The 57,671-nt window shown below is 39.8% G+C and carries 50 protein-coding genes, 2 pseudogenes and 1 riboswitch (1 of these 53 running past the window's edge); of the genes and pseudogenes, 37 read left to right on the forward strand and 15 right to left on the reverse strand.

From position 1 onward, the window contains the following. Positions 1-522 precede the first annotated feature (522 nt). Positions 523-1,344: an alpha/beta hydrolase gene (locus R8925_RS04970; protein WP_430534809.1), complete on the forward strand. Its 822-nt coding sequence runs from the start codon at positions 523-525 to the stop codon at positions 1,342-1,344. Between the two features lie 113 nt (positions 1,345-1,457). Here R8925_RS04970 and R8925_RS04975 read toward each other — a convergent pair whose 3' ends face one another. Next, positions 1,458-3,392: an ABC transporter permease gene (locus R8925_RS04975; protein ID WP_430534810.1), complete on the reverse strand. Its 1,935-nt coding sequence runs from the start codon at positions 3,390-3,392 to the stop codon at positions 1,458-1,460. Next, positions 3,379-4,146, reverse strand: coding sequence for an ABC transporter ATP-binding protein (locus tag R8925_RS04980; protein ID WP_430534811.1), 768 nt, complete (start codon positions 4,144-4,146; stop codon positions 3,379-3,381). Before R8925_RS04980 ends, R8925_RS04975 begins: the two co-directional genes overlap by 14 nt. A 207-nt stretch (positions 4,147-4,353) precedes the next feature. Here R8925_RS04980 and R8925_RS04985 point away from each other — a divergent pair, with 207 nt between their 5' ends. The 3 genes from R8925_RS04985 to R8925_RS04995 all read left to right on the forward strand — a co-directional run bounded on the left by R8925_RS04985 (position 4,354) and on the right by R8925_RS04995 (position 7,244). Continuing rightward, positions 4,354-5,043, forward strand: coding sequence for an aspartate/glutamate racemase family protein (locus tag R8925_RS04985; RefSeq protein ID WP_430534896.1), 690 nt, complete (start codon positions 4,354-4,356; stop codon positions 5,041-5,043). 63 nt (positions 5,044-5,106) lie between these two features. Continuing rightward, complete coding sequence (gene rlmN, locus R8925_RS04990; RefSeq protein ID WP_430534812.1) at positions 5,107-6,228, forward strand: dual-specificity RNA methyltransferase RlmN; 1,122 nt, start codon at positions 5,107-5,109, stop codon at positions 6,226-6,228. A gap of 65 nt (positions 6,229-6,293) precedes the next feature. Continuing rightward, on the forward strand, positions 6,294-7,244 hold the full coding sequence (locus R8925_RS04995) for a quinone oxidoreductase family protein (protein ID WP_430534897.1): 951 nt from the start codon (positions 6,294-6,296) through the stop codon (positions 7,242-7,244). A gap of 52 nt (positions 7,245-7,296) precedes the next feature. Here the strand turns inward: R8925_RS04995 and R8925_RS05000 are convergent, their stop codons facing one another. From R8925_RS05000 to R8925_RS05035, 8 genes are all read right to left on the reverse strand, one after another. Then, positions 7,297-8,757 (reverse strand): AcpB/EbpR/MafR family transcriptional regulator, encoded by a 1,461-nt coding sequence (locus R8925_RS05000; protein WP_430534813.1) that lies wholly within the window; start codon positions 8,755-8,757, stop codon positions 7,297-7,299. A gap of 166 nt (positions 8,758-8,923) precedes the next feature. Continuing rightward, positions 8,924-9,829: an AEC family transporter gene (locus R8925_RS05005; protein ID WP_430534814.1), complete on the reverse strand. Its 906-nt coding sequence runs from the start codon at positions 9,827-9,829 to the stop codon at positions 8,924-8,926. A 120-nt stretch (positions 9,830-9,949) separates the two neighbouring features. After that, a complete protein-coding gene (locus R8925_RS05010; RefSeq protein ID WP_430534815.1) occupies positions 9,950-11,431 on the reverse strand; it encodes a DHA2 family efflux MFS transporter permease subunit in 1,482 nt (493 codons plus the stop codon). Positions 11,432-11,664: 233 nt separating this feature from the next. Further along, positions 11,665-12,630, reverse strand: a complete 966-nt coding sequence (locus R8925_RS05015; protein WP_430534816.1) for a cation diffusion facilitator family transporter — start codon at positions 12,628-12,630, stop codon at positions 11,665-11,667. Between the two features lie 28 nt (positions 12,631-12,658). After that, positions 12,659-14,080 (reverse strand): CapA family protein, encoded by a 1,422-nt coding sequence (locus tag R8925_RS05020; protein ID WP_430534817.1) that lies wholly within the window; start codon positions 14,078-14,080, stop codon positions 12,659-12,661. 124 nt (positions 14,081-14,204) lie between these two features. After that, on the reverse strand, positions 14,205-14,975 hold the full coding sequence (locus R8925_RS05025; protein ID WP_430534818.1) for an ABC transporter permease: 771 nt from the start codon (positions 14,973-14,975) through the stop codon (positions 14,205-14,207). Next, on the reverse strand, positions 14,968-15,903 hold the full coding sequence (locus R8925_RS05030) for an ABC transporter ATP-binding protein (RefSeq protein WP_430534819.1): 936 nt from the start codon (positions 15,901-15,903) through the stop codon (positions 14,968-14,970). The genes R8925_RS05025 and R8925_RS05030 overlap by 8 nt, the downstream gene beginning before the upstream one ends. Further along, the gene (locus R8925_RS05035; RefSeq protein ID WP_430534820.1) at positions 15,900-16,214 is read right to left on the reverse strand and encodes an ArsR/SmtB family transcription factor; all 315 of its coding nucleotides are present in this window, start codon (positions 16,212-16,214) and stop codon (positions 15,900-15,902) included. Before R8925_RS05035 ends, R8925_RS05030 begins: the two co-directional genes overlap by 4 nt. A gap of 523 nt (positions 16,215-16,737) precedes the next feature. Between R8925_RS05035 and R8925_RS05040 the strand changes: the two genes are divergently transcribed. Then, a complete protein-coding gene (locus tag R8925_RS05040) occupies positions 16,738-18,168 on the forward strand; it encodes a DEAD/DEAH box helicase (RefSeq protein ID WP_430534821.1) in 1,431 nt (476 codons plus the stop codon). Between the two features lie 24 nt (positions 18,169-18,192). On the opposite strand, the gene R8925_RS05045 is transcribed toward R8925_RS05040, so the two are convergent. After that, positions 18,193-18,588 carry a (deoxy)nucleoside triphosphate pyrophosphohydrolase gene (locus tag R8925_RS05045; RefSeq protein ID WP_430534822.1) on the reverse strand — a complete coding sequence of 132 codons (396 nt, stop codon included), beginning with the start codon at positions 18,586-18,588 and terminating at the stop codon, positions 18,193-18,195. 253 nt (positions 18,589-18,841) lie between these two features. Here R8925_RS05045 and R8925_RS05050 point away from each other — a divergent pair, with 253 nt between their 5' ends. Next, positions 18,842-21,859: a DUF3427 domain-containing protein gene (locus R8925_RS05050; RefSeq protein WP_430534823.1), complete on the forward strand. Its 3,018-nt coding sequence runs from the start codon at positions 18,842-18,844 to the stop codon at positions 21,857-21,859. A gap of 63 nt (positions 21,860-21,922) precedes the next feature. Here R8925_RS05050 and R8925_RS05055 read toward each other — a convergent pair whose 3' ends face one another. Continuing rightward, a complete protein-coding gene (locus R8925_RS05055; RefSeq protein ID WP_430534824.1) occupies positions 21,923-22,321 on the reverse strand; it encodes a (deoxy)nucleoside triphosphate pyrophosphohydrolase in 399 nt (132 codons plus the stop codon). Between the two features lie 230 nt (positions 22,322-22,551). Here R8925_RS05055 and R8925_RS05060 point away from each other — a divergent pair, with 230 nt between their 5' ends. The 18 genes from R8925_RS05060 to R8925_RS05145 all read left to right on the forward strand — a co-directional run bounded on the left by R8925_RS05060 (position 22,552) and on the right by R8925_RS05145 (position 37,677). Next, positions 22,552-23,892, forward strand: coding sequence for a metallophosphoesterase (locus R8925_RS05060; protein ID WP_430534825.1), 1,341 nt, complete (start codon positions 22,552-22,554; stop codon positions 23,890-23,892). 66 nt (positions 23,893-23,958) lie between these two features. After that, positions 23,959-24,537, forward strand: coding sequence for a nitroreductase family protein (locus tag R8925_RS05065; protein WP_430534826.1), 579 nt, complete (start codon positions 23,959-23,961; stop codon positions 24,535-24,537). 102 nt (positions 24,538-24,639) lie between these two features. Next, positions 24,640-24,978: an avidin-fold protein gene (locus R8925_RS05070; protein ID WP_036073930.1), complete on the forward strand. Its 339-nt coding sequence runs from the start codon at positions 24,640-24,642 to the stop codon at positions 24,976-24,978. A gap of 543 nt (positions 24,979-25,521) precedes the next feature. Further along, positions 25,522-26,157, forward strand: coding sequence for a hypothetical protein (locus R8925_RS05075; RefSeq protein ID WP_430534828.1), 636 nt, complete (start codon positions 25,522-25,524; stop codon positions 26,155-26,157). A gap of 419 nt (positions 26,158-26,576) precedes the next feature. Then, positions 26,577-27,131 (forward strand): ATP-binding cassette domain-containing protein, encoded by a 555-nt coding sequence (locus tag R8925_RS05080; protein WP_430534829.1) that lies wholly within the window; start codon positions 26,577-26,579, stop codon positions 27,129-27,131. Beyond that, positions 27,112-28,041, forward strand: coding sequence for an ABC transporter permease (locus R8925_RS05085; RefSeq protein ID WP_430534830.1), 930 nt, complete (start codon positions 27,112-27,114; stop codon positions 28,039-28,041). Before R8925_RS05080 ends, R8925_RS05085 begins: the two co-directional genes overlap by 20 nt. A gap of 30 nt (positions 28,042-28,071) precedes the next feature. Continuing rightward, positions 28,072-28,629, forward strand: a complete 558-nt coding sequence (locus tag R8925_RS05090) for a VanZ family protein (protein WP_430534831.1) — start codon at positions 28,072-28,074, stop codon at positions 28,627-28,629. A gap of 123 nt (positions 28,630-28,752) precedes the next feature. Beyond that, positions 28,753-28,863, forward strand: a riboswitch (SAM riboswitch). Positions 28,864-28,965: 102 nt separating this feature from the next. Beyond that, the gene (gene ssuE / locus R8925_RS05095) at positions 28,966-29,511 is read left to right on the forward strand and encodes an NADPH-dependent FMN reductase (RefSeq protein ID WP_430534832.1); all 546 of its coding nucleotides are present in this window, start codon (positions 28,966-28,968) and stop codon (positions 29,509-29,511) included. Between the two features lie 15 nt (positions 29,512-29,526). Then, positions 29,527-29,811: a glutaredoxin family protein gene (locus R8925_RS05100; protein ID WP_430534833.1), complete on the forward strand. Its 285-nt coding sequence runs from the start codon at positions 29,527-29,529 to the stop codon at positions 29,809-29,811. Next, the gene (locus R8925_RS05105) at positions 29,787-30,785 is read left to right on the forward strand and encodes an LLM class flavin-dependent oxidoreductase (protein WP_430534834.1); all 999 of its coding nucleotides are present in this window, start codon (positions 29,787-29,789) and stop codon (positions 30,783-30,785) included. The genes R8925_RS05100 and R8925_RS05105 overlap by 25 nt, the downstream gene beginning before the upstream one ends. 20 nt (positions 30,786-30,805) lie before the next feature. Continuing rightward, positions 30,806-32,131, forward strand: a complete 1,326-nt coding sequence (locus R8925_RS05110; protein ID WP_430534835.1) for an LLM class flavin-dependent oxidoreductase — start codon at positions 30,806-30,808, stop codon at positions 32,129-32,131. Positions 32,132-32,143: 12 nt separating this feature from the next. Further along, entirely contained in the window at positions 32,144-32,683 is a 540-nt protein-coding gene (locus tag R8925_RS05115) for a GNAT family N-acetyltransferase (RefSeq protein ID WP_430534836.1), read from the forward strand. Between the two features lie 11 nt (positions 32,684-32,694). Further along, the gene (locus R8925_RS05120; protein ID WP_430534837.1) at positions 32,695-33,522 is read left to right on the forward strand and encodes an amino acid ABC transporter substrate-binding protein; all 828 of its coding nucleotides are present in this window, start codon (positions 32,695-32,697) and stop codon (positions 33,520-33,522) included. A gap of 59 nt (positions 33,523-33,581) precedes the next feature. After that, positions 33,582-34,286: an amino acid ABC transporter permease gene (locus R8925_RS05125; RefSeq protein WP_430534838.1), complete on the forward strand. Its 705-nt coding sequence runs from the start codon at positions 33,582-33,584 to the stop codon at positions 34,284-34,286. A gap of 19 nt (positions 34,287-34,305) precedes the next feature. Further along, positions 34,306-35,016, forward strand: a complete 711-nt coding sequence (locus R8925_RS05130; RefSeq protein ID WP_430534839.1) for an amino acid ABC transporter permease — start codon at positions 34,306-34,308, stop codon at positions 35,014-35,016. After that, positions 35,013-35,807, forward strand: a complete 795-nt coding sequence (locus R8925_RS05135; RefSeq protein WP_430534840.1) for an amino acid ABC transporter ATP-binding protein — start codon at positions 35,013-35,015, stop codon at positions 35,805-35,807. The genes R8925_RS05130 and R8925_RS05135 overlap by 4 nt, the downstream gene beginning before the upstream one ends. A 67-nt stretch (positions 35,808-35,874) precedes the next feature. Next, the gene (locus R8925_RS05140; protein WP_430534841.1) at positions 35,875-36,336 is read left to right on the forward strand and encodes a MarR family transcriptional regulator; all 462 of its coding nucleotides are present in this window, start codon (positions 35,875-35,877) and stop codon (positions 36,334-36,336) included. Between the two features lie 126 nt (positions 36,337-36,462). Further along, the gene (locus R8925_RS05145) at positions 36,463-37,677 is read left to right on the forward strand and encodes an MFS transporter (RefSeq protein WP_430534842.1); all 1,215 of its coding nucleotides are present in this window, start codon (positions 36,463-36,465) and stop codon (positions 37,675-37,677) included. A gap of 58 nt (positions 37,678-37,735) precedes the next feature. Here the strand turns inward: R8925_RS05145 and bla are convergent, their stop codons facing one another. Continuing rightward, positions 37,736-38,653: a class A beta-lactamase gene (bla, locus tag R8925_RS05150; RefSeq protein WP_430534843.1), complete on the reverse strand. Its 918-nt coding sequence runs from the start codon at positions 38,651-38,653 to the stop codon at positions 37,736-37,738. Positions 38,654-39,187: 534 nt separating this feature from the next. Beyond that, positions 39,188-39,437: pseudogene (locus R8925_RS05155) on the reverse strand (Tn3 family transposase); the annotation flags it as partial. Between the two features lie 599 nt (positions 39,438-40,036). On the opposite strand from R8925_RS05155, the gene R8925_RS05160 reads away from it, so the two are divergent. From R8925_RS05160 to R8925_RS05175, 4 genes and pseudogenes are all read left to right on the forward strand, one after another. Next, positions 40,037-40,372 (forward strand): ArsR/SmtB family transcription factor, encoded by a 336-nt coding sequence (locus tag R8925_RS05160; RefSeq protein WP_430534844.1) that lies wholly within the window; start codon positions 40,037-40,039, stop codon positions 40,370-40,372. Positions 40,373-40,451: 79 nt separating this feature from the next. Further along, positions 40,452-41,747: an arsenic transporter gene (locus R8925_RS05165; RefSeq protein ID WP_430534845.1), complete on the forward strand. Its 1,296-nt coding sequence runs from the start codon at positions 40,452-40,454 to the stop codon at positions 41,745-41,747. A gap of 14 nt (positions 41,748-41,761) precedes the next feature. Continuing rightward, the gene (locus R8925_RS05170; RefSeq protein ID WP_430534898.1) at positions 41,762-43,432 is read left to right on the forward strand and encodes an FAD-dependent oxidoreductase; all 1,671 of its coding nucleotides are present in this window, start codon (positions 41,762-41,764) and stop codon (positions 43,430-43,432) included. A gap of 138 nt (positions 43,433-43,570) precedes the next feature. Further along, positions 43,571-43,821: pseudogene (locus tag R8925_RS05175) on the forward strand (transposase); the annotation flags it as partial. Positions 43,822-43,955: 134 nt separating this feature from the next. Here the strand turns inward: R8925_RS05175 and R8925_RS05180 are convergent. Continuing rightward, entirely contained in the window at positions 43,956-45,419 is a 1,464-nt protein-coding gene (locus R8925_RS05180; protein ID WP_430534846.1) for an AcpB/EbpR/MafR family transcriptional regulator, read from the reverse strand. A 290-nt stretch (positions 45,420-45,709) separates the two neighbouring features. Between R8925_RS05180 and R8925_RS05185 the strand changes: the two genes are divergently transcribed. From R8925_RS05185 to R8925_RS05225, 9 genes are all read left to right on the forward strand, one after another. Beyond that, the gene (locus tag R8925_RS05185) at positions 45,710-46,384 is read left to right on the forward strand and encodes a Crp/Fnr family transcriptional regulator (RefSeq protein ID WP_430534847.1); all 675 of its coding nucleotides are present in this window, start codon (positions 45,710-45,712) and stop codon (positions 46,382-46,384) included. A 303-nt stretch (positions 46,385-46,687) separates the two neighbouring features. Continuing rightward, positions 46,688-51,220: a toxin Cry1Ac domain D-VI-related protein gene (locus R8925_RS05190; RefSeq protein WP_430534848.1), complete on the forward strand. Its 4,533-nt coding sequence runs from the start codon at positions 46,688-46,690 to the stop codon at positions 51,218-51,220. A gap of 62 nt (positions 51,221-51,282) precedes the next feature. After that, positions 51,283-51,783, forward strand: coding sequence for a DUF4352 domain-containing protein (locus R8925_RS05195; protein ID WP_430534849.1), 501 nt, complete (start codon positions 51,283-51,285; stop codon positions 51,781-51,783). 2 nt (positions 51,784-51,785) lie between these two features. Next, positions 51,786-52,454, forward strand: a complete 669-nt coding sequence (locus tag R8925_RS05200; protein ID WP_430534850.1) for a YveK family protein — start codon at positions 51,786-51,788, stop codon at positions 52,452-52,454. 14 nt (positions 52,455-52,468) lie between these two features. After that, positions 52,469-53,161, forward strand: coding sequence for a CpsD/CapB family tyrosine-protein kinase (locus R8925_RS05205; RefSeq protein ID WP_430534851.1), 693 nt, complete (start codon positions 52,469-52,471; stop codon positions 53,159-53,161). A gap of 22 nt (positions 53,162-53,183) precedes the next feature. After that, positions 53,184-54,623, forward strand: coding sequence for a polysaccharide biosynthesis protein (locus R8925_RS05210; RefSeq protein WP_430534852.1), 1,440 nt, complete (start codon positions 53,184-53,186; stop codon positions 54,621-54,623). 24 nt (positions 54,624-54,647) lie between these two features. Continuing rightward, complete coding sequence (locus R8925_RS05215) at positions 54,648-55,823, forward strand: glycosyltransferase family 4 protein (protein ID WP_430534853.1); 1,176 nt, start codon at positions 54,648-54,650, stop codon at positions 55,821-55,823. 4 nt (positions 55,824-55,827) lie between these two features. Further along, a complete protein-coding gene (locus R8925_RS05220) occupies positions 55,828-57,099 on the forward strand; it encodes a nucleotide sugar dehydrogenase (protein ID WP_430534854.1) in 1,272 nt (423 codons plus the stop codon). 1 nt (position 57,100) lies between these two features. Further along, on the forward strand, positions 57,101-57,671 hold the beginning of the coding sequence (locus tag R8925_RS05225; RefSeq protein ID WP_430534855.1) for a glycosyltransferase family 4 protein. It continues 593 nt past the right edge of the window; the window shows 571 of its 1,164 coding nt (coding positions 1-571); the start codon lies at positions 57,101-57,103; the stop codon falls past the right edge of the window.

Genomic DNA, 57,671 nt, shown 5'->3' on the forward strand with positions numbered 1-57,671 from the left:
GTATCCTGAGTTAGAGCGCCAATATGCATGAGAGCGAAGCGAGCATGTAATCCATGCGTAGCAATACGAAGAGAAGTATCCTGAGTTAGAGCGCCAATATGCATGAGAGCGAAGCGAGCATGTAATCCATGCGTAGCAATACGAAGAGAAGTCCCCTGAGTTAGAGCGCCAATATGCATGAGAGCGAAGCGAGCATGTAATCCGCCCGAGGCATATATGATAGCAGACTAAAAACTATTGCCAAACTATAATAATATCCTCAAGGTCTTCAATATGGCTAGGAGCAAGGCGAGCATATAATCCATGCGAAGCAATACTAAGAGAAGAATCCTAAGGTAGAGCGCCAATATGCATGTAACCAATTCCTCAATCAATAAAGCCTCCAACTTTATTGGATATAAACAATCAAGATTTAAACCCCGTTTTCAAAACTTCTTTAAAACCTAATATTTTAGTAATAAATTGTTCATCTTTTGTGGGTAAAGTAAAAGCATGATAACAAGTAGAAGGGTTGGATGGGATATGTGGCGGAAATTGGCGTTGTTTGGTGGATGTTTCTTTTTGGCGATTGCGGTTTTTGGATCAATTAGGGCGTATTCGGCGAAGGTTAAGGATGTTGATTTATCGAAAACGACGCCGATTTTGCTTGTTCATGGGACGCATGGAACGGCAAATTCGTTTAATGGAATGATTACGCGAATTATGTCTACATATGGAAAATCTACGGATAAGGTCATTGTGCTGGTACAAAAAGATGGCACGCTGAAATATCAAGGTGCGCTGAGTAGCAAGTCGCAAAACCCCTTTATTCAGATAGTGTTTGAGAATAATGATGCGCCAATTGATCAAGAAGCAGAGTGGATTGATATGGTGATGAAGGATATTCAGAAACGGTATAACGTAACACAGTACAATGCGATTGGACACTCAAATGGTGGCTTGGCGCTGACGACATATGCAGAAAAATTATTGGATGATGCGGCACCGAGAATGGAAAGGTTGGTCGTTATTGGGACGCCATTCAATGATTTGGATACAGATTATAATGCGGCTACAACAGACTTTATGGATGTGAAGAAACGGACGACAGAGTTGCAGGCGTATATCGAAGAAAGTGGAAATTTAGATGCGAACTTGAAGGTGCTTTCGATTGCTGGAGACTTAGATGGAGATTCTGTATCAGATGGTGTTGTGCCAGTTCAGAGCGCTTTAGCATCACGCCTGATTTTCGATGCTGCAGTGGCCGATTATAGTGAGCAAGTTGTGACAGGAGGAAACGCGCAACATAGTGATTTGCATGAGAATACGACAGTGGATGCAATTGTTGCAGGGTTTATTTATTGATATATGGGATGAAAAAAAGCCTCTTATTTGTAAAAAATTACAGTGAGAGGCTTTTATATGAGAAAAAATAGTACAGAAAAGAAGACTATACGATCTTTAGAAAAGGAGCTAAGTCATCCATAATTTCTTTTTTTGCCTATTACAATATTGGTATACGTATTTACTGTTATGAAGTAATAAGCGATGAACATCAAAGTGAAGGTTCCCGTACTTATAATGGCTGCGAATGCTATATTCATTTGCAACAAGTGAGCAAGGGAAATCAGTGCGATAGAGCTGTGTGCAATCCCTAAAATAAGTGGGATTAAAAAAGTAACGAGTACTTGCTTGGCAATGGTTTTGCGAATTTCTTTTCGATCTAAACCAATTTTTTTTAAAATATCATAAGTTGCTACATCATTATAGGCCTCAGTTAGTTGCTTGAAGTAGATGATACTCCCAGTTGCAGCTAGAAAAACCATACCAATAAACATACCGATAAATAGCAGAACACCATTGCCTCTCATCAGTGCGTCGTAATTCTCTGGATAACTTCGAAACATTGCATTCTCTGGAAGTACTTTCGACATTTGTTTGCTAAGCGCAAGGGCATCTCTTGGTTGTTCCATCATGATTGATTGGATTGTTATGTTATTTTTGCTAGGTAGTGTTTTTGCCACATCATCAGAGACAACAATGAGGTGATAAATTGTGTTAAAGGGTAAGTCTGTGATAATTTTTGTGATTGTTACTTTTTGTTTGGTGCTATTTTTTAAGGTGAAGCCTTGATTTAGTACTTCGTTTTCAGAAGCCGAATCAGATGAGATAAGTGCGGCTTCATTGTTTTCTAGTTGTGCCAATTTTGAACTATTTTGTTTTTCTAGAGCGAGTAGTTTATTGTAAGCTGTAAGACCAATAACTGCAAAACCATTTTTAGACTCGTATGCAAATGGCATCTCTTTATCGCTTGTGGCTTTTACATAGCTAATGGTTGTTTCCTGGTGCCCAGTTATTGGAGATTGTGTGTTATTTCGGGCAAGTGTTAGTGCTGCTTTATTACTTTTTTCATCCACAATATGATATTCAAAAGTAGCTGGGTTATTTAAACTAGCACTTTTACCCGTATTATTATAGATACCTGCAACCATGCCAATTGCAACTAATGTCATGCCAGTCAAAACGGCGATAGTAGAAAGCGTTCTGGCATTTGAAGCGATTCGGAATGCAAGTTGTGAATTACTTATAATATTTGTGCCATTATAGAAAATCCGTTTGTTTTTACGAATTTTATTGAGTAAGAATGGTAGGAAATTGTTAAGTAAGAGCACAGTTCCAGTAATAACTAACGTCATAATGACTGCCATGCCGAGTCCAAATTTGAGCTCCCCCCAAATAGAATTCGTCGTTATTAGAGGTTGTAAAGCAATAAAGTAGCCACCCAGAATTAAAATGAGCGCGAGTATTGCTAAGAATGGATTGTTTTTTGGTGTTTTTTCACGTTTACTTTCTGAGTGGAATAGCTCAAGTAATGTCGTTCGGTAAATGATGCGGTAACTGGTAATCGATGTAATCAGTGTAATGATAATAAAAATCACAACCGTATTGACAACAGCATCGATAGAAAAAACAAAATTACTAATTGCATCAAGCTTCATGACCTGGATTAATATCGCGACGAATAGTTTGGACAAAAGTGTACCAAGGCCTATCCCAATAACGAGAGCAACAACACCCATTAGAAAATTCTCATAAAATAGCATCCGGCCGATTTCTTTTTTACGAAGACCTAGAAGGGAGTATATGCCAATCTCTTTTTTTCGCTTACGGGTAAAGAAGTGATTGGAATACAAAATAAAGATAGCGACGAACATAATCAAGATGATAGATGATGCGTTAAAAATACTGGAAAGATTGTCATCATTATCGATACGAGCAACGACTGTTGGATCTTTCGACAGCGATACAAATGTATAATAAATCATGATCGAGAAAATCATGGAGGCAAAGTAGAGAAAATAGTGAATGAAATTATGTTTTATATTTTTTTTTGCTAGATCAAATAATGTCATTTATATCTCCTCCCAATTGTGCCAATACATCAAGAATTTTTTGGAAAAATTCTTTGCGGGTTTGTGCGCCACGATAAATCTCGGTATAAAGTGCGCCATCTTTAATAAACAAAATTCGTTTACAGAAGCTGGCGGCATAGGCGTCATGTGTTACCATCATGATTGTTGAATATTTTTGTTCATTCAGTCTTTTTAAATTTTCTAATAAATCTGTTGCTGATTTTGAGTCAAGAGCACCAGTAGGCTCATCCGCAAAAATTAAACTAGGATCGGCTATTATTGCGCGACTTGCAGCTGTGCGTTGTTTTTGTCCACCAGAGATTTCGTTAGGGTATTTATCTAAAATATCGCGAATATGGAATGTGTCGGCTACTTCTTCTAGTCGTGTTTCCATGTCCTTTACAGAATGTTTTGCGAGTGCAAGGGGTAATATGATATTTTCGCGAACGCTCAGTGTATCAAGCAGGTTATAATCTTGGAAAATAAATCCTAGCTTGTCGCGACGAAACGAAGACATCTGTTCCTCATTCATTGTTGCCAGTTCTTGACCAGAGATTTTGATTGTACCAGAAGTAGATTGGTCAATGGTGGAGAAGACGTTAAGTAGCGTTGATTTACCGGCACCGCTTGGCCCCATGATACCAACAAAATCCCCCTTCTCAATTTCCAGATTGATATTGTCTAAAGCTGTGTAAAGATTGCCTTTTATACCATAAACTTTACAAACATTTTGTGCCTGTAGAATTACCTTCATGTAAATTCCTCCTATTATAGATGACTTATACTATCAGTGTAGCGATAAAAGTAAGTGTAAACCATTGCCCAAGATGACATTATGAATGAAGAAGCTTACACTTTTGTAACACAACGCAATCCAAAAAGAGTTTTAAGACAGCTTCTTCCCGTGGTATACTTACTTGAAATAGATAAGGCTAAGTTTTTTAGGAGGGAGCATGTGGATATGAAAAAAATCGGGTTAATCGGTGGGATGAGTTGGGAATCAACAGCAGAGTATTATCGGATTATTAATGAGCATATTCGTGAAATATTGGGGGAGCTTCATTCGGCTGAGATTATTTTGCATAGTGTGGATTTTTATGCGATTGAGAAGTTGCAACAAGAGAATAGATGGCATGAGGCGGGATTGTTGCTCGCAGATATAGCAGTGAAATTGGAGCGAGCTGGTGCGGACTTTATTTTGATTTGTACGAATACGATGCATAAAGTGGTACATCAGGTGGAAGAAATGATTGGAATCCCGATTATACATATTGCGGAGCCGACGATTAGGGCAATTCAGGAGCGGGGATTGGTGCAGATTTTATTACTTGGTACGCGGTATACGATGGTGGAGGATTTTTATAAAGGGCGTTATGTAGGAAGCGGGATTGGGGTTCAGATTCCAGTTGGTGGTGGTTTGGAGACTGTGAATCGCATTATTTTTGAGGAGTTGTGTCTGGGTATTATCCGTGAAGAATCGCGGGCAGAGATGCTAGCTATTATTGAAAAAGCGAACATAGAAGGGGCGCAAGGTGTTATTTTGGGGTGCACGGAACTGGAATTGCTTATTCATGAGTCTGACGTTGCGCTACCAATCTTTAAAACTGCGGAACTTCACGCCAAATATGCAGCAAAGGAAGCCTTGCGATGAGGCGCTAAAACCGTTATAATTTGGATAAGGCGTAATGAAATTTTGAAAAGAGGTTTTTGAAGAATGGGAAAAAGCTCGATTTACGGGTTAACGATGGCGCAGCTTGGGGACTGGTTTGAGGAAAAGGGCGAGAAGAAATTCCGTGCGACGCAAGTGTGGGATTGGCTTTATGTCAAACGTGTCACAGAGTTTGCGCAAATGTCAAACTTGAATAAATCATGTGTGGACATGCTGGAGGAACACTTCACAATGCACACATTAAATGAACAAATTAAACAGGAATCCAAAGATGGGACAACGAAATATTTATTCCAATTATCGGATGGTAACTTGATTGAAACGGTTATGATGACACATTCATACGGGCTTAGCGTTTGTGTAACGACGCAAGTGGGATGTAATATCGGTTGTACTTTTTGTGCAAGTGGGTTGCTGAAGAAACAGCGTGATTTGAATGCTGGCGAGATTGTTGAACAAATTATGAATGTGCAACTTTATCTGGATTCGAAGGGCAATGGCGATCGTGTCAGCCATATCGTAGTCATGGGGATTGGGGAGCCATTTGATAACTATGATAACGTGATGGATTTCCTTCGTGTTGTGAACGATCAGAAGGGTTTAGCTATTGGAGCGCGCCATATTACGGTATCAACAAGTGGTCTAGCACCGCGTATTATTGATTTTGCTAATGAAGATATTCGTGTTAATTTAGCCGTCTCTTTACATGCTCCAAACAACGACTTACGTACGCGTGTGATGCGAATTAACAAAACCTATCCATTAGAAAAATTGATGGAAGCAGTCGAATATTATTTGGAGAAAACGAATCGCCGTATCACGTATGAGTATATCATGCTAAAAGATGTCAATGATCACAAGCAAGAAGCACTTGAGTTGGCGGCTCTAATTGGTGAGAAGCGTCATTTGGCTTGGGTGAACTTGATTCCTTACAATCCGGTTGACGAGCATGATCAATATCAACGCAGTGATGCTGCAGTTATTGATGCGTTTTATGAGACACTGAGACGCAAAGGGATTAATTGTGTCGTTCGTCGTGAACATGGGACAGATATTGACGCTGCGTGTGGGCAATTGCGTAGTAAACAAATTAAGAAAAAAGGCGTTCGTGAACGGATGCGTGAAAAAGCAGAAGCTGAAGCAAAACAACAAGCTACTGCAGAATAATATTTAGAATAAGAAGAAGTTCGCGAATGATGCGAGCTTTTTCTATATATAAGGAGCTGCGAATGATGAAAGCATTGGTTTTTAATGAATTTGGAGGTTCAGATGTATTGCAATATGTAGATATACCAGATGCAGTGGCTGGTAAGGGAGAAATTTTACTAGAAATGACTGCGATTGGTTTGAATTTTGCAGATATTTATCGTCGTAAGGGGAATTACCATCTTGTTGGTGAGGCGCCGTACGTGCTTGGATATGAGGGGGCAGGCGTTGTTGTAACGCTTGGTGAGGGTGTGACGGATTTTACGATTGGTGATCGTGTAGCGTTTGTTGATGTGCCACTTGCAAATGCGGAATTGGTTGCAGTTCCCGTCACACAAGCAATCCCCATTCCAGATTCGATTGGAGATGATATCGCGGCCTCTGTATTGTTACAAGGTTTGACGGCTAGCTATTTGGCAAAGGATAGCTATGCGATTAAATATGGGGATATGGCGCTTGTTCATGCTGTTGCTGGTGGCGTTGGTCAAATGTTGACGCAAATTATCACATCGCTTGGCGGCAAAGTAATCGGTCTGACTTCGAGTGAAGAAAAAGCAGTAATTGCACAGAAATTAGGCGCGGAAGAGGTTTTATTGTACAGTGATAATTGGGCCGAAAAATTAAGTGGAAAAATCGATGTAGCATATGATTCTGTGGGCTCAATGCTAATGGATAGCTTCCAAACTGTTCGTGAGAAAGGCACAGTCGTTTTTTACGGTATGTCCGGTGGTGATCCCTTGCCTGTGGATCCGCGGATGTTGATGGATGCTTCTAAAACATTGACTGGCGGAGATTTGTGGAGTTTTTTAACGAGCAAAGAAGAGCGAATCAAGCGCTCGCATGCCCTTTTTGAAATGATTAGTACCGGGAAAATAACGGTGAACAAGCCGCGGAAATTCGCATTATCAGATGGAAAAACTGCACATGACTTGTTGGAGAGCAGAAAAAGTACCGGAAAAATTTTATTAATACCATAAAAAATAGCAGGAAGCTCGGATTTTAAGCTGAAATCCGATTTTCCTGCTATTTTTACGCTTTTTGTCGTTCTAAAATAGTGTCCAACTGGGCATAATCTGTAGGAGAAGGCGGGATATTCCAAAGCAACCCATTGGCTTGCGTGTCGGCTTGCTCATAAAGAGGGAAATCGCTAATAATTAAATCAATTCCAGCATGTAGCTCGTGTGTTGTTACTTCCTGGCAAACGATAATTTGATCCGCGGAATATCTCCGCTTGATTTCACCACGAAGAAACTCTTCCCATAAATAACCGTTTTGAGAAATAATTTTGACGTGAAGGGCATCATGCTGTTGGGCTTGCTGCATTAAGATGCTATAAATACCAACTAGATGATTGGTAATCACAGACTTATTTGGGCGAATATATGAGAAATGTGGATTTTCTTCATATTTCGTTAAGATGTTGTGGATTTGTTTGGAGAGATGAGCTTTTTCTGGGGAAACTTGAGGAAGAGGAATATCTGGCAACACATTTATTTTATTGATAAACGTGAAGTGTACTAAGAAGTCCAGTGTTTCTGTGAGGGCGATATTTTTCTCGTTGTCAGGATATTCATCTAGTATGCTAGTAAGTTCAGAGGCCAGTACGTGGTTTGGCAAGTAAATTTCCGAGTTGCACTGCGCTCTAGCTTCTATGAAAAAGCTATCTGTATGCTTAAAATGGGTCCAAAAAGCAGTGACTAGTGTGAAATAGCGTTCATGCTTTGAGAGGGGCGCATCGATGATTTTTTCGAGAAGGGTATAATCAATTGTGGCATTTTCAGGTTGCAATGCATTGAGTTCATCCCATTTTTGTAACCAGTGATTTTGAATGGTAAAAGCTTGTTCTTGCTTAACGCGTGTTAGTGTAACAGCAATCGCAATCGCATATTTAATTCGTGAAGATAGTGAAAAATGGATGTGGTAAAAAGCTTCTACTTGGAGGATAAATTGATTGATGTTTTCATAGGGGATGTCTGGAAAGGGCCATTCAGTGTAAGGATAAGATTTACTATAAATTTGGTAGTAGAAATAACGAAGATTGATTTCAGGCCCTTTGATAGCAAGAGGTTGTGTTTCTAAAACAAGATTACTATCAGCCAGATACGTATCAATTTGACGAATACGACGATACATGGTCGGTAGGCTACTATAGTTATCAGTCGCCCATTCGGCTAGATTCTTTTTTTTGCCAGTAAAAATGTCTTTTGCCAGTAAATATAGATGGGAACTGCTTACGACAAGTGCATAGAGGTAGTCGAAATTGACATGTTCACCGACAGAAAGCAAAATATTTCGAGAGCTGTCTTCATATACATGAGCGATGTTAGGATCGAACAGTTCTTGCAACGATAAAATATCGCGCTCTAGTGTTTTGATTGAGCAGTGCAATAAGTCAGCTAACTCTTTCTTTTGATATGTTTGCGGGGATTTAAATAATGTCTGTAGTAAATTGAGTTTACGGTACTCCGAAGCGACAATTAAATTTTTCAAAAATGGACACACTCCTAGCTCATAGATTCACATTCGGCTACAGGGACAGACACGAAGGAACACCGTGCCTTGAATCGGCGCGGTGGCTCATAGTTGCATGAAGATATGTTTGCTATTTTGTTCAATTTGTTAACTATATCATATCATAATCCATTTGTCATCACTTTTAAGGAAAAAGAAGCCATAAAACAACCGGAATTGTGACAATACTAAGAACAGTGCTGATAAAAGTTGTGCTGGATACGAGATCTGGCTTCGTATTGAATTGCACTGCGAGTAAAGTTGTGTTAGCAGCTGTTGGCATTGCCGCAAGTAGAATCATGATTTGTTTCGTCATCGGGTCTACTGGTAAAACAAGCGTGAACAATACAGCGATAAGAGGGGAAATGAGGAGTCGCAAAATAAGCGAAATCGAGACTTTAGGAATATCGATTCGGCGAAATGATATGACGGCTAATTGCATGCCCAACACAATCATAATCGTTGGAATTGCTGCATCCCCGACCAATTTCACACAGGTCATCACGCCCGCTGGCACTGGTAGATGGATAAGTTGGAGGACAATACCTAGTAGCGCCCCGTAAGCGACTGGCATTCGGACGACACGTTGCCAAACCATTTTCATACTGGCCGTTTGTGAACTTCCTCGTGCCGCGAAGAAGACTCCAATCGTACTCATTACAAGCTGTTGTAACACCATTAAAATAACAGCAATATCAAGCCCAGCAGCGCCAAAAATCAGCAAAACAACTGGCGTTCCATAATTCCCATTGTTCATAAAAGCTGAAGCGAGAATCATCGCGCACGCATCTTGAATATCGTAGTTCATCACCTTTGCAATTACATAAATAATCGCGATAATAGACAAACAAAGCCCCACGACAAAAATCAATAAATAGGCATAATCCATCGTTAATTTATTCGTGTAGAACGTATTAAACGCCAAAAACGGCGACATTAAATAAAGCGTTAACTTCGATAAATTCGGAATATCAAACTTAAGCGTTTTCTGTCCAATAAAACCAATTGCAAAAATCCCGAAAATCGGCAATAAAATCAAAACAAACTCCATGCAAAAATCCCCTTTTCTGTAAATATCAACTTATTTTACTATCTTAGCATATTTCGTTAGTAACACCGAAAAAAGAAACGCGATGCTAAGAAAAAATTTAGCGTACACGTTTCTTTTTCATTATTTAGTTACAGTTTTCTTGCCTTGAGGACGAATGTCTTTCACGAATAGGCTCAGAATCAAGCCCACAACCGCGAAGGCTACGGCAACGAGAAACGCCGCTTTCATACCGTCAAGGTTTGCTGTCATAGCTTGACTTTGGAACGCTTGTGGATCAGACATTGCTAATGCTTTTCCTGGCATATTATCTTTCGTTACGTTACTCAATACAGTAATCAGAATTGCTGTACCAATCGAACCGGCAACTTGACGAATTGTATTGTTCACCGCAGTACCGTGACTCATCATGTTTAGTGGCAATGAGTTCATACCAGCTGTTGACATCGGCATCATGACCATTGAAATACCGAAGAAACGCACGGCATAAAAGACGATAATGTACATAGTAGACGTATCTTTTGTCAAGAACATAAACGGAATTGTTCCAGCTACAAGTAATGTCATACCAGTAATCGCGAGTAATTTCGGTCCAATCTTATCAAAAATAATACCGGTAATTGGGCTCATAACTCCCATCACGATAGCACCTGGAAGTAATAGTAATCCAGAATGTAGCGCTGTTTCACCAAGAATATTTTGAATATAAAGTGGCAATACGATTTCTGCACCAATCATAGACATCATAACAATCGCACTAATAATAGTGGATAGCGTGAAAACTGGTGATTGGAAAACGCGAAGTTCGAGCATCGGTTTTTCCATTTTAAGTTGGCGCCAGATGAATAGGACTAAGCCGATAGCACCAACGATGAACATTGTAATCACAAGTCCGTCTGTCCAACCATCCGTACCCGCACTACTAAAGCCGTAAAGAAGGGCACCAAATCCAATTGTTGAAAGGGCAATCGAGAGAATATCGATTTTTGGATTCGTAAGTTCAACTACTTTTCTCATTGCGAAAAAGGCAAAAATAATATCAAGAACTGCGATTGGAATCAAGATAATGAAAAGCATATGCCAATCATAGCTATCAACAATCCAACCTGATAAAGTCGGCCCGATAGCAGGCGCAAAAGCGATAACTAATCCGACCATTCCCATCGCTGCCCCACGACGATCAGGTGGGAAAATAAGTAGGAAAATGGTTTGCATTAGGGGCATTAGAATTCCGGCCCCAGCTGCTTGAATAATCCGTCCAGTTAGAAGCAATGCAAAGCTATCTGAGAAAGCTGAGATTACCGTACCAGCTGTAAAGACGATCATCGCTGTTAAAAATAGCGTTTTCGAGTTAATTTTACCGATTAACATTGCCGTAATTGGAATCATAATCCCGTTAGTAAGTAGGAATGCTGTTGTTAGCCATTGCCCTGTAGCTGCTGTGATGTTTAAATCGACCATAATGTGCGGAAGAGCTGTTGAAAGAATCGTTTGGTTTAAGATAGCAACGAATGCCCCCACAAGCATTACTGTCATTAATAACATACGATTATAAGGTTTCCCGTGAATATCCACGGGTTGTTCCGCGTGTGCTGTTTGTGTCATGTTCAATCTCCTTTTGATTTAAAAATAATTAGTTCACTTAATTAACTATTTGATTATTATAGGGCAATTTACGAAAAGAGTCAATGGAAAAGTTAAAAAAAAAATGGAAGTATCCATATTGTTGCTTTGATAAGGCGAAAATGATTACGCTATCTTTGTTTATACTACTCATTTGCAACTAAAAAAGATGGCAAAAAGAAATGAATCTTTATTACCATCTTCGTATTGTAAAATTACCTACCGTCACCATACTCCCAGCTTCGGATGGCATCATCTTCATCAAATGAAACGAGAACATCGACAACTCCTTTGACGCTTAGAATATTTTCTTCGAGGCGATCTTTGACATCATCCACTTGTGCAAGCGTCATTTCGGGATCGAGTTCCACCTCGACTTCCACATGGAAAAAGTCGCCTTCTTTTAAAACAGTGATGACTTGGATGTCTTTAACGTCTGGATCGCTCATTACGAGTTGACCAATTTGTACTTGCAATACTTCATCGGACTCACCAATCGCCCCAGCCGCGTTATCCAAGAACACTTTTCCAACAACGATAAACATCATAATCCCGATTAAGGCAGACGCGATTCCCTCTGCTTGATGGTACGGTGTGAAATAGGAAATAATGATGGCAATCATCGCCAAAAGTCCGCCGCCAGTTGCAACGGAATCTTCTAAGAAAACGAGACGAGTCGCGGCTTTAGCTTTACTGAAATTCGCGAGACTATCTTTGAAAAGTTTCAAACCGCGAGATTTCAAGCCAACATCGTGCGCAATTTCGTGCATTGCTTTTACGAGAACAAAACCTTCTAAAATCGTACAGACCCCGAGAACAATCAAGTTAATGAGGAAACCGGTCGATTCTGTTGGATGGAAAATGTGCGAAATTCCTTCTTTAATTGTTTCAAATGCCATGATACCTACAATTAGAACGGCTCCGAGAAGAACAAGATTTACGACACGACCAAAACCATTGGGAAAGCGCTTTGTCGGGCGTTTCTTGCTTAGTGCAGAACCAACAAACACGAAAAATTGATTGGCAGCATCACCAAGACTGTGTAACGTTTCAGCGAACATCGCGACATTTCCTGTGAATATATAGGTGATTCCTTTAATGATAGATACAAGGACGTTGACGATTGCGGCGGTAAGTGCCGACTTGTTTCCCTTTTTTAGTAACTGAAATATTTCTTTCAAAAGTTTTCCTTCTTTCTAAATTTAGCTTTTATATAAATGGATCAAAGTAGTCATACTCTGTTACTCCACCCTGAACGGGTCTACTAATTCTGATTAACTCATTCACAATTTTCTTCGCATCATCACCAAAAACGGGCAGAGGTTGGTAATTATTTTCGTGTAGAGCGCCATCTGAGTTCTCATAAGTTGGAACGATGGAAAGATTTTTTAAGACTACCTTACCATTATCTTCTGTAAAGCGCAATCGGAACATTGAGGTCATCCGAGAAAGCAGCGTTGGATCAGCGCCAAAAGCGAAGTCACCCATGCTATACACGATGTACTTACCATTATATTTCTCAACACTCTCTAAGCGGTGAGGGTGGGAACCCATGATAATGTCAGCGCCAGCATCAATAATAGCATGGCCGTATTGGGTTTGGTAATCGACTGGTGTTTCACGGTATTCGACTCCCCAGTGCATATTCACAATGATTAGATTATTGGGCTTTTTGTATTTCTTTACATCTGCTTCTATTTTTGCAAGGTAGCTCGCGGATTGCTGACTTGCACGGCAATCATAGCCAAGTAAGACAGTTTCGATACCGCCGATTTTAGTGATGAGCGGCATGTCCTTATTGAAAACAGGGATATTGTTGTCTTCAAAAGCTTTCAAGGTGTCGTCATAACCAATTTGAAAATAATCCATTGTATGGTTGTTAGCGAGATTTGCTGCATCAACACCACTCGCTGGTAAAAAGGCGACATGTTTAGGATCACTCTTGATGCGCCACATTTTCACTTCGGCTCTCGTGGCATTCGTAAAGGCACTTTCCGCGTTAATTACCGTATAGTCATCTGATTTGAACCACGGTAGACAGTTTTGGAAAACATAGGTATTGGTGCCATTGTTTTTCTTGAAAACGTTATCGAATTTGAGGTGTTCAGGCGTTTCAGGATAGGTACCAAACGAGTTGTCACCGACCATAGTTAGCGTGATAACCCCTTTTTGCTTGAGCCCCTGTTCATAGTTCGCTGCAGCTGCATAAAACCATTGGTACTGAGTTGTTTTAGTGATGTTACTGCACTTCTTTTCGCTTTCGACAAAAGTTGGATAGACTTTGCCAAGCGCTTTTTTATCACTGTTTCCAGATTTGTATTGTTGTAGCGCTTCTAGGCAAGCTTTTAAATTTTTAATATAGGAACTGTTGGAATTATTCGTTAATTTATATTCCTTTACGTTTTTCATGAGAGCTGCTAATTGTTCCTGTGAATCAGAATCGCCCCCAGAATTTGCAAGGGATTCTAGCGTAATTCTCGTTTGTTCGGAAAGCTGTTGAACGGATTTCTGGGTGATATTTTTGAGTGGTTTTTCTGTAGGTGGTTGATTCAAAGCGTGTACGGTCCAAAAAATACCTACTGCAAAAAAAAGAATGATGATGCCTGGAATAAGGAATGTTTTTTTCTTCATATTGTGCTCCTTTCAAGAGCGATTTTCTTTTAGTATATTATGTGAGAAGAGAGATGGCAATGTATAAAAATGGAATGGCCCAATCCCGAATACAAATCAGGATTAGGCCACTTGTTTAAGTCTATTAACTTCTTAGTCCGCGTCCTCTGTCGATTAAATACCAACAAATTGCGTACAGCACAACGATAAAAAGGATGAGGATGGCGATTGACCACATCACTGAAATATCTGTCGTTCCCAGGAAGCCAAAGCGGAATCCTGAAACCATATAAACAATCGGATTGACTTTTGATACAGCTTGCCAAAATGGTGGTAGCATGGAAATCGCATAAAACACGCCTCCGAGATACGTCAATGGCTGCAAAACAAAGGTTGGAATAATGGATACATCGTCAAAAGATTGAGCAAAAATACCGTTTAGTAAACCCGCTAATGAAAATAGAATCGCTGTCATGAGTAACGTTAAAATAACGAGTAGCCATGAATGGACAGCGAGCGGTACGAAAAATAACGAAACGAGTGTAACGAGCGCTCCAACTAGAATGCTTCGACCAATTCCACCAAGGAGAAAGCCCCAAATGATGACATGAGTTGGCACCGGTGCAATCAGTATTTCCTCAATATTTTTCTGGAATTTTTGCGAGAAAAAGGAAGATGATACATTGGAATAAGAGCTCGTGATGACAGACATCATAATAAGTCCGGGTACGATAAACTCCATATAAGAAAATCCACCAACTTGGCCGACACGACTGCCGATTAAGTTACCGAAAATAACGAAATATAATGACGTCGTAATGACTGGTGGTACTAAAGTTTGAATCCAAATCCGCATATAGCGATTGGTTTCCTTGACTGCTAGACTTTTTAAAGCTGTAAAATAAAGATTAAACATGATTCCCCTCCGCTTGGTGTGTCTCTTCTGTGATTTTCAGGAAAAGTTCTTCCAGACGATTGGACTTGTTGCGCATGGATAAAACTTGAATTCCTTGTTTGGTCAGTTGTTCAAAAACGTCATTAATTCCTTGATTGCGCTCGACTTCGACTTCGAGTGTTGCGTCGTCCTCTAAATTATATTTGTATCCTGTAATTTCAGGTTTTCTATTAGAAGGCGCTAAGTCAAAAATAAACGTTTCAAACTGCAATTTGCCTAAAAGTGCTTTCATGCTTGTATTCTCGATTAGCTCACCGGACTGAATAATTCCGATATTGCGGCAGAGCATTTCGGCTTCCTCTAGGTAATGCGTTGTCAGAATAATCGTCGTGCCGCCAACGTTCAATTCTCTGAGATAATCCCACATTTCGCGTCTTAGTTCGATATCAACGCCAGCCGTTGGTTCGTCCAAAATGAGTAAACGCGGTTCATGCATCAACGCGCGAGCAATCATTAAGCGCCGTTTCATACCACCAGAAAGCATCCGGGCACGAACATCCCGTTTTTCCCAGAGACCAGATTGTTTTAAGTATGTTTCGCTTCGTTTTAGCGCTTCTTTGCGAGAAACACCGTAATAGCCAGCTTGGTTCACAACGATTTGTTGGACGGTTTCAAACGGATTGAAATTAAATTCTTGCGGAACTAGCCCAATTTGCTGCTTTGCACGAACTAAATCGGTATCGATATCATAGTCAAAAACTTTTACTTTTCCGGACGTTTTGTTGACCAGTGATGTGATGATTCCGATTGTTGTTGATTTCCCAGCGCCGTTTGGGCCTAACAATGCGTAAAAATCCCCTTCTTGTACGGTTAAATCAATTCCCCGTAACGCTTGAACGCCTGTCGCATATACTTTTTTTAAGCCTGTTATTTCGAGTGCATATGTCATTTAATAACTATCTCCTTTTTTGTGTATGATTCGGTTTTTTCATCAGAAAGTAATTGTACCATGGAATCCATGAAATCTCTTATAAACGTTTCTTTTAACGCGTAGTAATGCCACTGACTTTGTTTTGTTACAGAAACGATTCCGGCCTTCTCCAGTGATTTCATATGGTGGGAAAGCGTTGGCTGAGTGAAGTCAAAATATTTTAAGACATCACAGGCACACAAACTACCGGACGATAAGAGGTGGATGATTTTCATTCGGCTTGGATCTGCCATAGCTTTGAGTATTAATGAAGTTTTTTCATAGTTCATTTTTAACCTCCTCATATATAGACGAATACCTATGTAGAATATAGATTAGTATAAATGTAATGTCAAGTTGTTGCGGCTCTTAGGAAATGTATTTTATTTCCTTAGAGCCGCAATATGAGTGCGAGCGAAGAGAGCATTCGTTCCATGCAGTGAATCATGATAGGCGTCTCCGGATCCAGCTTCGGCGGCCAAATCCTCGAAATTTACACAGCCTCCGAAAAAATCAAGGGCGGATTTTCTCTGCGCCTGTTTAAAATTTTTGTTGTGTCTCTTAGGAAATATATTTTATTTTCTTAGAGCCGCAATATGAGTGCGAGCGAAGAGAGCATTCGTTCCATGCGGTGAATCATGATAGGTGTCTCCGATCCAGCTTCGGCGACCAGCTCCTCGAAAATTTCGCGACCTCCAAAAAAGTCAGAAGCGGACTTTTCTTACGGTCCCTAACAATTTTTTTCGAATCTAACGGGCCGCCTCAGCTTTTCATGTTATACTTAATAAAAGAATACAGATACGAGGTAGAATTATGAAATTTGATAAGATTGGTTCGGATATTGAGAGGGCGCTTGCTGGTTTGGGTTATAAGGAAGCGACGGAGGTGCAGCGTGAGGTTGTGCCGCTAGTTTTGGAGGAGAAGGATGTTGTCGTGAAGGCGCAGACTGGGAGTGGAAAGACGGCTTCGTTTGCGATTCCAATTTGTGAGCTTGTGGAGTGGAGCGAGAATAAACCGCAAGCGCTTGTTTTGGAGCCAACGCGGGAATTGGCGGCACAGGTTCAGGCAGATTTTACGAACATTGGGCGGTTTAAGCGCATTAAAGCGACGGCGATTTTTGGAAAGTCTCCTTTTGCAAAACAAAAATTGGAATTGAAGCAGAAAAGTCACGTTGTCGTTGGAACGCCGGGTCGGACGCTGGATCATATTGAAAAAGGTACGCTAAGCTTGGAGAAAGTGCGCTATTTGGTCATTGATGAGGCGGATGAAATGCTGAATATGGGCTTTATCGAGCAAGTTGAGGCAATTATCCAAGCACTACCAAATGATCGCGTGACAATGCTGTTTTCAGCTACATTACCAGCAGATATTGCAATGTTGAGTGACAAATATATGAAGGTGCCAGAGCATGTCGAAATTGCTGCTACGGGGCTAACGACCGCAGACATTACACATGAAAAAGTGACAGTGAAAGACGATAGCAAAATGGTCGCGTTACGTGATACGCTGATTGTGCAGAATCCGGAGAGTGCGATTATTTTTTGCCGGACGCAAGAGCGCGTGGATGAAACGTATGACCAGTTGCGCCGCATGGGATATCCTGCTGAGAAAATCCATGGTGGCTTAACACAAGAAGATCGGTTTGGCGTGATGAACGATTTTAAACGTGGCCTGTTTCGCTTTTTAGTTGCAACGGATGTGGCGGCGCGTGGGATTGATATTGAGAATATTTCACTTGTCGTAAACTACGATGTGCCACTCGAAAAAGAGAGTTACGTTCACCGGACAGGCCGGACGGGGCGCGCTGGGCGTAGCGGAAAAGCAATCACTTTTGTAACGCCGTTTGAGGACCGTTTTATTGGTGAGATTGAGGAGTACATTGGCTTTGAAATACCACAAGTCGATTTGCCGAATGATGCGATTGTAGCCGCTCGTAAACCAGCATTTGATGAGAAAATGGAAGAAGCACCAATCGTGAAGAAAGATAAGAGCGCGGCGCTGAGTAAAGACATTATGAAAATTTATTTTAACGGTGGCAAAAAGAAGAAACTGCGCGCTGTGGATTTCGTGGGGACGATTGCAAAGTTGGAAGGAATTAGTGCAGATGATATCGGGATTATTACGATTGAGGATAACGTATCGTTTGTTGAAATTCTGAACGGTAAAGGCGCACAAGTTGTGAAAGCAATGCAAACCGTCACTGTGAAAGGGAAAAAATTAAAAGTCAGTAAAGCACGGAGATAAGAGAAAGATGCCTAGTCAGCGCGATTAGGCATCTTTTTTCTGCAGTTTTTCGACGGCTGGGAGATTTGCGGGTGACCAATTCAAATGCTGCATTTCGCTAGAATCGAGCCATTGCATCGCTTGGTGTACGTGCAGAGTTGGTTCACCAGTGATGAGTTCGCACAGAAAACAAGTAAGATGGACGTTGGCAAATTCATAAGCATAAACAGTGTGCTGAAAAGCTTGCATTACGGCGATGTCACAACCGATTTCTTCTTGAGCTTCACGAATAAGAGCCTGTTCGGGCGTTTCACCAGGCTCGATTTTGCCACCAGGAAACTCCCAGTCAGCGCCGTTTATCGCGGAGTCAGCACGCTGGACACAGAGGATTTTTCCGTTCTTTTGAATAATAGCTCCGACGACATGGATGTTTTTTTGCATGGGTTTCCTCCTTTTTTCCTTATCATAGCATAATAATCCCTGAATTGTGTTTTCTTTGAATATGGCAATATTTATTGGGTCTTCGATTACCTAGTCAAAAAAAGCATAGAGAATAGAAAGCGCACTAAAATTATAGTTAGAGAGCTGTTTAACTAATTTTTATTGTAAACTTACATGGATTAGAGGTAAAAAATAGTCAAATAAGCTATAATAAGAATAGTGGAAATTTACTAACAAGGTGGATTGAGATCAAATGGATGAAGATTTTTATAATAGTAATGATGCAAATGAGGTTAGGGAACCCGTTGCAGAATATGTTATTGAAGAACAAGCACAGCAAGTAAACTTGGAGATTCTAAGAGGGGAAGCAGGGCTCTCTAAAATAGATAAACAACAGAACAAATATGTTAACGATATATCACAAAAAGCGTCAGCAGATGAAACAACTAGATTGGTTTACAACGAAGCAGAGCAACTGTTAGATGTATTGAAGGAAGAATTGTTAACATGTGATAGTTTCGATATTGTTGTTAGTTTCATAAGAACTTCTGGATTGAGTTTGTTAGTGAGCACCCTAGATCAGCTCCAAAAAGCAGGTGTTAAAGGTAGAATTATTACCACTACATATTTAAACATTACAGAGCCAAGTGCAATGGAAACGCTGTTACAGTATCCAAATATTGAAACAAGAATTTATCAACCGCAGAGTAGTATAGATAGTTTTCATGCTAAATCTTATATTTTTTATCGCAAAAATGATGCCGATTCAATTATTTTGGGTTCTTCCAACATTTCAAAAGCAGCATTGAAATATGGAGAGGAATGGAATTTACGTACTTATGAAAAAGAATCAGATAGTGTTATCAGAACAGGTCAGTCGAGATTCGAACATCTTTGGAAGCATGATAATATTGCATGTTTGGATGAAGCTTATGTTAGTGGTTATAAAGAATATTGCCGAATTAAAGACGGGAAATCAACATATAAAGCTAGCTTTAACAATTCTCAAACGCTGGATTCAGGGGAGTTAAAGCCTAATTCAATGCAGGATGAAGCTCTGGTAAATATACAGAAATCTATGGATAATGGGCATACTAGAGGGCTTGCCATTGCGGCTACAGGAACAGGTAAAACCTATCTGGCTGCTTTTGCTGCAAAGGATATTGGAGCTAGTTCAGTTCTTTTTGTAGCACACCGCATAGAACTTTTAACAAATGCTTATCGGACATTCCAACGAGTGTTTGATGATGACTCTAAATCGTTTTCTTATTATGTAGGTGAAAAAAAGGAGTTGGCTAAATATACATTTGCATCGATGCAGACACTTGCCAAAGACTTAGAAATCATTTCAAAGAAACATTTTGATTTTGTTATTATTGATGAGTTCCACCGCGCAGCAGCTCCACAATATGAACGATTAATTGCACATTTTCAGCCTAGATTTTTGTTGGGGCTAACTGCAACGCCTGAGCGGACCGATAGGTTAAATATATATGATTTGGCAGAAAATAATGTAGTCTCTAATATACGATTGGAAGAAGCTTTAGAAAGAGAGTTGTTAGCACCTTTTCATTATTTTGGTATATCAGATAATACGGTATTAGAATTAAACGAAATATCTAGCGATGAACATGAGTTAGTTAAACAATTAAATACTAACAGACGAGTAGACTTGATATTAAAAAATATGAAGAAATATCAGTACAGTGGCGATACATTGCATGGTTTAGGTTTTTGTGTTAATAAAGAACATGCTAAATTTATGAGTGAACAATTTAATTTAAAAGGTATAAGAAGTATATGCTTAACTGGTGAAGATCAAGGCAAAAGAAGAATTGAAATGATTAAACAACTCCAAGATCCAAATAATGGCTTGCAATTTATATTTACCGTGGACATTTTTAATGAAGGTGTTGATATCCCAGAATTAAACTTAATTTTATTTTTGCGCCCTACTGAATCTGCTATTGTTTTCACACAACAATTAGGTCGAGGGTTGAGGAAATCATCAAATAAAGAATATGTCACAGTACTCGATTTTGTTGCGAATCACAGGAAAAGCTATTTAATTCCGGTGGCGTTGATGGGGAATAGTGAACGAGGTTATATAGATAAAAATAAGGTGCGATATATGATAAAGAACGATTTTAAAGAATTAAATGCTAATTTGCATATAGATCTGTCACCAATTGTAAAAGAAGAGATATTACAGACTCTTGATACAACAAGATTTAACACCGCCGATAATATTAAGTCTATATTTAAAGATTTTGATAATGTAGTTAAGCAAAGTACGAGCAGTAATCGGACAGTTCAAATACTTGATTTTGTTAAATTTGAAAACGCTCCAGAGATTAAACAATTATTGTCAAAAACTTATGGAAATATCCATGAAATAAAACAAAAAATAGGACTAGCTGATTCGATTGATATTTCCATTGTCAAAAGCAGTAAATTGACAAAGTTATTTAATAGCATCTCAAGCTTAATTCCAATTCGTAAGTTCTATGATTATATAGCTCTAGTCATTTTGTTGAAAGAGAATAAAGTTAGTTTAAAGGTTGTCCAGAACTATATCGAATACGTATACTCGATAAAAATACCAGAGACGGAAAAGGTCTCAATAGGGTTTGCAATTAATAGATTAATAAATAATAAGGTTCTAGGCCGGAGTTTTCAAACGGATACGGGAACTGTGCACTTGGACCCAGAATTATCAAAAATACTAGTAACAGATGAGTTTAATAAATTGTTAAATGATTACCTTGACTATGGGGTTCACAGTTATGATCAAGAATTTGGTAAAAAAAACCTTGTTCTTGATGACAAATTAAAGCCGTATAAAAAATATAGCAAAATAGATGTAGCGGTATTTGAGGGCTTTGGCGGTGATCTATCGACATGGAATCGAGAAGGTGTTCAATTTTATGATAAATGCTTCTATCTGTTCGTTAATATGGAGAAAGAGGGCGTTGAAAAGCATCTGGAATACAATGATTATTTTGTTGATCAAAATGAGTTCCATTGGCAATCACAAAATAATACAAGCCATAATTCTTCTCGCGGAAAAAAACTTATTAACCACAAAACGCTGGGAATACATGTAAAGTTATTTGTAAGGCGGAAGGCTAAAGAAGATGGTGTCACAGAACCATTTATTTATTTGGGCGAAGTTGACTATGTTAATAGTAATGGTGATATGCCAATGAATGTAACGTGGCGTCTTCACAAATCAATTCCTAAACAATTGTATGGTGAGCTGATATATTAAAAGTTTGAATCATATCTTGAAAGTAGATAAACTTTGAAAGGTATGATTCAAGCTTAATGGTTTTTATGAAAAGGTAAGTTTCTGTAATTTTTGAACAGCTGGAATATCAGCAGGAGCCCAAGCGAGAGATTCTAATTCAGCTGGCTTTAGCCATTTGATAGCGTGATGTTCTAGTAGTTTTGGCTCACCGTAAATTAGATGACATAAAAACGTAGTCAGGTGGACGATGCCAAATTCGTATTCATGAACAGTGTGTTCCACTTGCTCACCAATGGCTACTTTACAGTCCATTTCTTCTTGAATTTCTCGTATTAAAGCGTTTTGAGGTGTTTCGCTTGCTTCAATTTTTCCACCAGGGAATTCCCATTGTAAAGCCAAAGAAGTGTGTGCAGATCTTTGCGCGCATAGAATTTTACCATTTTGAATTATGACCGCACCTACAACATGGATATCTTTTTTCATTTAAAGTCCTCCTAAATTTCGTAGCTCTTTTTATCATAATATAAATGGTATAAATTTTCAAAGACGACTTGAGAAAGTCAGTCCAATTAATAATACTTATTACGAACCATATGAGTGTATGAATAGAATGCTTGGAATTGGAGAGTCTGTCACAAATTCTACATCCAAAAAACATAAGATCCGTGCTATACTAAATCATGTGAACATATAAACAAAGGAGCCTCCCAAAAATGAAAAAAACCGCACTGGTATGTATCGCATTGCTGTCCCTTGTTTTAACAGCGTGCACCCAGCCAACCGACCAACCTACTAAACCAAATATTTCCCCAAAAATTACAAAGAATAAGCCTCTAACCATCTACCAAGCCACCGACATTCACTATCTCTCAAACACGCTCACTGATGGCAAAAAAGCCTTCAAAACCTTTCTCGCAACGGGCGACGGTAAACAACAGAACTACATCACCGAAATCACAGACGCTTTTGTCGATGATGTGAAGGCGCAAAAACCGGATGTTCTTGTTCTCAGCGGCGATATTACGAACAATGGCGAGAAAGTGAGTCATCAGGAAATGGCGGAGAAATTGGCGGACATCGAGAAATCAGGCGTCCAAACTTTTGTTATTCCGGGGAATCATGATGTTTTGAATCCTTATGCGCGAAAGTTTGAAGGGGATAAGCAGATGAAGGCGGAGGATATTACGCCGGATGAGTTTGCTTCGATTTATCATTATTCGGGTTATGATGAAGCTGTGATGCGGGATGATTCAACGCTTAGTTATCTGGTGGCGCCGTCAGAGGATGTGTGGCTTTTGATGGTGGACACGGCGGATTATGAGAATAATAAGCGTTTTGGTGCGCCGGAGACGAATGGATATATTAGTACGCAGACGTTTGCGTGGATTCAAAAGTGTATTGATTTGGCGAAGGAGCATGATGCGGAGCTTGTTACGGTGACGCATCATAATTTGTTGGACCACAGTGAGCTGTTGACGAAGGGTTTCACGATTGTGCAGAACAAGGAAGCGGTGTCGCTTTTTGCGAAGAATGATATTGCGCTGAATCTGAGTGGGCATGTGCACATTCAGGATATTCGGTCGGAAACGGCGCATGATTGCACGATTTATGATGTCGCGACGAGCTCGATGGCAATGTATCCGCAACAGTATGGCGTCGTGAATTATACACCGAATCAGGGGCTAGCTTACAAGACGCAACGTGTAGATGTTGAAAAATATGCTCGGAAAATCAACTCGAAGGACCCGAATTTGCTTCATTTTCAGCAGTATTCGAAGGCTTATTTTGGACAATTTAGCTATACGAAGGCACTCAGTGATTTGTTTCAAAAAGGGATGTATAATCCAGATGATGTGGAGGAAATGGCAAAAACGATGGAACAGGTCAATTTTGCGTATTTCACTGGGGATAAGCGTTTTTTGAATGGTGTAGAGAAGACGCCGGGCTACGCGTTGTGGCAAAAGGCGGATAGTGAAATGATGACGGAGTATATTGATTATATCGTAGCCCATAAGTCGAAAAATGACCTCACGTTGGAAATTCCGAAACGTTAGATAATGGTCAACAGTGATATGTCATGCTATACTTAGTGAGAATGATTATCACTAGGAGGATTATCGATGGCTAAAAATATATCAGAAATTATAATGGAGCGCCGTAGTATCAAGCAGGTAGATGAGACGCCAATCGAACGAAGCGTTATTAATGACATTTTGGAGAAATCGGCTTTTGCGCCATTTCATAGTAAAATTGAGCCTTGGCATGTAGCGGTTTTATCGACGGAATCGGAGAAGCGCCGTTTTGTGGAGGCGATTGTAAATTCAATGGAACGGATGCAAGGTGAGCCATTGACGCATGAACGGCGAGAGCAGATTCGGGTTGGGAATGAGCGTAAGATTGTGGCACCGCCTTATACGTTGATTGTGACGACAGACATTATTGGGAGTGGCAAGAAGGATTTTGAGGCGATTGCTGCGACGAGCGCATTGATTCAGAATATCCAACTTTTGGCCTGGGAAGCTGGTCTTGGTGTGCTTTGGCGGACGAATAATTTTATTTTTGATTCGGGCGTTGTGACGGAACTGGGCCTAGATGGACAGCAAATTATTGGCTGTTTGCAGATTACTCGCATCAATGAAATTCCAGATGCGAAGCCGCGCCGGGCAATGAGTGAGTGGGTTAAAGATTTAGGTGAATAATGAAAAAATAGGGCTCTAGTCATGCATCACTTGGCTAGGGCTTTTTTGTCATTTTGTGCTATAATAGTTGTGTGATTAGTTTGAAAACTAGGAGGGATTCTGATCGTTAATTATCAGGGGAAAAAATTCGCAGTTGTCGAGAACTCGGGAAATGGCGAGGTGTCTGAAAACACGGTTTTTCATTATTTTCAAGATGGGGACGTTATTTCGGGGACTTACGAGGGTGGCGAGATTGCGCGTGGGACACTGATTGGTGTGGTGCATAAGGATGGCTCAATTGATTTTCGCTACAACCATGTAAGCGTGAACAAGCGAATTCGAAGCGGGACGTGCCACTCGACACCAGAATTTTTACCAGATGGGAAACTTCGGATGCATGAAAAATGGCAGTGGAATGGGCTGGAGAGAGACTCTGGAACATCGATTGTGGAAGAGATATGAGGATAATTACTGCTCCTTTTTGAGGGGCTTTTTATAGCGAATCGACACGATTTGACTCGATTATGATCGATATGATACAATTTGGTTGTTCAAAATAAAATGAAAAAGGAGTATGAATATGAAAAAGAAAATTGTTAGTTCTATGGTTGCGCTACTATTGGTTTTTATTCTACCGATATCTGTACTCGCAGCATCTGTGAATGGATCGTATAATTTTAAAGGTGGGTTGTAAATGTGAAGCTTTGAGATGGTAGCTGGGAATGCTTATTCTCAGACATAAAAAGTGAATTAGTGTAGAGAAATCAGTCACTTATTTCTTATTTTAATATGTAGGCGGGGATCTTGTCATGCTGCTGGTAGATAGGTAGTTATTGAAATTTTGCAATTGACGCTACTTAATCTTAATGTTTAGTGGGAAACGTATATCACTGTCGTCATAGTATAAGGATTATTAAAAGAAGGGGCGTTTAGCATGAGAAAAAATTATTTTATTAAAGGCATAACGGTAATAACAATGAGAATGTTGAGGGAATTAATACAGATGTGAAGCTAGAATCAGAAGTATTATCTGATAATTTTGATTTAGAAAAGGCAGTTGCAGAAATACCTTCAGTTTCAGAAATGACTAAGGAGGAGCGCGCTTTATTTGAAAGCATTGTAGAGGAACAAGCTGAGTTATCTGGAATTGAAGATTTGACAGTTATGGAAGATGCATTGACAGACTTTTTCGATGCTAATTCAGAAACGTATAATGATATAGAAGCATCTCAACAAGATTTTGATAATCGCTTACAAGAATCTGAGGATGAGGATATTATTTCTATATACAAAAATGATGTATTGCAAACACTAGCTCCCAAAAAAGTAGAAGCGTTTCAAGTAAGAATAAGTGTGAGGTGGGTCGGAGCTATACTTAATACAGCGATTGGCTTTGTAGTCGGTGGTGGTGTTGGTGCAATACAATCGTTTATCATTAAAAAAGGGAAGAGAGAAGCAAAAAAACTTTTTTCACGGACCGTTGTAAGTAGACTAAAGGCATGGGGGGCTAAAAAATTAGCTGTGTCAGTAGGAGTAGCAGTTACAGTTGCACTCAATTACTTAGATATTGGAACACAGATAGCAAAACAACTAGACAAAAGGGATAAGCGGCCGAACAATGGTTATGTAGATATATACTAATGCAAGAGGTGATTTTTTGAGAACTGGGCTGAAGTATGCTGTATTACTTATTTGGTTAACAGTGTCCATGTATTATTATTATGAAATCTTTCCAAGAACTATTTTATGGTTTATTATAAGTATTCCAGTAGTAGGTTTAGGGTGCCTAGTAATAATAAGTTTATTTGAAAAAAGCAAGTCGAATAAATAAACCAAAAAAATTTGGCACATTTAGAGTGGAAAAACAAATAATATTTTTCGAAAAGTATAGTTTTTTGAAGAGGCAGTTGAATCTCTGATTAAGTTTAAGTATTGCAATTGCCTTATTTATGTAGTCGAATCAGCGGAAAGTGGGGACATAATGCTAGAAATCAAAAATCTAAACAAGAAATACAAACACCAAACTATCCTCTCAAACTTTAGTATGAAACGTGATTCTAATGGGATTATTTTTTTTCTTGGGGAAGAACGGTGCGGGGAAAACGACCTTTTTTAACTGTATTATGGGATTTGAGGATTTTCAAGGCGAGATTGTGAAGCCTGAACGTATTGCGACGGTCCTTGATGAGTCATATTTATATGATAATTTGAATGGAATTGATAATATTTTCTTACTGATTGGGCGTAATTTGTTACAGGAAGAAAAGGCATTTTTGCAGGAATACATAGATGGAAATGTTTTAAAGAGAAAGGTTAGATCGTATTCGTTAGGACAGAAAAAGATTTTGTCTATCCTTATTGCTTTATTTACAAGGCCAGAAATGCTTATCTTAGACGAGGTTTCAAATGGATTAGATCATGAGACGGGAAAATTGATTAAGAGTCTAATGTTGTCTTGTAAAAATGAAATGCTTATTTTAGTATGCGGACATCAGTTTGAGTTTTATAATCGAATCTTGGATGAGGTTTTTGTAATTAATGATACGGAGTTAGTTCAGGTAGATAGAAATGAGTTTACAGATTTGGAGCAAGTTTATGAAAAGTATGTGGGATAGTGTTAGGGCACAATTATTTTATCAGTGGAAGGCTAGATACATCATTTTACTGTTTGTATTTCTTGTTATTTTATCTATTTTTTCGAGTTATGCGCAGTATAGTTCGCTTCAGCAAAAAGAAGATAGATTTGATGCAACGATGGAACTGTACGCAAATGATGGTATTACGCTGAAGCAGGCGCTTGCGGAGGACTTAGATATTAAGAAGGATGGGAATTCAGAGGAGATTAGTAATGTTTTGAAATATGATTATTATCGGGTGATTGCGGCTAAAGTTGCATTAAATCCGTTGAATGCGCCGAATCAAATTTTTACATCGATTGCGATTTTGTTTTTGCCACTTATTTTTGGAATTTATAGTTGTCATGTTGCTTTTTTTGATTTTAAGTATGGGACATTTAAGGGGCAACTATTATTGAGAGGACATCGTTTGTTCTTTATTAGCAAACTTTTATCAGTTATGATTATGGCTGCTGGCACGGTTTTTCTTACTGCATTTCTTTCAATAGGAACGCAATATTTGTTTAATATGGTGATGGGAATTAGGCCGGATATGCGTGTGAATTATTTGGGGGAGTTGCCATTACAAGTTGTATATCAAGTGGTGGTTTTGATTTTGTTTGGAATCTTTTTCTTCCTGTTAACAAGCGCATTACGATCGACTTTGATTAGTATTGTTGTGCTATTTGTATACATGCTAATCGTACCGAATTTGGGCGGCTATGACCTGAAAAATTTGATGTTGCTTACTGTACCTAAAATTTATAATACTTCGGCTTCGACCATGGATGTTGTATCGGGAGAAAATACGAATTTGATGTTAGGTTATTTGGTTGCGGCTGTTATGCTGGGCTTGTTTACTTTTTATGTGTATAAAAGGGATAAGAAGAGGCTCTGTCCTAAACTTTGATTGATAGTAAATTGTGAAGGAGCAATCAGCATGGAGATAACATATGATCCGTTTATTATTATTATTTTAGCAATTGCGATATTGGTCGTGATGGCGATAACTTTGAGATTTCTTTTACAAGGGAAAAAGTTGGATAGTTATTATTTTGCAACGGCTTTGCTCGGAGTCTATCTAGTATTTTTGATTAAGTTCGTGATTTTTCCGTTTACGATTTTTGAGAATTTGTTGGATGCAGGTAGCTATGCAGTGACTGACTACATAAATGTGGTGCCATTTAAGCAACTAATCGATGGGTCGATGGCGGACTGGCACCAGGCTGTTGGTAATGTGTTGCTATTGTTCCCACTTGGGATTTATATAGGTGTGCTGAAAGGAAACCTATATTTCGGAAAATTTATTTGTATAGGTTTGCTTATTTCACTCATGATTGAATCGGTACAATTATTTTTGGATATCGTGTTTATTTATCCGAATCATTTTATGGATGTGACAGATGTTATTTTGAATGTGAGCGGGTTTACTTTGGCTTATTTCGTCAGTAGAACGGAAATTGTACGAAAAATGTATCCGATGAAAAATGATATGTAATAACCTATATCTAATGGTTCTTCATCGTTTTGTGAAAAACCTAACTAATCTAAAAAAACGAAATATTTGTTGACATCTGATTTTAGAGATGGTAAGATACATCCAATCATAAAAATTATACAGTCCTTATTGAGAGTTGGGGGAGGAACCTGGTCCTTTGATCCCACAGCAACCTCTAGTAATAGAACGGTGCTAATTCCAGCAGGTGTGCGCTTTTGGCCTGGCAAATGGGGAGAAGAGGAATCTCTTTTCCAAATTGGAAGGGAGGTTCTTTTTTGTTTTAATTCATAGTAAATACATCGGAAATATATGATTTGGAAGGGGAGTGAGGATGAGATGAGTCGAATCGTGATTTTGTCTGGTAGTCCATCAGTGCAATCGGGAACGGATAAGGTTTTGCGATATGCAGGTGGGATTTTACAGGAGGATGGAATGGAGGTTCGCTTTCACTCTGTGCGTGATTTTGCTGCAGAAACATTGGTGAGCGCGAATTTTAAAGATGTGCAAATCGGGGAATTGGTCGCAGATATAGAGGCGGCGGACGGCGTGATTGTGGGGTCACCGGTCTATAAAGCGTCGTATACTGGGGTTTTGAAGGCGGTTTTGGATTTATTGCCGGAAAGTATTTTGAAAAATAAGGTTGTTCTACCAATTATGTCTGGTGGGAGCAGTGGGCATGTGTTGGCGATTGATTTTGCGCTTAAGCCGTTGCTTGGTGTTTTGAAAGGTGAAGTTTTGCAAGGGGTTTATGTAGTGGATGCACAATTGGATAAGGGGGCGGTTATGCCAATTCGAGATGTGTTGCTGGATGAGCGATTGCGCGGGCAGTTGACGGAATTGGTCGTTGCGGTCGGTAGGCGTGAGATTGGACAAATTAGTTAAAAGGGGATGAACGGGATGACGGAAAAGTTAGCGATTGTCGTATGGGCGAAACGGGGCTGTGATTATTGTGCGGAGGTTAAGGATTATTTGACGAAGGAAGGGCTTGATTTTCAGGTGGTGGATGTTACAGATCATGATGAGCAACGGGAAATTTTACAGGCGAAGTATGGAGTGCGCTATGTTCCAGTGGTTGAAATTGGTCGGGGGCATACATATCGGGGTGTGACGGAGCTCGGATTGCCGGCATTGGAAAAGGCTTTGAGGGAGGCGGAGAAATGGGATTTAGACTCAGTTTATTAGATCAGAGCCCGATTGAGGATGGAAAAAGTGCATATCAGGCGTTGCAGCAAACCATTGCACTAGCGGAAAAGGCTGAAGAATGGGGGTATCATAGGTTTTGGGTTTCGGAGCATCATGATACGAAGTTGCTGGCTGGTGTTTCGCCGGAGGTTTTAGTCTCGCATCTGTTAGCTCGGACATCACGGATTCGGGTTGGCTCGGGTGGCGTGATGTTGCAGCATTATAGTGCATACAAAGTGGCGGAGAACTTTAATTTGTTAGCTACTTTAGCGCCAAATCGAGTGGATTTAGGTGTTGGGAAGGCACCTGGTGGCTTGCCGCTCTCGACGAAGGCTTTGCAATTTGGGCGGTCAGAAAAAACGGATTTTGAGGAACAGTTGGTGCTTTTGAAGCAGTTTGTGGATGGAGAATTGCCTGTTGATCATGTGTTGGCGGGAGTTGGTGTTGATCCTGAGCCACCTACGAAACCGGATATTTTCTTGCTTGGTGCGAGTGTGGCCAGTGCGGAATTGGCGGATACACAGGGTGTGAATTATTGTTTTGCGAAATTTATTAATAGTGATGAAAGGGTTCTACAAGAAGCGGTGACGGCGTATCGGAGGAGGAGTCCGAATGGCGAGTTGATTATTGCAGTTCCAGCTTTAGCAGCGGATACGGAAGAAGAGGCACAGACGCTTGCAGGCGAGCAAAAAGTAGTGCGAGTAACACTATCAACGGGTGTTTCAGTGACTTTACAGACGGTGGCACAGGCGGAGGAATTTGCGAGACAGGCTGGTGTCACTGATTTTAAAGTAGAGGAGTGTGTTGCGGATATTATTGTCGGTACGGCGCAACAGGTGAAGGCGGAATTAGTGCGATTGCGGGCGACGTTTGATGTGGATGAGTTTGTGATTCATACGCCGATTGCAAGACAGGATGTGCGATTTCGGTCGGTGCAGTTGATTAGTGAGGCGATTTTGACAGCGAATGTGTGAAAGGGAAGGGGAAATGAGGAATGGGAAAAATAAAATTTGGTTTGATGTTACATGGTCCTGGTGGGCACATGAACGCGTGGAAACATGAGAGTGTGCCGGTGGATGCGAGTGTGAATTTTGAATTTTATAAGGAACAGGCTTTGAAGGCGGAGGAGGCTGGTTTTGCGCTTGCGTTTGTTGCGGATGGGCTGTTTATTAATGAGAAGTCGATACCGCATTTTTTGAACCGATTCGAGCCTTTGACAGTGCTTTCGGGCTTGGCAGCGGTGACTTCACGGATCGGACTAGTTGGCACGCTTTCGACATCTTATAGTGAGCCTTATACGGTGGCGCGGCAGTTCGGGTCGCTGGATTTGATTAGTAATGGTCGGGCTGGATGGAATGCGGTGACTTCACCTCTTGAGGGTTCGGCGAATAATTATAGTAAGAAGACGCACCCAGAACATGCGTTGCGTTATGAGATTGCGGTGGAGCATTTAGAGGTTGTGAAGGGGCTTTGGGATTCTTGGGAGGATGATGCATTTATACGGAATCCGGAATCGGGGCAGTTTTTTAATCCTGAAAAGTTGCATCGATTGAATCATCAGGGACAGTTTTTCTCTGTGGAGGGACCACTAAATATTGGGCGTTCGAAGCAGGGACAGCCGGTTATTTTTCAAGCGGGTGCGTCGGAACCTGGGAAGGACTTGGCTGCTAAGGATGCAGATGCAGTATTTACGAATGGCGGATCGCTTGAGGAGGCGCAGGTTTTTTATGCAGATGTGAAAGCGCGGACGGTGGCAAATGGTCGAGCGGCGGATGAGATTAAAATTTTTCCTGGGTTTGCGCCGATTATTGGTGAGACACAGGAGGAGGCGGATGCGAAATATGAGAAGATTAAGAATTTAGTTTCGGATGAGGAAGCAATCGCGTATCTTGGTCGTTTTTTTGATCATTTTGATTTTGGGAAGTTTCCACTGGATGAGCCATTTCCTGATATCGGGACGGTTGGTGAAAATAGTTTTCGGGCGACGACGCAGAAAATCAAGGCGGATGCAAAGCGTGAGAGTTTGACGTTACGCGAGGTAGCGCTTCGGGTGACGACACCAAAATCGGCGTTTGTAAGCACGCCGGAGAAGGTTGCGGATGAGTTAATCGCTTGGTTTGATAGCAACGCCGCGGATGGTTTTATTTTTGGAGCGCCAGTTTTGGGAGAAGGGCTGGATGATTTTGTTGCAAAAGTGATTCCAATTTTGGAGGCGCGTGGGTATTATGATCGGAAATATGAGAGTGACACGCTACGTGGGAACTTGGGCTTGCGGTTTAAGGAGAATCGCTATGCAAGTAAAGTTGAAGCGCAAAATTAAGGAGGTATTTTTGTGGGGGATGTTATTCGATTAGCTACGTTGAATGATGCGGTGGTCGTGCATGATGTCTCAATTCGTGGATATAAGCCACTGAAGGATATGGATATCAAATTTGTTGGGGCAACGGCGGACTTGGCAACGGTAGAAGAAAATATTAGGCGCAATGCGAATTATGTGTTGGAGCGGGATGGTCGGATTATTGCTACAGTGACAGTTGCTTTCCCTTGGGCTTTAGGTGAGCGTTCAATTCAGCCATATCCATTTATTTGGTGGTTTGCGGTTGATCCGGATTTTAAGCGACAAGGGGTTGGGACGGCACTTCTGGATTATGTGGAGGAACAGGTTTTAGTAGCGCAAATTAAGGCTCCGGCTGTTTACTTAGCGACGGCGACGCGGCATCCTTGGCTTGTTTCGATTTATGAGCGACGCGGATATGTTGGGTTTTATGAGCACGAGTATGAAGGAGATAATATTATTTTCTTACGCAAAATTTTGGATGAGTCGTTGTTTGCTGAACTTGGAAATGTGGATGTGCTTGTTAATTCGAAATAAGGGGAGATTGGATGAAGAAGTGGATTTTAGGTGCGATACTGGTTGTTTTAAGTAGTGTTTTGCTGGCGGGGTGCGGGCTTGGGACGGATACGGGTGCTTCAAGTGATGCGCTAACGAAAGATGGTAAAGATGTTAAGACGGTTGTGGTCGGAACTGGTACGCAATTTCCGAATATCTGCTTTATTGATGATAAGGGAAATTTGACGGGGTATGATGTGGAGCTTGTAAAGGCACTGGATAAGAAGTTACCGCAGTACAAATTTGAGTTTAAAACGATGGATTTTTCTAATTTATTATTGAGTTTGCAAACGAATAAAATCGATTTTGTAGCGCATCAAATGGAAGTGAATGATGAGCGTGAGGAGAAGTTTTTATTTAATAAGGAGCCATATAATGTTTTTCCGCTGCAGGTTGCGGTGAATGAGAAGAATACGGATATTAAGTCGGTTGCGGATCTTGCAGGGAAAACGGCGATTGTTAGTGCAACGAGCAATTCAGCGGTTTACTTGGAGAAATACAATAAGGAGCATGGGGATAAAATTAATATCGTGTATTCGGGAACTGGGAATAATGATGCAACGAATCAGATTCGAACTGGGCGTGCGGATGCTACCATTACGACTCCTTTTGCGGTGAAATTATTGAATGAGCAAGCGGACGCGCAACAAAAAGTGGTCGGGGAACCGGTGCTAAATTCGAAGGTTTTCTTCTTGCTACGCAAAAATGAATCGCAGTTGTCAGATGATTTGGACGGCGCATTGAAGGAACTAAAAGAAGAAGGTGTGGTTAGTAAGTTGAGTAAGAAATGGTTGGGTGCTGACTATACGGTAGATTTTTAAAATGGCTCCTAAGCGAGATGCAGTTTTTACATTTTAAAGCATAAAGGGGTGGAGTACAGATGGGGAAGGCGTTTGATTGGCATTTGATTTTTGACTTTATTCCGACATTGCTGGAATATTTGATGATAACGTTGCAGGTTTTGGTTTATGCGACGGTGATTGGGCTAATTTTGGGACTAATTTTGGCTGTAATTCGCTTGTTTCGGGTGCCGGTTTTGAGCCAGCTGGTAATCGTATTTCTTTCCTTTATTCGCGGAACACCGATGTTGATTCAGTTGTTTTTGGTGTTTTACGGTTTACCAGCATTGTTGCTCGTGTTTGGCGTTGATATTTCACGAATGGCGCCGGCATACTTTGTCATTGTGACCTACGCGCTTAGGGATGGGGCGATTTTTTCGGAGATTTTCCGAAGTGCGATTAAGGGCGTTGATTATGGACAAACGGAGGCAGCGATGTCGGTTGGGATGAGCCCAGTGCAGAGTTTTTTTCGGATTGTGTTACCGCAAAGTGCCAGTATTGCGTTTCCCAATGTGGCGAATTCGGTAATTAGTTCGCTGAAAGATACGTCATTGGCGTTTACGATTGGGCTGATGGACATGATGGGACGCGGGGAGACGCTGATTGCGGCTACGGCTCATGCGTTGGAAGTTTATATCGCAATGTCGATTATTTATTATACGGTTGTGCTGATTCTAGAACAGGTAGCAAAATTGTTTGAAAAACGCGCGAATCGGCATAAGGCACCGGTTGTGGTATTAGATTAGAAGAGGAAGTGGATACGTAATGCAGCTCGATTTTCCGTTTATTTGGGAGGCCTTTAAAGAAATTTTGACGGCGTTACCGCTTACTTTATTACTTACATTTGTACCTCTTATTGTTGGTTTCTTAATTGGGCTTGGCGTCGCGCTCGCACGTATTTATCGTGTTACGGGGGTGCATCGTGTGGCGAATGGCTACGTGTCCTTTGTTCGTGGGACACCAATTGTGATGCATATCATGCTGATTTATTTTGGCTTACCTCTTTTACTCGATAGTTTGGCGAAGCGTTATGATTGGTCGTTTAACATCAACGGCGTTCCGATTACGATTTTTGTACTTATCGCGTTGTCACTTAGCGCAGGAGCCTATCTTTCGGAGATTATTCGTTCTGGTATTATCGCCGTACCAAGTGGCCAAGTTGAGGCGGGCTACTCGGTTGGGATGACAAAATTCCAAGTGATGACGCGCATTATTTTACCGCAAGCACTTGCGCAGTCGATTCCCAATTTGACGAATATCGTGGTTGGCTTTTTACAGGCATCGTCTATTGCTTTCCTCGTCTCGGTTAAAGAAATCACAGGAACTGCACAAATCGTGGCGTCCAGCAACTTGAAGTTTCTTGAAGCATTTATCGCTGCGGGGCTGCTTTATTGGGGCGTAACCATTATGATTGAATTGATTGCGTCACTTATCGACCGCAAAGCTACAGCCTATAACAAGGGAGGGATTGGATGATACGCTTACAAGGAATTACAAAGCAATTCGGCGAACAAAAGGTGCTAAAAGGCATCGATTTAACAATTAATAAAGGCGAGGTTATCACGATTCTAGGACCGAGTGGCTCTGGGAAAACAACGCTTTTACGCTGCCTCAATTACTTAGAAAAACCAAACGGTGGGCTAATCGAGATTGGTAATGTGACGGTAGCCACTGAAAAAGCGACGAAAAAGGATATTTTAGCATTGCGTAAAAAAACGGCGATGGTATTTCAACATTACAACTTATTCGCGCATAAAACCGTGATTCAAAATGTGATGGAAGGTCTGATTATAGCTCAAAAAGTAAAAAAAGCTGAAGCACGCGCACGTAGCGAAGCCATTCTTGTAAAAGTCGGACTAGGCGATAAGTTTGATTTTTATCCAAGCCAGCTTTCAGGTGGACAACAACAGCGTGTTGGTATTGCTAGAGCGCTCGTCCTAAACCCCGAAGTTATTCTGTTTGATGAACCAACCTCTGCACTTGACCCTGAACTTGTTGGGGAAGTTTTGTCAGTGATAAAAGCAATCGCGGAGGAGGGCATGACAATGGTTGTGGTGACGCATGAGATGCAATTTGCGAAAGAAGTTTCAGATCATGTTTTGTTTATGGCAGATGGCGTAGTCGTGGAGGAAGGAAGCCCTGCAGAATTATTTGGGGCACCAAAACAAGAACGAACGCGTCAATTCTTAAAGCGGATATCCGGAGATGTATCCATACCGCCAATCGTTGTTCCACTAAAAGAGGCGTGGATTGCGAATCCTGTATGATTGTTGAAAAAGAAACAAAAACAGGCTATAATGTCCTTAACGCATGAATCATATGGGAGGACAGGCGATGAATAAGGAAGAAGCAATTATGTCTGGCGTTAGGGACGTATTAAACAAAATCGCTGCGCTGAACAAGCCAAAGATGGAAACGAGTCTCGCAGGTTACAAATCATCCGAAGTCCACTGCGTCGAATACATCGGCAAAAATAACGATCCAAACGTCACCAAGCTTGCCGCATCTTTTTACATGACTCGAGGTGCCATCAGTAAGTTAACAAAAAAACTCATAGAAAAAAACCTCATTGAAAGCTACCAGAAAGCCGATAACAAAAAAGAAATCTATTTCCGCCTGACATCAAAAGGAAAAGAAGTTTTCGATATTCATGAAACGCTACATCAAGAATTTCAAGCGCGCGATAAAGCCATTTTCGATCAAGTCACGGAGGAACAATTTGATGGCGTACTATGCTTTCTCGAAAAATATAGTCAACATCTAGATAACGAAATAACGAAACAAAATCAATACTAAAACAGTTCCACTCTATTTTTGAGATAAGGGCTGTTTTTATTTTTTTAAACGATTTGTTGACAAGGAAACAAAAATAAGTTATTGTTGACGGAGAAACAATATTACGACATTTAAGGAGCAAAAACAATGACACAAACTAAACAATCAATCCCAACTAAACATGCGCTCGTATTCGGGCTTATCTCTGTATTTCTAATCGGAATAGGTTTCAGCATTATCACGCCTGTTATCCCCTTTTTAGTCCAACCTTATATAGCTAATCTGGGAGATCAAGCATTGATCGTGACGTTACTCATGTCCGTTTACGCTGTATGCATGTTCTTTTCAGCCCCTGTACTCGGAGCTTTGAGTGACCGATATGGTCGGCGTCCAATTCTATTAGTAAGCTTGTTTGGAGCTGCGATTGGATTTTTCGTATTCGGTATTGGCGGGGCATTATGGGTACTATTCGCTGGACGTATTATTGAAGGCATCACAGGAGGTAGCATTAGCACCATTTTCGCCTACTTTGCCGACATCACGCCCGCTGAACAACGCACCAAATATTTCGGCTGGGTAAGTGCGGTGGCAGGAGCAGGTTCTATCATGGGACCAACAATCGGCGGACTACTTGCGACCAGTTTCGGATACAGCGCCCCACTTTATTTTGGAGCAGCAATCGCGCTAATCAATATGATTTATGGTTACTTCTTCATGCCAGAAAGCCTCGATGCCAAAAATAGACTGCAAGAAATCACCGCCACGCGCCTCAATCCATTTCTACAACTTTTCAATATCTTATCCATCAAAAATTTAAACCGATTACTTATCGCGGCATTTCTACTATGGATTCCAAGCGGCTCCATGCAAGCCATCATGTCTCAATTCACGATTGACACGTTCAGTTGGAAACCCGCGCTCATCGGTCTCGTATTTTCCATCATGGGTTTCCAAGATATTATTTCACAAGCCTTCATCATGCCACAACTCCTGAAAAAACTCAGTGACAAGCAAATCGCACTTCTCGGAATGACAGCAGAACTCATCGGTTACGCCTTCATAGCAACATCAACCATCGCAGCATCAGCACCCTTTTTCATCATTGGTATTTTCATCTTCGGTTTTGGCGATTCAATCTTCGGACCATCGTTCAATGGAATGCTTTCCAAATCTGCTGATGCCAGTGAACAAGGTAGAATTCAAGGTGGTAGCCAATCTATCCAGTCGTTAGCAAGAATTATCGGCCCCATTCTAGGCGGTGCCATCTACGTTTCACTTGGACATGTCGCACCAGCAGTAATGGGCGTCTTTCTGATTGCCACGGCTATTCTCGTCCTACGTAACATGAAACAAAACAGCTAATAAAAAATGGTGATTAGAAAGCCGAACTAGGCCATCTAATCACCATTTTTATAATGAATTATAAAGAAAAATAATCACTAAGTACTTTCGCCGCATCCGCTATCAATTGATCGTTGTATTCATCATCTCTGCCCGTTTTTTTAGAGTAAATAACCCAAATTAGCGGTTTTGTATTTTTGTCTTTATAGATAGCCGCAATATCATTACGAGTACCATACCAACCAGCGCCGGTCTTATCTCCAACAATATAACCTTTTGGAACACCAGCACGAATTAAATTATCGCCGGTTGTATTATCGAATAACGTTTGCTTGAAAAGGTCTAGGCGCTCGTCCGCCATATTTCCTTTCGTTAATAGGAAAGAAAGCGTATTAGCCATTGCCTCTGGTGTCGTTGTATCACGCGTATCACCTGGCACAGCCTCATTTAATTCTGGTTCATAACGGACCGGTAACATTGTTTTATCGCCAATTTTGACCAATTCTTTTTTAAAGCCTTCAGGTCCGCCTAATTCACGAAGCATTATATTAGCCGCTGTGTTATCGCTGTAATCCATAGCCGCCTGGATCAGCTCCTTCATTGTCATTCCGCTATCTACATGCTTTTCAGTAACTGGCGAGTAGTCCACTAAATCCTCTTTTGAAAAATAAAAGCGTTTATCCAGCTCATCGGCAGTCAGGTTTTTAAGTAATATTCCACCAGCAATCGCTTTAAAAGTCGAAGCATAGGCGAATCGTTCTTGCGCATTGTAACTAATGCTTTGCTTATTTTCCGTATTCATCCCATAAATACCAAGCGTTGCCCCATATTTCTTTTCCAATTTTTCGATCTCCGACTTGAACTTTGCCTCTGCTTTTACGGCCTCTGTCTCTTTATCGGTAGTAGCAGCCTTCTCCTTATCAGGCGCACTGCACGCTACCAAAATCGCTATCGCAAAAACGGCCAACAAACCTGTTAAAAGTTTTCTTACATGCATATTCTCATCTCCTATCGTAATTTTTATTACAATCTCTAGTCTATTGCAAAAAGGTAAAGAGGGGATACAGAAAACAGAAAGAAAATATTAAGGTTTCCTGATTATTTTTTGTCATTTTTGGATTTAAGTGGTATATATTTTCTAAGTTAATAACGTTTATCGATTTTTACAGTCATAGCTAGGAACCCTTAACGTAAGTCATTATTAAAAGAAGGGATGATTGTAGGATGCGTTATGAATGCTGACTAACCATTTCAGTAAAGGAAGTGGTACATAGGATGCGTAAAATCCATCAAAAGATAGCTATTCAATTGAATGGTAGATCCAATTATCTTAGGTGAATTGTATAGTAAATGCCCTATTATACTAGGTACTACACTCCCTGAAAATATGAAAAAGAAAAAATACACTAGATATAGTTAGCAAATTCATATAATCCCTACTGATAAATTTATTTCTTGTAGGCTGTTGTGTATAGTGTGATACAACAAATAAACATGTACTTAAAGTAAGGAACTAATGATTATGTTGGCGAATGTCGCCACCTTGACCGAAAAAGACAAAGTCACTGGCAGAATGCCAATTTTCTTCTGTATTTAAACCGGCATGAATTTCTTTTCGTAGCTCTTCCGATAGGAGATAATCGCATAGAAACGCCACTACCTAGTTCTTGAAAAGCGAAATAGGTAGGATGCGAACTATTTTTGGAAAATTGCTTTAAAATAGCTTCGGTATCTGCGGTATTAATGCGTAGCGCTGTCGCATATTTCACCATTTCGTTGTACTTTTTTAGAATATCTACTTGTTGCTTTAAAAACTTATTGTCTATTTTGAGTTGCTCTAGCTCTGGCAATACTTCTGGCCCTTTACCGAAGGTATACTGTTTTCCAACTGGTTGAACCAAGCGATGTTCTTCTCCGTTTCTGTACCAGCGCCACCATGTTTCTACTTAATGTTTAATGCTCAAGGTTTCCATAATTGTTTTACCTTCTAATCTCATTTTAATCACTTCTTGTTTAACTTCTAACGGATAAGCAACCCCTGTTCTCATGCAAAAAGCACCTCCTATTAAATTCATTGTATATGAATTTAATAGGAGGTGCTTTTTGTTTTGTCCCACTATAGTGGGTCAGTTCCCGTCCATTCTTTTTTCACGATGTTTTCCCCATCCATTTTGTTAGATCAAAGATTTATTGTGTAAATTATATCAAATGTAGGAAAGTATGCAAAGGTTTCTTCTAGATAAATGAAGGCACGATAAGCTGGTTGAAGATGAAATATATAAACTTTCTTTGCGCATCAACGAAAAGAAATACTTGACGTTCCACTTGCAGATGTTTATATTTATAGATAGACAAATATCTATCTATAAGGAGGTTTATTGTGACATATGAAGAAACTGCTCGCCTTTTTAAGGCGATGAGCGATTCTAAAAGAGTTCAAATTATTGATATTCTTTCCTGCGGGGAATTGTGTGCATGCGATTTGCTAGAACATTTCGATTTCACGCAACCCACATTATCTCATCACATGAAAGTTTTAATGCAAGCAAGTATTGTACAAAGCAGAAAATCAGGAATCTGGCATTACTATTCCTTAAGGGAGGCATCTATACTGAAAGTACAACAAGTTTTGACTGCTTTTTTGGAAGAAAAGGAAGCGTGTATTTGTCATAATATACACAAGAAAGGGAGTCTATCAGCTAATGCTAGCCAATGACTTTGGTTGGCGATAATCCCATATAAATGAAATACACTAGCGAGTAGTATCTCTTTTTCGCTAGTAGTAAGGGGGAACTATGCAAATCATACTCGCTATTTTCGTTTTTATCATCACACTCATATTTGTTATCTGGCAGCCTAGAAATCTATCGATTGGCTGGTCAGCGTGTGGCGGAGCTGTTATCGCATTACTGGTAGGTGTTGTCACACTCACAGATGTAGTGACTGTAACAGGTATTGTCTGGAATGCGACGTTAGCTTTTATTGCTATTATCATCATTTCTCTTATCCTTGATGAGATTGGCTTTTTTGAATGGGCCGCGTTACATATGGCAAGACTCGCTAAAGGGAATGGTATTTTAATGTTTGTACTTATTGCCATTTTAGGAGCTTTGGTAGCCGCATTTTTCGCGAATGACGGAGCTGCTCTAATTTTGACACCTATTGTGTTGGCCATGGTACGTGCCCTTAAGTTTGATGAAAAAAAGGTGTTTCCGTTTATTATAGCTAGCGGATTTATTGCCGATACAACATCGCTACCGCTCGTCGTCAGTAATCTTGTGAATATCGTTTCTGCCGATTTCTTTGGGATCACGTTTTCTCAATACGCGCTTACGATGTGGATACCGAATCTTTTTTCTTTCATGGCAAGTATCCTGGTATTGTATCTTTATTTCCGACGAGCGCTACCGAAAAGATACGCTGCATCAGAACTTGCTACACCTGCTTCCGCAATCAAAGACGTGAAAATGTTCCATATTTCTTGGGGAATATTAGCTGTTCTGGTTACAGGCTATTTTTTAAGTAGTTTCTTGAATATCCCGGTTTCCTTTATCGCCTTATTTATAGCACTAACCTTCTTGTTACTTGCTAGAAATAGTCAAGCGGTTCATACTAAAACGGTTTTAAAAGGTGCTCCTTGGAGTATTGTATTTTTCTCCATTGGTATGTATGTGGTGGTATATGGCTTACAGAATGTTGGTATTACAAAAATTCTAGCAAGTGCTTTGGAGCATATCGGTAACTATGGCTTATTCGCAGGCACCATTGGCATGGGATTCATCGCAGCTATCCTATCATCGATTATGAATAACATGCCTACGGTGATGATTAACGCCTTGGCTATCGATCATACTTCCTTTACCGGAATCATGAAAGAAGCCATGATTTACGCGAACGTAATAGGCTCTGATTTAGGTCCAAAGATAACTCCTATCGGTTCTTTGGCAACCCTTTTATGGCTGCACGTTTTAGCGCAAAAAAATGTGAAGATAAGCTGGGGCATGTACTTTAAAATTGGGATTGTCATTACCCTTCCTGTCTTATTTATCACACTCGTAGGTTTATATCTATCTCTACTCATTTGGAATTAATGGAGGCTTATATGATGAAAATTATTATTATTGGTTCCGTCGCTGCAGGAACAAGTGTGGCGGCAAAAGCAAGAAGAAACAGCGAGGAAGACGAGATTGTGGTATACGATCAGGATAGCGATATATCTTATTCTGTTTGTGGGATTCCTTATTATATCGGGGGTGAAGTCCCAACATTAGATACCCTAACACCAAGAAATGCAGCATGGTTTCAAAAACGCTATAACGTCGCGATTCATACGGAACATCGTGTCATGAAAATTCATCCTGACCAACAAAAAATGGATATTTTAAATCTTAAGACAGGCGAAACGGTGGAAGATTTCTACGACGAATTGGTACTTGCAATGGGAGCAAAACCAGTGACACCTGTTGCCTTTGAATCATTCACAGATGCTAAGAATATTTTTCATGTTAGAAATATTCAAGACGCCAGCACGATACATCACTATATCAAGGAGAAGCAACCGAAAACCGCACTTATTGTTGGCGCTGGGTTTATCGGTCTAGAAATGGCCGAACAGTTACAGCAATGCGGTATCGATGTGACCATCATACAGCGTGGGAATCAAATAATGAAACATCTTGATAGGGATATGGCTTTTCGTGTACAACAAGTATTGGAGAAACAGGGTGTCAAAATTGCTTTAAATACAGTGATAGAGAAGATCAAGTACACAGATAAAGGAAAACGTTTGGTAACGATAGATAACCATGCACGCGAACGAGAATCGGATATGATTATTCTAGCAGCAGGTGTAACACCAAATACGAACTTATTACATGGAACCAATATAACACTTGGAAGCTCTCATGCTGTTTCCGTAGATGAAAAGATGCGAACGAATATCCCGCATATATCAGCTGTTGGTGATATTACAGAAAGTTACTCTTTAATCACCGGAAAGCCGTTGTATCGACCTTTAGGCTCGACAGCTAATAAAATGGGGCGAATTGCTGGAGATATGTTAACTGGTGGATCATTACAACACCGGGGAATTCTTGGCACAGGGATTGTCCGAGTTTTTGATATGGTTGTCGCCTATACCGGTTTAGCCGAGCAGGAAGCACGAGATGCAGGTTTTGAAATAGAAGTGCTCTACAATATTAAGCCGGATAAAGCAGACTATCTTGGAGGGAAAGAACTCACGATTAAAGCGATTGCTGATCGGAAAACAGGACGTGTTCTAGGTGCTCAAATAACAGGAACACATGGTGTTGACAAACGCATTGACGTGTTAGCAACAGCCATCACTTTTAAAGCAACAGCAGCGGATCTATTTCACTTAGATTTAGCGTATGCGCCACCATTTGCAACGACAAAAGACCCTGTGCTGTATACAGGAATGGCCTTGGACAATGCGATACATGATAACCCACTAATAACACCTGAAACGCTCATTCAGAAACAAAATGAAGGCGAGAAAATGCAGATTATTGATACACGATCCAAAAAGCAATTTGAAGCATCCTCTGTTAAAAATGCCATACACATTCCTTTGGCCGAGCTCCGAGAACGGGCAACGTTACTTGACCCTACAGTACTTACAGTAACCTACTGTAATAAAGGCGTAACAGGCAATGCAGCCCAGAATATTCTAAAAAACAAGGGATTTCAAACAGTCTATAATCTGTCTGGAGGCAACAAAAACTATCAACTATATTTAGAGTTGATTGGTGACTAAATGATAATAAAAAGAAGGCCACTCTCTGTTAACGAGATTGTGGCCAATGCTGTGATGATAGAATAAACTCGATTTACAAGAGATTTCAATCAATATAGTCAGAATATTTCGCGATTTATTATTTGACCGGAGATGCAGGCTCTATCCCTAAAAGCCTGCCAAGCCAATTCGAGTCTTTTCGGCAACAGTGGAGTCAGTATCCAGCTGCCATCGATGTTTGGGTGCGGAATTTCAAGCATGTGGAACAATTATTTGATTATGGTAGCGCCATCCGTAGAATCATGTATACCACGAGTGCCCTGGAAAGTGTCCATGACAGTTTTCGAAAAGTCACGAAGAATGGTGCCTTCCCTCAGGAATCGTGTGTCAAATTATATTTCTTAATGACACACTTTTCTTGACAAACCCTTTTAAGAACAAGTTTTATATAATTTTATGAAGATAAACAACTTCTGCTGGGCTTTAACAAAGAAAATTCATGCTTTATTGGTGGATCTATCTAGTAGGAAAAGCAAGGATATCACTATATATCAAAAACCAGCTGCGAAACCTTATCCCAATCTGCTGCATTCGGTTGTCTAGAACACGTATACACCACACAATCAAAATGCTCAAACCGATCCTTATAATTCTTCACCAAAATATCCACGTCATGCTCCTTAATATAATCATTCGTCACACGCTGATTCGACAAAAATGTCATTTTTGTATTACTCCCTACGACATTCGCCGCAAAAATTTGTAAGTAATTCAAATAAGCGGTTTTCCCATCAAACGAGAATAAAATATGCTGCTTCGCCCCATTATTTTTATTATTCACATACAGCGTAAACATCGTCAAGTTAACGCTTACATCATCAATATGCGCAATGTGTTGCAACTCCGGAACTGTATTATTTCTCAAAATATCATACCAAATCTCAAAAATATTCCCATGATTCTTCTTAATCGAAGCATTTACCTCAAAGAAATTTTTCTGAAAAAGCGGAGAAAGTCTACTCAACAAAATAATATTTCGCAGGAAAAACACAAAAATACTCAAAGACGGTTCATCTGGCTCCTCCAAACGATTCCTAACAAAATACTCCCGCGTGATCGCGAATAAATTCTCAATCAAAGTAGCATTCTCTATATTCACAATCCCACTAGAAAACTGCTCCGTATACACATAATTGTCCAACAAAACAAAATCTAAAAACAGAATTTCATTTCGATTCACATCCGGATCAGAAGAAAGCACAAGCCCTAACACATCCCGCGCCAGTTTTTCAATTGAGCGGTACGTCATAGGTAACTCTTTCTGTTTTAACTGCACGTCATCACTAATCCGAATATACTCACGCAATTCCAAACGCTTCGTAATCACCATAATCCAATATAACACACTCCGGTGACTTACATACCCTTCCAACTCACTATGCTCCATAATATATTGAAACCCGGTCTCAAACGAATTAAAAATTTTCTTATCTGGCCTAAAATTTTGCGATACATCATCCGTACTATAGAAGAAATAATGAAAGAAATACCGAATATCCACCTCGCGCCCCTCAATCGCAACCGGCGACAACTGCAACTTCAAATGAAAATCCGCCAAAATCTCTTTAAAATGATTCAAATACCGATACAACGTCGACGTCGAAATAAATAACTCATCTGCCCACTCATCAATATTCATATATCGTCCCTCAAAAATGCTATTCGTAATCGCAAAAAGCGGCGACTTCTCAGCTAATTCACCCAAAACAAAATCCACAAGCTCATAATCATCAATTTCCAGCATTGAAGCAGAATGTCTAATAATTAACTTTTCCTCCATACTTTCTATTTCCTGCACGTCCCTTTTTAACGTTCGCAATGACGTATTGAGCGTATCCGATATTTCATCTAGCGTAATCGCATACCTAGCCTTGGCAACCTGCTCAATCAACAAAATTTGACGATGGACTTTTTTATCAGGTATTAACCGCAAACAAAAATGATTCATAAGCAACCCCCTCGTTTCAAAAACGCCCAAAATTTAGGCAAAATAAAATGGCAATGACAAGCAAATTCCCATAAAATAAAAGTATCCTCAATGAGACATGACGTATCACAAACGCCAGCTTTTCTATCCTTTTCCCCGAATATTGGCAACCTAATCTATCAAATATTGCCCAATACGAAGAGACATCAACTGTCACAAAAAATTCACAATTTCAAGCATGAGTACACTTTTTAGAGGTAACAAACGTCAAAAATAATATGACATACTAGAATCATAAGGAGGTTGTCTATTTGATTCCAGATGATTTATATTCTTTAAAAATGATGAAGCAAGAATTTACTCAGCCTAAACTTTTCAACTTATTAGCAGAAACCACTTTTTATAATATCGAAAAAGATAGTATAACAATTAAAAAGAATGCGATACTAGATTTACATCAAAACAACATAGAATACGTATACTACATTTGTGATGGCATTGCAAGTGTTAGCGTAGCAGGCGAAGTATTCGAGTTTAAAGGTCCCTCCGAGTTTGTTGGACTTTCAGATAGTATGATAAATGCAAACTGCGAGGATTTCGAAGTGAAAACCATAACAAAAATAACGGTTTGGAGATTCATCAAAAGTGAGGTTATTGCAAAAATCATGAGCACACAAGAAGGATACCTTTATCACTATATGAGCATGCTAGACCAATATAGCCGGTTTACAAAAAAGCTTATGACCATGAAGAAGACACACAAAGAACGAGTTTTCATAGCCCTACAAGAATTAGCAAAGAAATTTGGTACACCAGCAAATAACGCTATAAAAATTCCACCCGTATTCACGCGCAACATCATTGCTCAGTATGTAGGAGTCGGGTTGTCCAAGCTAAGTGATAGCCTATTAAAACTACAAGAGGAATCCCTTATATTTGTCACTAGCAAGCGAGAAATTGTTTTGGAAATAGAAAGTATAATATAAAAAACTGATAATAGGTTTGCCTTGCACACCAGCTTATCCAAATGAAAGCCGATTTTTACTATTAGGAGGTGATGCAGACAAAGACAGACGATACTTCCACCTACTCATACTAATCTGCTCCAACAATGCAGTTGTTTATGGAAAAACAGGTAATCACGCTACCTCTCAAACAAAAAGCGAGTAAGGAGGTAGGCTGGGTATTTGTTCTGGCAATACCACAAATAGGGAGGTGATGGGCTAACAGGCTACCCAGTTGCAATACAAATAAAAAAGCAATCAAAAACAAAGGAGAATAATAATAAAATGCTAAACAAAAAAATGAAACAAGTAGCAAGTGTTCTATCTATCTCAGCTCTTCTAGGGACTACAATCGTCACACCTTTAGGAGTACTTTCAACCAATGCTGCTCTAGCACAAGCAGCGACAGCAGCAACACCAACACCAACAGCAGATGCTAACCCTAATCTTATGGGCGATTTCAGTGTATATGCATTACCTACAACAATGGGAGATACGTATCGTTTTAATAACTATGTTTTCGGTAGTACTCCAGCTTTTTTGGCTCCTTCGGAACAAACCACGCAAAAGATTAGTACTCTAAATACGCTGACTAAAGTTGCTGGCCAACCAGATACTTTTACTATGGGTAAAGATAATCTAAAAAAAATTACTCTTCTAGGTGCAGATAAAAATGGTATTAGTATTGATAACAAAGGCGGAGATGGACAACAACAACTTGCAATAGGTTATGTTGGCTCCCTTGTACCAGGTAAAGAGTATTCATTCTCATTCTCTACCACTTTTGATAAACCAGGTCAAGCGACGTATAATAGTCGATATATAAGTGTTAGTGCAGTTTATAGTAGCGCGAGCAGTAATAATATCACTATACCCAGCTCAGCTGGTTCTTATATTACTAGCTCTGGTAACATCACAGGTACATTTAAAGCAGGACAAGGAGCAGATAAATATTCCAGTATACAACTTAATGTCTATACGCCTACTGGTGCTGTAATAACCATATCAGATTTCACTTTGACAAAGTCACCTGCCCAAGAGCAAGCTGATTTGCAAAGTGAAGCACAAACAGCTGTAAATAATCTTTTTACAGGTGGTAATACGGCCAATGATATTAAAGCTGGTTTAACACAAGATGAGATTGATAATGCTAAGAATTTAGTTAGCCAATTGCCTGACTCAACATTAAAAAATGCATTAACAGACGCTGTGAACAAAGCGCAGACTCAACTAGACCAACAGAATGATGCAGCAGCTTACAATGCCGCACGTGCAGCAGTGAATGATTTGTTTGCTAACAAAGATACAAGTGGTGCTATTAAAGTTGGTTTGACACAAGCCGACATTGATGCAGCGCAAGCGTTAGCCGACAAAGTAGTGGATCCTACTAAAAAAGCGGAGTTACAAAAAGACCTAGACAAAGCAAAACAACTATTAGATGCCAACAATGCAGCAGCAGCAGAGCAAGCTCGTCAAGAAGAAGCATTAGCAAGCATAAAAGATTTGTTCAACAACAACGATACAACAGGAACAATCAAAGATGTTACAAATCAAGATGCCATTGATGCAGCACAAAAAACAGTGGATGCTGTAACAAATCCAACGAAAAAAGCAGAACTTCAAAATGAATTGAATGAAGCGCAAGCGCAATTAGATGCAAGAAACGCAGCAGAAGCAGCAGAAAAAGCTAACCAAGCAGCAGCAGAAGCAAGTGTGAAAGACTTATTCAATAACAATGACACAACAGGAACAATCAAAGATGCTACAAACCAAGCAGCCATTGATGCAGCACAAAAAGCAATCGATGCTGTCACAGATCCTGTGAAAAAAGCAAGCTTACAAAAAGACTTGAATGAAGCGCAAACACAGCTAGATGCAAAAAAAGTAGCAGAAGCAGCAGCTCAAGACCAAGCGCGCCAAGCAGTCAATAATCTATTTACAAACCAAGATCCAGCTGGCCTTATCACTGTAACAGTGACTCAAGCTAATATTGATGCAGCCCAATCTTTAGTGAATAAAGTAACAGACCCAGCGAAAAAAGCAGACTTACAAAAAGACTTGGATGCAGCCCAAACACAATTGAATGCTAAAAATGAAGCAGCAGCAGATGCTAGCGTGAAAGGTTTATTCAACAACAACGATACAACAGGAACAATCAAAGACGCTACAAACCAAGTAGCTATTGACGTAGCACAAAAAACAATTGATGCTGTAAAAGACCCAGCGAAAAAAGCAGATTTACAAAAAGAGTTGAACGAAGCGCAAACACAGCTAGACGCAAGAAATGCAGCAGAAGTAGCAGACAAAGGACAACAAGTTATCGCTGGTTTCCTTGTAAATCAATTGTATCAAAATAATGATCCAAGCACAGATGCTATCAAAGACACTACAATCCAAGCAACAATTGATGCAGCCCAAGCACAAGTGGATCTTCTTTTACCAAGTGCCGTAAAAACTGATTTACAAAACAAAGTAAATCGTGCCAAAGAATTATTAGACCAAAGAAACAAAGAAGCAGCAGCTGACACTAGCGTGAAAGGTTTATTCAACAACAATGATACAACAGGAACAATCAAAGACACTACAAATCAGACAGCCATTGATGCCGCACAAAAAACAATCGATGCTGTCACAGATCCAACGAAAAAAGCAACACTGCAAAAAGAGTTGAACGAAGCACAAACACAACTAGATACAAGAAATGCAGCAGAAGTGGCAGAAAAATCAGCTCGTGAAGGGGTTAATAATCTGTTTACGAATCAAGATCCAACAGGTAACATCACTGGAAAAGTGACTCAAAAAGATATTAATGCAGCCCAAGATCTCGTTGACAAAGTAAAAGACCCAACGAAAAAAGCAGCCCTACAAAAAGATTTGGACGCAGCTCAAAAACAATTAAACGATAATATTGCAGCTCAAGAAGCAGACAAAACACAACAAGCCGTTGCTACTTTTGCAGTCAATCAGTTGTTCCAAAACAATGATCCAGGAACAGATGCAATCAAAACTACAACAACACAAACATCCATTGATACAGCACAAGCACAAGTAGATCTTCTTCTACCAAGTGCAGTGAAAACAGACTTGCAAAACAAAATTAATCGCGCCCAAGAATTATTGGATGCAAAAAATCAAACAGCAGAAGAACAAGCACGTCAAGCAGCAGCAACAGCTAGTGTGAAAGACTTGTTCAACAACAACGACGTTAATGGAACTATCAAAGACAGCACAGACCAAAAAGCTATTGATGCGGCACAAAAAACAATCGACGCTGTAACAGATCCAACGAAAAAAGCAGAACTACAAAGCGGTTTGGATAAAGCGCAACAACAATTAAACGATAAAGCAAGCGCAGAAACAGCAGCTCAAAACCAAGCACGTCAAGCAGTTAATAACCTATTTACAAACCAAGATCCAACTGGAAACATCACTGGAACACTAACTCAAAGTAATATTGATGCAGCACAAGCCCTAATCAATAAAGTAACAGATCCAACGAAAAAAGCGGAACTACAAAGCGATTTGAATAAAGCACAACAACAATTAACTGATCGCAATAACGCTATCATTGCTGTGCCACAATTAAATCCAATGACAGAAGCAGATACAGTATTTAGTGGGAAATTAGACGTAACTAATTATAACCCTGGTACAATCCGCATCTTCATCAACAATGTTGCTACTACAATAGTACCCGTAGATGCAAATGGTAATTTCACGTATAACATTGGAAACCGTAAAGCAGGCGATGTTATCAGCGTAGATTATAAAGATCGCACAGGTCAATATAATGCAGCTACAAAAGCATCTATTACAGTAACACCAGTTTTGAGTACAACAGTTATCAATAAAATGACTGAAAACGACGACACAATTTCAGGTACAACTACACCAAATGCAAAAGTAAGATATGTTGTCAATGGACAAGCAGTAAATATCGGATATGCAGATGCAAGTGGTAATTACTCAAAATATGTAGGCGTACAAACACCAGGAACTGTTGTTGGTGTGGAAGTGTTCGATGTAGCATCCAATCAATATAAACCTGCAGTAACAACAACTGTGAAAGCAGTGAACGTTACAATCGCACCAATGACAACAGCAGACGACACAGTAACAGGTAAAGCTCCTGCAAATGCTAAACTAAGAATCTCAATCAATGGTGTAGCAGTGAACGTTACAACAGCAGACGCAGATGGTAACTATAGTAAGCTAATTGGCAAACAAGCGGTAGGAACTGTAGTATCTATCGAAATGTTCAATACAGACACAGGCAAATACGAATTTGCAAAAGGTACGACAGTAACAAGTGCTGCAGTAAGTATCGAATACACAGTGAATGCGATAACTACAAATGATGACACGCTTACAGGTAAAGCTCCAGCAAATGCTAAATTAAGATATGCTATCAATGGTCAACTAGTAAGTGTTATTACAGCTGACACATCTGGAAATTACAGTAAATTTATTGGTAAGCAAAAAGAAGGTACCGTTGTTAGCGTAGCATTATTAAATGCAAATACCAACCAATATACAGCTTATAAAGACATCACAGTTTCAGCTACAACTGACGCATCCTCACTTGCACCAGTTATCAACACGATTGTTGCAGGCACAGGGGTAGTATCTGGTACAGTTCCACAAGGCGTAACAACAGTAAGAACATGGGTAAATGGTGTCGCTCAAGTGATGGTTCCAGTCACTGACGGTACGTTTACTTGGACAAAAACAAGCCTTAAAGAAGGCGACACAGTGAAAGTAGATTACAAAGATGCAACTGGCAACTGGATTTCAGCAGAAAAAGTTGTAACGAAATAAGATAAAAAAATACTAGGATGGGGATTGCTCCATCCTAGTATTAATTAAAGTGAGGTAGCAAAATGAAGAAATGGAAACTAGGATTTATAGCATTAGCCAGTATAGTTCTCTTATTCGCAGCATGCTCTAATACAAATGATAACGCAAAAACGAATAATAAACAGAGCGAGAATAAACAACAAGAAGCAATAAAGCCTACTAAAAACAAGCAATTCAAATTAAACGATCGTGTGGATCTCTTAGGTTTGATTGTCACTTTTGAAAAAGTAACCTATTTACAAAATGATAAAGGCGTTAAGGATAGTGTGCTGAAGGTAGATATGAATGTAGAAAATAACTCCGCTACACCTCGAGGATTTACCACAATTGGTATGGAGATTAGCGATAAAGGCGGAAAGAAATTAGCAATTTATCCAGGTGAAAATTTGGGGGAAAAAATTGAACCAGGAAAGACTGTTCATGGATCAGGTTACTTTGCAGTGAACGGCAAGGGCCCATACACTATTGCGTATAAAGACCAAGATTCCGATGTAAGAGCTTCTTGGAAAGTGGAGGTTAAATAACATTGGAAGGAAAAACAATAGACGTATCAGATTTGCTATTTATTTTGAGAAAATGGTTTTGGCTTATACTCATACTGGGATTGATAGGGGCTATCGGTGGATTTGTTATTGCTAAACAGTTTATTGTTCCCACCTATGAATCGCAATCCCAACTTGTCATTAAGCAAGGGACCAAAGATGAAACGACAACATCAACGTCAGATACACAGAGTAATATTCAACTGGTGAACACATATAAAATCATCATAGTGAGTCCAACTGTCCTGGAGAAAGTAGTTGATAATCTAAAATTAAACATAACATCACGGAAATTAGCTAAACAAATTTTGATAGAAAATTCAAAAGACTCGCAAGTTCTGACAGTCAATGTTTTAAACCAAAATCCAAAAATAGCAAAGCAAATCAACCAGCAACTTATCACGGCGGCAATCAAAGAGGCTAAAAAAATTATGTCCGCTAATAACATTCGCGTGTTGACAGATCCAACATATAACGATATCCCAGTGAAGCCAAATAAAGTATTACTTACTGGTATTGGACTTTTAGCAGGGTTTCTTGTGGCTATTACAATTATCGTTATTAGAGAAACCATGCGTCAGAGTGTTCGCGATGAAAAAGAACTAAGCCACATTATCAAAGCAACCCACCTAGGGAATGTCAATCAATTTTGATAGGAGGAAGGTGAATGATGAATTCTCGTCTATACAAAAACAATGCTAAAAAAAGCCAAGACACGTTAGAGCAAATGGCAGAAAATAGAGCATTTAATGAGCAAATTAAAATCATTCGTACAAATATAGAATTTGTTTCAATGGGGCAAAGTAAAATATACCTTGTGACATCGAGTATACCAGGTGAAGGAAAGTCTACGATAATTTCGAATATAGCGATAGCATTTGCACAACAAAATAAGAAAGTATTACTCATTGATGGTGATATGAGGAGGCCAACACAAGCCAAGCTTTTCCAAAGATTAAATCATACGGGACTGAGTACACTACTCGCTAATCAAAGTGTACTAGAAGACACCGTTCAAACCATTGATAAATATAACATCGATCTTATTCCAAGTGGCCCAGTACCCCCAAATCCCACTGACTTACTCTCCTCTCCTAACCTCGAGAAATTATTAGAAAAATGCAGAGAAATGTATGATTTTATCTTCATCGATAGTCCACCATTAATTGATATTGCAGACGGGCCGATTTTGGCAAGTAAAGTTGATGGGACATTTTTGGTCGTGCGTGCCTATCGAGCATACAAAACAGAAATTCAAAAAAGTGTACAAATTCTAAACCAGTCTAATGCTAAAGTTACAGGCTATATTTTGAACGATGTAAAAAGGCAAAGGTCAAGCAAAAATTATTACGTTTATTAAATGATAAAGGTGCGTTGATGGAATGAAAAAATCGAATACTAAACAAGAGAAAAAGACGCTGATATTAGGTGCAGGCGATACAGGTCATATTATCGCTAGAAAGATTTTAAAAGACCAGGCACAGACATTTCGGCTACTAGGTTTTTTAGACGATAGTCATGAGAAGCAAGATATTAGCTTAGCAGGTGTTCCTGTTATTGGTGTTTTGGCAGACCTACCGGAACTAATCAAACTTTATAATATTGAACTTGTAATTATAGCCGTCACAAATATGGATAAAGACGCGTTTGTAAAAATAGAGATGGTATGTAAGCAAGCAAGGGTAGCGCTAAGACGCGTGCCAGGTATCGAGGACTTATTACTGAAAAGTCAGCCGCTTATCAACTTTTCGGATATTCCCGCAGATATTCCAGAAGATTCTTTATTGAATCGTGCGCCAGTAGAATTAGATGACGCTGAAATTAGACGGCAATTATATCGAAAGACAGTACTTATTACGGGTGCTGGAGGATCAATCGGTTCTGAAATATGCCGGCAACTGTTAAAGTATGAGCCAGAAAAACTTATTCTACTTGGTCATGGTGAAAATAGTATTTATCTAATTGAACAGGAGTTGCGCGAGTCGGTAAGGAATACAATTCTGGTGCCAATTATTGCAGATATTAAAAATGGCAAGCAAATGCATGAAATTGTAGAAGAATATATGCCAAATGCTATCTATCATGCAGCAGCACACAAACATGTTACGCTAATGGAACAAAATCCTCATGAAGCAATACGTAATAATGTCATCGGGACGAAGAATATTAGCGCAGCAGCAGATAAATTTGGGGTACAATCATTTGTCATGATCTCATCAGATAAGGCTGTAAATTCAACAGGTGTTATGGGCGCCTCCAAACGAATGTGCGAAATGATTGTACAAGAATTTGCTCAAAAAAGCCATACTAAATTTTCAGCAGTACGATTTGGAAATGTTCTTGGAAGCCGAGGCAGTGTAGTTCCAGTGTTCAAAAAGCAAATTGCAAAAGGTGGCCCAGTAACTGTAACAGATGGCCGTATGACACGTTTCTTTATGACAATTCCAGAAGCAGCGAGCTTAGTATTACAAGCAGGGGCTCTTTCAAAAGGTGGCGAGATATTCGTTTTAGATATGGGGAAAGAAGTTAGAATCCTTGAGCTGGCTCAAAATATTATTAAGCTATCTGGCTATTCTTTAGATGACATTGAAATCAAGTTTACTGGGTTGCGCCCAGGTGAGAAATTATATGAAGAGTTATTGCTAGAAAACGAATTAGAGCCAAAGCAAATTTATCCGAAAATCTATGTGGGTAAAACGAAAGATGTCAATTTTGAGATGATGTATGAAATTCTAGAAAACTGCGACAAGTGGTCGAAGGTGAAGCTACGTGAAGAGATGATTACTCTTGCCAATAGTAACTGCACCGTGCAGAAAATATAATTTGAGAGTATAGGTGATAAACACGTGAATTGGCTATTTGCACATGACAATCGATTTTTAGAAGCAGATGATGGACAAATTTACTCAGAAGTTGCGTTTGCCTATAGCAATTGGGAGCGGTATTTAGTACACATTGACCAACTGACTGTCCTGGCACGAATGGAAAAACTAGGCGATTTAAATAAGAAGGCAATCAATCTATCGAGCGGTCCTGGTGTTACTTTTCAAGGTGTAGAAGATCCTTATGGAGTTCGGACTTTGACACCATTTCCAATAGGGTATAAAACGGTGCTAGAAGCGGTGAAAAAGACGGATGGTGTCATTGCTAGGCTACCATCTGAAATAGGTTATATGGCTTTAAAAGCTGCTAAGAAAACGAACACTCCGTATTGCATTGAAGTTGTAGGTGATGGATACCAAACAATGGCGACATATGGCAACTGGAAGGGTAAAATCTATGCACCGATTGCTGAACGCAAAATGAAGCGAAATATCGCGACCTCCCAACATACGCTCTATATAACAGAAAGGCATTTGCAAGAGCGTTATCCCCCGGTAGGATATAACGTATCTTGCTCGAATGTCGAAATACCAAAAATAGAGAAAGACACGTTGGTTCGACGTCAAGCGAGGATAGAAAGTGATAGAAAACGGCTTCATATAGGTATGAATGGTTCTTTATCATCGCCATATAAAGGCTTCGAAACGACATTTTTAGCACTTGCAAAAATTAAGTCAGAGCTACCGCCATTTGAGTTTCGAATTCTGGGGCGAGGACCTAAGGAAAGATGGCAAGATTTAGCGAAAGAGCTTGGCTTGGAAGATTGTGTCGTTTTTAGCGGAACGCTTCCAAACAAAGATGTTTGCACATGGTTGGATGATATCGATATTTTCCTGATGCCTAGTAAAACGGAAGGACAGGGTCGAGCGCTAATTGAAGCTTTATCAAGAGGTTGCAGTTGCCTTGGGTCGAATGTTGGTGGCATACCAGAATTGTTAGAGCCGGAGCAATTGCACGAATCCGGAGATGTAGCAACATTCGCTAATCAGATTAAGGTGCTTGCAATAAGTAAAGAAAAACAGTTGCAATACGCAGAACGAGGTATAGAAAGAGCAAGAACTTTTCAGAGTGAGATATTGCAAAATAAAAGACAAGAATTCTTTCATCGGTTTAAAGAGGTTATAGAAATGAGGAATTGACATAATGACAAGAAAAATTGCAGTAGTAGGGCTAGGTTATGTAGGTTTACCAGTAGCCGTAGCGTTTGGACAAAAACAAGAAGTCATCGGTTTTGACATAAACGAGGATCGTATTGCTTCCTTGAAAAAGCATCACGACAGTACAAATGAGGTAACTAGTGAGAACTTGCAGAGAGCCAATGTTGCGTATACAGCAGATGCAAAAAAATTGCGGGAATGTGATTTTATTATCGTCGCCATACCAACCCCCATTACAGATGATAAACAACCGAATTTAGCGCCACTAATTAGTGTTTCTGAAACGATTGGTGAGCACTTAAGTAAAGGTACGATAGTAGTCTATGAATCTACTGTATATCCAGGCGTTACTGAAGAAGAATGTATCCCCGTACTTGAAAAATACTCCAAATTAAAAGCAGGTCACGACTTTTATGTAGGGTATTCCCCAGAGCGCATTAACCCCGGTGACAAGAAAAACACCTTTTCCACGATTAATAAAATTGTCTCTGGTCAAACAGAGCAAGTTACTGAAATTATTTATAACACGTATAAAACAGTTATTCAAGCCGGTGTGTACAAGGCAAGTAGCATTAAAGTAGCCGAAGCTGCGAAGGTAATCGAAAATACGCAGCGAGATTTGAATATCGCGCTAATGAACGAATTTGCGATGATTTTTGATCGATTAGGTATTGATACGAAAGAAGTTTTAAAAGCTGCAAAAACAAAATGGAATTTCCTTCCTTTTTCACCTGGTCTTGTTGGTGGGCACTGCATCAGCGTTGATCCTTACTATCTAACACATAAGGCGCAACAGCTGGGCTATGATCCTCATATGATTCTAGCAGGGAGACGAATTAACGATGGTATGAGCCATTTCATCGTTTCAAGCTTGATTAAGAAAATGATTGAGGCAGACTTACCAATTAAAAATAGTGTAGTGACAGTTTTGGGTATCACTTTTAAAGAGGACGTTCCGGATATTAGAAATTCTAAAGTTATGGACATTATCTCAGAGCTGAAGCGTTACGGAATCCAAGTTCAAATTGCTGACTCCATGATGGAAGCTGAGGGCGTAAAGCTGGAAGATAGATTGGTTCCGTTTGAGGAATTGAAACAAAGCCAAGCAGTTATTTTGGCAGTACCACATCAACAATATATCGCTTCAGGCTGGGAAACATTTGAAAAATTGGTTTCTCCTAATGGGATTTTAATGGATGTCAAAGGAGCCTTAAATAGCGAAGAAAAACCAGCAAATATCCATTATTGGAGATTATGATATGAGCAAAATTTTAATTGGAGTGACTTCATCGATAAGTACACAACTTCTCCGAGGGCAGCTTGAGTATTTTAATAAGAAAGGCTACGATATGCACCTCATCTGTTCGCCAGATGGAGATATTGACTTCGTTCCAAGCTCGAATATTAAAGTCCATAAAGTAAGAATGAAGCGAGAGATTTCTCCTTTTTCGGATTTACTTTCCTTACTACAGATTATCTGGATTTATTTAAAAGTAAGACCAGATATTACGAATATTTCCACGCCAAAAGCAAGTTTACTATGCATGATCGCGGCCTATCTGACAAGAACCCCCATGCGTATTTATTCCATCATCGGTTTACGATTTGAAACTTGTACAGGAAAAAAAAGAAAGCTACTACTCACAATTGAAAAACTAATCTGCAAATGGAGTACAAGATGTATAGCGGTTAGTCCAAGTTTGAAAGAAGTACTAATTCAAGAAGGGCTAGCTCCCAGAGAGAAGATCAAAGTACTGGGATCAGGCAGTTATAATGGTCTTGATTTATCCGAATTCAAGCTGGATAAGGATGAAGTTGCACGGCTGAAAA

It is taken from the genome of Listeria rocourtiae subsp. hofi (assembly GCF_963575615.1).
GTDB classification, from domain to species: domain Bacteria; phylum Bacillota; class Bacilli; order Lactobacillales; family Listeriaceae; genus Listeria_A; species Listeria_A hofi.

What these genes read in the sequence shown, in the direction of transcription:
- R8925_RS04970 (WP_430534809.1), top strand. Translation starts at nt 523, where the DNA reads ATGTGGCGGAAATTGGCGTTGTTTGGTGGATGTTTCTTTTTGGCGATT.
- R8925_RS04975 (WP_430534810.1), bottom strand. Translation starts at nt 3,392, where the DNA reads ATGACATTATTTGATCTAGCAAAAAAAAATATAAAACATAATTTCATT.
- R8925_RS04980 (WP_430534811.1), bottom strand. Translation starts at nt 4,146, where the DNA reads ATGAAGGTAATTCTACAGGCACAAAATGTTTGTAAAGTTTATGGTATA.
- R8925_RS04985 (WP_430534896.1), top strand. Translation starts at nt 4,354, where the DNA reads ATGAAAAAAATCGGGTTAATCGGTGGGATGAGTTGGGAATCAACAGCA.
- rlmN (WP_430534812.1), top strand. Translation starts at nt 5,107, where the DNA reads ATGGGAAAAAGCTCGATTTACGGGTTAACGATGGCGCAGCTTGGGGAC.
- R8925_RS04995 (WP_430534897.1), top strand. Translation starts at nt 6,294, where the DNA reads ATGAAAGCATTGGTTTTTAATGAATTTGGAGGTTCAGATGTATTGCAA.
- R8925_RS05005 (WP_430534814.1), bottom strand. Translation starts at nt 9,829, where the DNA reads ATGGAGTTTGTTTTGATTTTATTGCCGATTTTCGGGATTTTTGCAATT.
- R8925_RS05010 (WP_430534815.1), bottom strand. Translation starts at nt 11,431, where the DNA reads ATGACACAAACAGCACACGCGGAACAACCCGTGGATATTCACGGGAAA.
- R8925_RS05020 (WP_430534817.1), bottom strand. Translation starts at nt 14,080, where the DNA reads ATGAAGAAAAAAACATTCCTTATTCCAGGCATCATCATTCTTTTTTTT.
- R8925_RS05025 (WP_430534818.1), bottom strand. Translation starts at nt 14,975, where the DNA reads ATGTTTAATCTTTATTTTACAGCTTTAAAAAGTCTAGCAGTCAAGGAA.
- R8925_RS05030 (WP_430534819.1), bottom strand. Translation starts at nt 15,903, where the DNA reads ATGACATATGCACTCGAAATAACAGGCTTAAAAAAAGTATATGCGACA.
- R8925_RS05035 (WP_430534820.1), bottom strand. Translation starts at nt 16,214, where the DNA reads ATGAACTATGAAAAAACTTCATTAATACTCAAAGCTATGGCAGATCCA.
- R8925_RS05040 (WP_430534821.1), top strand. Translation starts at nt 16,738, where the DNA reads ATGAAATTTGATAAGATTGGTTCGGATATTGAGAGGGCGCTTGCTGGT.
- R8925_RS05045 (WP_430534822.1), bottom strand. Translation starts at nt 18,588, where the DNA reads ATGCAAAAAAACATCCATGTCGTCGGAGCTATTATTCAAAAGAACGGA.
- R8925_RS05050 (WP_430534823.1), top strand. Translation starts at nt 18,842, where the DNA reads ATGGATGAAGATTTTTATAATAGTAATGATGCAAATGAGGTTAGGGAA.
- R8925_RS05055 (WP_430534824.1), bottom strand. Translation starts at nt 22,321, where the DNA reads ATGAAAAAAGATATCCATGTTGTAGGTGCGGTCATAATTCAAAATGGT.
- R8925_RS05060 (WP_430534825.1), top strand. Translation starts at nt 22,552, where the DNA reads ATGAAAAAAACCGCACTGGTATGTATCGCATTGCTGTCCCTTGTTTTA.
- R8925_RS05065 (WP_430534826.1), top strand. Translation starts at nt 23,959, where the DNA reads ATGGCTAAAAATATATCAGAAATTATAATGGAGCGCCGTAGTATCAAG.
- R8925_RS05080 (WP_430534829.1), top strand. Translation starts at nt 26,577, where the DNA reads ATGGGATTATTTTTTTTCTTGGGGAAGAACGGTGCGGGGAAAACGACC.
- R8925_RS05085 (WP_430534830.1), top strand. Translation starts at nt 27,112, where the DNA reads ATGAAAAGTATGTGGGATAGTGTTAGGGCACAATTATTTTATCAGTGG.
- R8925_RS05090 (WP_430534831.1), top strand. Translation starts at nt 28,072, where the DNA reads ATGGAGATAACATATGATCCGTTTATTATTATTATTTTAGCAATTGCG.
- ssuE (WP_430534832.1), top strand. Translation starts at nt 28,966, where the DNA reads ATGAGTCGAATCGTGATTTTGTCTGGTAGTCCATCAGTGCAATCGGGA.
- R8925_RS05100 (WP_430534833.1), top strand. Translation starts at nt 29,527, where the DNA reads ATGACGGAAAAGTTAGCGATTGTCGTATGGGCGAAACGGGGCTGTGAT.
- R8925_RS05105 (WP_430534834.1), top strand. Translation starts at nt 29,787, where the DNA reads ATGGGATTTAGACTCAGTTTATTAGATCAGAGCCCGATTGAGGATGGA.
- R8925_RS05110 (WP_430534835.1), top strand. Translation starts at nt 30,806, where the DNA reads ATGGGAAAAATAAAATTTGGTTTGATGTTACATGGTCCTGGTGGGCAC.
- R8925_RS05120 (WP_430534837.1), top strand. Translation starts at nt 32,695, where the DNA reads ATGAAGAAGTGGATTTTAGGTGCGATACTGGTTGTTTTAAGTAGTGTT.
- R8925_RS05125 (WP_430534838.1), top strand. Translation starts at nt 33,582, where the DNA reads ATGGGGAAGGCGTTTGATTGGCATTTGATTTTTGACTTTATTCCGACA.
- R8925_RS05130 (WP_430534839.1), top strand. Translation starts at nt 34,306, where the DNA reads ATGCAGCTCGATTTTCCGTTTATTTGGGAGGCCTTTAAAGAAATTTTG.
- R8925_RS05135 (WP_430534840.1), top strand. Translation starts at nt 35,013, where the DNA reads ATGATACGCTTACAAGGAATTACAAAGCAATTCGGCGAACAAAAGGTG.
- R8925_RS05140 (WP_430534841.1), top strand. Translation starts at nt 35,875, where the DNA reads ATGAATAAGGAAGAAGCAATTATGTCTGGCGTTAGGGACGTATTAAAC.
- R8925_RS05145 (WP_430534842.1), top strand. Translation starts at nt 36,463, where the DNA reads ATGACACAAACTAAACAATCAATCCCAACTAAACATGCGCTCGTATTC.
- bla (WP_430534843.1), bottom strand. Translation starts at nt 38,653, where the DNA reads ATGCATGTAAGAAAACTTTTAACAGGTTTGTTGGCCGTTTTTGCGATA.
- R8925_RS05165 (WP_430534845.1), top strand. Translation starts at nt 40,452, where the DNA reads ATGCAAATCATACTCGCTATTTTCGTTTTTATCATCACACTCATATTT.
- R8925_RS05170 (WP_430534898.1), top strand. Translation starts at nt 41,762, where the DNA reads ATGAAAATTATTATTATTGGTTCCGTCGCTGCAGGAACAAGTGTGGCG.
- R8925_RS05180 (WP_430534846.1), bottom strand. Translation starts at nt 45,419, where the DNA reads ATGAATCATTTTTGTTTGCGGTTAATACCTGATAAAAAAGTCCATCGT.
- R8925_RS05190 (WP_430534848.1), top strand. Translation starts at nt 46,688, where the DNA reads ATGCTAAACAAAAAAATGAAACAAGTAGCAAGTGTTCTATCTATCTCA.
- R8925_RS05195 (WP_430534849.1), top strand. Translation starts at nt 51,283, where the DNA reads ATGAAGAAATGGAAACTAGGATTTATAGCATTAGCCAGTATAGTTCTC.
- R8925_RS05205 (WP_430534851.1), top strand. Translation starts at nt 52,469, where the DNA reads ATGATGAATTCTCGTCTATACAAAAACAATGCTAAAAAAAGCCAAGAC.
- R8925_RS05210 (WP_430534852.1), top strand. Translation starts at nt 53,184, where the DNA reads ATGAAAAAATCGAATACTAAACAAGAGAAAAAGACGCTGATATTAGGT.
- R8925_RS05220 (WP_430534854.1), top strand. Translation starts at nt 55,828, where the DNA reads ATGACAAGAAAAATTGCAGTAGTAGGGCTAGGTTATGTAGGTTTACCA.